The 57,671-nt window shown below is 41.9% G+C and carries 47 protein-coding genes and 1 tRNA gene; 37 read left to right on the plus strand and 11 right to left on the minus strand.

Going from position 1 to position 57,671, the window contains the following annotated elements:
- Window positions 1-297 precede the first annotated feature (297 nt).
- Genes ACWJAF_RS07000 through ACWJAF_RS07010 form a run of 3 tightly spaced genes read left to right on the plus strand, consistent with a single transcriptional unit; the run spans window position 298 to window position 2,176 of the window.
- The gene (locus tag ACWJAF_RS07000; protein ID WP_296033578.1) at window positions 298-669 is read left to right on the plus strand and encodes a GntR family transcriptional regulator; all 372 of its coding nucleotides are present in this window, start codon (window positions 298-300) and stop codon (window positions 667-669) included.
- A gap of 2 nt (window positions 670-671) precedes the next feature.
- A complete protein-coding gene (locus ACWJAF_RS07005; RefSeq protein WP_448863022.1) occupies window positions 672-1,520 on the plus strand; it encodes an ATP-binding cassette domain-containing protein in 849 nt (282 codons plus the stop codon).
- A complete protein-coding gene (locus tag ACWJAF_RS07010; protein WP_448863023.1) occupies window positions 1,517-2,176 on the plus strand; it encodes an ABC-2 transporter permease in 660 nt (219 codons plus the stop codon). Before ACWJAF_RS07005 ends, ACWJAF_RS07010 begins: the two co-directional genes overlap by 4 nt.
- 142 nt (window positions 2,177-2,318) lie before the next feature.
- Here ACWJAF_RS07010 and ACWJAF_RS07015 read toward each other — a convergent pair whose 3' ends face one another.
- Window positions 2,319-4,319: an oxidoreductase gene (locus tag ACWJAF_RS07015; protein WP_448863024.1), complete on the minus strand. Its 2,001-nt coding sequence runs from the start codon at window positions 4,317-4,319 to the stop codon at window positions 2,319-2,321.
- 244 nt (window positions 4,320-4,563) lie between these two features.
- On the opposite strand from ACWJAF_RS07015, the gene ACWJAF_RS07020 reads away from it, so the two are divergent.
- The 7 genes from ACWJAF_RS07020 to ACWJAF_RS07050 all read left to right on the plus strand — a co-directional run bounded on the left by ACWJAF_RS07020 (window position 4,564) and on the right by ACWJAF_RS07050 (window position 10,802).
- On the plus strand, window positions 4,564-5,346 hold the full coding sequence (locus ACWJAF_RS07020) for a shikimate kinase (protein WP_448863025.1): 783 nt from the start codon (window positions 4,564-4,566) through the stop codon (window positions 5,344-5,346).
- A 1-nt stretch (window position 5,347) separates the two neighbouring features.
- Entirely contained in the window at window positions 5,348-5,866 is a 519-nt protein-coding gene (locus ACWJAF_RS07025; protein ID WP_448863026.1) for a YqeG family HAD IIIA-type phosphatase, read from the plus strand.
- 73 nt (window positions 5,867-5,939) lie between these two features.
- Window positions 5,940-6,503, plus strand: coding sequence for an elongation factor P (gene efp / locus ACWJAF_RS07030; protein ID WP_296033554.1), 564 nt, complete (start codon window positions 5,940-5,942; stop codon window positions 6,501-6,503).
- Window positions 6,504-6,683: 180 nt separating this feature from the next.
- Window positions 6,684-7,565, plus strand: coding sequence for a DUF5688 family protein (locus ACWJAF_RS07035; RefSeq protein ID WP_448863027.1), 882 nt, complete (start codon window positions 6,684-6,686; stop codon window positions 7,563-7,565).
- A 138-nt stretch (window positions 7,566-7,703) separates the two neighbouring features.
- Window positions 7,704-7,775 (plus strand) — tRNA-Arg (locus ACWJAF_RS07040).
- Between the two features lie 99 nt (window positions 7,776-7,874).
- Window positions 7,875-9,641 carry an arginine--tRNA ligase gene (argS, locus tag ACWJAF_RS07045; protein ID WP_448863028.1) on the plus strand — a complete coding sequence of 589 codons (1,767 nt, stop codon included), beginning with the start codon at window positions 7,875-7,877 and terminating at the stop codon, window positions 9,639-9,641.
- Window positions 9,642-9,647: 6 nt separating this feature from the next.
- Window positions 9,648-10,802, plus strand: coding sequence for an alanyl-tRNA editing protein (locus ACWJAF_RS07050; RefSeq protein ID WP_448863029.1), 1,155 nt, complete (start codon window positions 9,648-9,650; stop codon window positions 10,800-10,802).
- Between the two features lie 154 nt (window positions 10,803-10,956).
- On the opposite strand, the gene ACWJAF_RS07055 is transcribed toward ACWJAF_RS07050, so the two are convergent.
- The gene (locus tag ACWJAF_RS07055; RefSeq protein ID WP_296033559.1) at window positions 10,957-11,556 is read right to left on the minus strand and encodes a TetR/AcrR family transcriptional regulator; all 600 of its coding nucleotides are present in this window, start codon (window positions 11,554-11,556) and stop codon (window positions 10,957-10,959) included.
- Between the two features lie 187 nt (window positions 11,557-11,743).
- Here ACWJAF_RS07055 and ACWJAF_RS07060 point away from each other — a divergent pair, with 187 nt between their 5' ends.
- From ACWJAF_RS07060 to ACWJAF_RS07070, 3 genes are read left to right on the plus strand one after another with little or no spacing between them, the layout of a single operon-like run.
- Window positions 11,744-12,496 carry a class I SAM-dependent DNA methyltransferase gene (locus tag ACWJAF_RS07060; protein WP_448863030.1) on the plus strand — a complete coding sequence of 251 codons (753 nt, stop codon included), beginning with the start codon at window positions 11,744-11,746 and terminating at the stop codon, window positions 12,494-12,496.
- 21 nt (window positions 12,497-12,517) lie between these two features.
- Window positions 12,518-13,396 carry an Hsp33 family molecular chaperone HslO gene (gene hslO / locus ACWJAF_RS07065; protein ID WP_296033561.1) on the plus strand — a complete coding sequence of 293 codons (879 nt, stop codon included), beginning with the start codon at window positions 12,518-12,520 and terminating at the stop codon, window positions 13,394-13,396.
- Between the two features lie 47 nt (window positions 13,397-13,443).
- Window positions 13,444-15,363, plus strand: a complete 1,920-nt coding sequence (locus ACWJAF_RS07070; protein ID WP_448863031.1) for an NAD(+) synthase — start codon at window positions 13,444-13,446, stop codon at window positions 15,361-15,363.
- A 71-nt stretch (window positions 15,364-15,434) separates the two neighbouring features.
- On the opposite strand, the gene ACWJAF_RS07075 is transcribed toward ACWJAF_RS07070, so the two are convergent.
- On the minus strand, window positions 15,435-16,133 hold the full coding sequence (locus tag ACWJAF_RS07075; RefSeq protein WP_296033563.1) for a S1 RNA-binding domain-containing protein: 699 nt from the start codon (window positions 16,131-16,133) through the stop codon (window positions 15,435-15,437).
- Between the two features lie 289 nt (window positions 16,134-16,422).
- Here ACWJAF_RS07075 and ACWJAF_RS07080 point away from each other — a divergent pair, with 289 nt between their 5' ends.
- From ACWJAF_RS07080 to ACWJAF_RS07095, 4 genes are all read left to right on the plus strand, one after another.
- Window positions 16,423-18,069, plus strand: a complete 1,647-nt coding sequence (locus ACWJAF_RS07080; RefSeq protein WP_448863032.1) for a putative manganese-dependent inorganic diphosphatase — start codon at window positions 16,423-16,425, stop codon at window positions 18,067-18,069.
- Between the two features lie 10 nt (window positions 18,070-18,079).
- Window positions 18,080-18,727, plus strand: a complete 648-nt coding sequence (locus tag ACWJAF_RS07085; RefSeq protein ID WP_448863033.1) for a flavin reductase family protein — start codon at window positions 18,080-18,082, stop codon at window positions 18,725-18,727.
- Window positions 18,728-19,479: 752 nt separating this feature from the next.
- Window positions 19,480-20,175, plus strand: a complete 696-nt coding sequence (locus ACWJAF_RS07090) for a polysaccharide deacetylase family protein (protein ID WP_448863034.1) — start codon at window positions 19,480-19,482, stop codon at window positions 20,173-20,175.
- A 30-nt stretch (window positions 20,176-20,205) separates the two neighbouring features.
- Complete coding sequence (locus tag ACWJAF_RS07095; RefSeq protein WP_296093937.1) at window positions 20,206-21,525, plus strand: replication-associated recombination protein A; 1,320 nt, start codon at window positions 20,206-20,208, stop codon at window positions 21,523-21,525.
- A gap of 50 nt (window positions 21,526-21,575) precedes the next feature.
- Here the strand turns inward: ACWJAF_RS07095 and ACWJAF_RS07100 are convergent, their stop codons facing one another.
- On the minus strand, window positions 21,576-22,391 hold the full coding sequence (locus ACWJAF_RS07100) for an ATP-binding protein (RefSeq protein WP_296029655.1): 816 nt from the start codon (window positions 22,389-22,391) through the stop codon (window positions 21,576-21,578).
- A 471-nt stretch (window positions 22,392-22,862) separates the two neighbouring features.
- On the opposite strand from ACWJAF_RS07100, the gene ACWJAF_RS07105 reads away from it, so the two are divergent.
- From ACWJAF_RS07105 to glyA, 6 genes are all read left to right on the plus strand, one after another.
- Window positions 22,863-25,415, plus strand: a complete 2,553-nt coding sequence (locus tag ACWJAF_RS07105) for a glycoside hydrolase family 3 protein (RefSeq protein ID WP_448863035.1) — start codon at window positions 22,863-22,865, stop codon at window positions 25,413-25,415.
- Between the two features lie 247 nt (window positions 25,416-25,662).
- Window positions 25,663-26,718, plus strand: a complete 1,056-nt coding sequence (gene hrcA / locus ACWJAF_RS07110) for a heat-inducible transcriptional repressor HrcA (RefSeq protein WP_296029650.1) — start codon at window positions 25,663-25,665, stop codon at window positions 26,716-26,718.
- A gap of 36 nt (window positions 26,719-26,754) precedes the next feature.
- Window positions 26,755-27,354, plus strand: a complete 600-nt coding sequence (gene grpE, locus ACWJAF_RS07115; RefSeq protein WP_448863070.1) for a nucleotide exchange factor GrpE — start codon at window positions 26,755-26,757, stop codon at window positions 27,352-27,354.
- Window positions 27,355-27,410: 56 nt separating this feature from the next.
- Entirely contained in the window at window positions 27,411-29,291 is a 1,881-nt protein-coding gene (dnaK, locus tag ACWJAF_RS07120) for a molecular chaperone DnaK (protein WP_296029645.1), read from the plus strand.
- Window positions 29,292-29,314: 23 nt separating this feature from the next.
- The gene (gene dnaJ / locus ACWJAF_RS07125; protein ID WP_448863036.1) at window positions 29,315-30,511 is read left to right on the plus strand and encodes a molecular chaperone DnaJ; all 1,197 of its coding nucleotides are present in this window, start codon (window positions 29,315-29,317) and stop codon (window positions 30,509-30,511) included.
- A gap of 185 nt (window positions 30,512-30,696) precedes the next feature.
- Window positions 30,697-31,935 (plus strand): serine hydroxymethyltransferase, encoded by a 1,239-nt coding sequence (gene glyA / locus ACWJAF_RS07130; RefSeq protein WP_296093481.1) that lies wholly within the window; start codon window positions 30,697-30,699, stop codon window positions 31,933-31,935.
- Between the two features lie 161 nt (window positions 31,936-32,096).
- Here glyA and ACWJAF_RS07135 read toward each other — a convergent pair whose 3' ends face one another.
- Window positions 32,097-33,419 carry a 2-hydroxycarboxylate transporter family protein gene (locus ACWJAF_RS07135; RefSeq protein WP_448863037.1) on the minus strand — a complete coding sequence of 441 codons (1,323 nt, stop codon included), beginning with the start codon at window positions 33,417-33,419 and terminating at the stop codon, window positions 32,097-32,099.
- 188 nt (window positions 33,420-33,607) lie between these two features.
- Between ACWJAF_RS07135 and ACWJAF_RS07140 the strand changes: the two genes are divergently transcribed.
- Complete coding sequence (locus ACWJAF_RS07140; RefSeq protein WP_448863038.1) at window positions 33,608-34,834, plus strand: NAD(P)-dependent oxidoreductase; 1,227 nt, start codon at window positions 33,608-33,610, stop codon at window positions 34,832-34,834.
- Window positions 34,835-34,880: 46 nt separating this feature from the next.
- On the opposite strand, the gene ACWJAF_RS07145 is transcribed toward ACWJAF_RS07140, so the two are convergent.
- Both ACWJAF_RS07145 and ACWJAF_RS07150 read right to left on the minus strand, forming a co-directional pair.
- Window positions 34,881-35,213 carry a hypothetical protein gene (locus ACWJAF_RS07145; protein ID WP_448863039.1) on the minus strand — a complete coding sequence of 111 codons (333 nt, stop codon included), beginning with the start codon at window positions 35,211-35,213 and terminating at the stop codon, window positions 34,881-34,883.
- Window positions 35,214-35,230: 17 nt separating this feature from the next.
- Entirely contained in the window at window positions 35,231-35,926 is a 696-nt protein-coding gene (locus tag ACWJAF_RS07150; protein ID WP_448863040.1) for an SDR family oxidoreductase, read from the minus strand.
- Window positions 35,927-36,180: 254 nt separating this feature from the next.
- Here ACWJAF_RS07150 and ACWJAF_RS07155 point away from each other — a divergent pair, with 254 nt between their 5' ends.
- The 3 genes from ACWJAF_RS07155 (at window position 36,181) to ACWJAF_RS07165 (ending at window position 39,034) form a co-directional block, all read left to right on the plus strand.
- On the plus strand, window positions 36,181-36,354 hold the full coding sequence (locus tag ACWJAF_RS07155; protein ID WP_448863073.1) for a hypothetical protein: 174 nt from the start codon (window positions 36,181-36,183) through the stop codon (window positions 36,352-36,354).
- Between the two features lie 179 nt (window positions 36,355-36,533).
- Entirely contained in the window at window positions 36,534-38,894 is a 2,361-nt protein-coding gene (locus tag ACWJAF_RS07160) for a C40 family peptidase (protein WP_448863041.1), read from the plus strand.
- Window positions 38,895-38,896: 2 nt separating this feature from the next.
- A complete protein-coding gene (locus ACWJAF_RS07165; protein ID WP_448863042.1) occupies window positions 38,897-39,034 on the plus strand; it encodes a hypothetical protein in 138 nt (45 codons plus the stop codon).
- Window positions 39,035-39,190: 156 nt separating this feature from the next.
- Here ACWJAF_RS07165 and ACWJAF_RS07170 read toward each other — a convergent pair whose 3' ends face one another.
- Window positions 39,191-40,639, minus strand: coding sequence for an aminoacyl-histidine dipeptidase (locus ACWJAF_RS07170; RefSeq protein ID WP_448863043.1), 1,449 nt, complete (start codon window positions 40,637-40,639; stop codon window positions 39,191-39,193).
- 269 nt (window positions 40,640-40,908) lie between these two features.
- On the opposite strand from ACWJAF_RS07170, the gene ACWJAF_RS07175 reads away from it, so the two are divergent.
- From ACWJAF_RS07175 to ACWJAF_RS07200, 6 genes are all read left to right on the plus strand, one after another.
- A complete protein-coding gene (locus ACWJAF_RS07175) occupies window positions 40,909-42,243 on the plus strand; it encodes a uracil-xanthine permease family protein (protein ID WP_448863044.1) in 1,335 nt (444 codons plus the stop codon).
- Between the two features lie 74 nt (window positions 42,244-42,317).
- Window positions 42,318-43,157: a selenium cofactor biosynthesis protein YqeC gene (gene yqeC / locus ACWJAF_RS07180; protein WP_448863045.1), complete on the plus strand. Its 840-nt coding sequence runs from the start codon at window positions 42,318-42,320 to the stop codon at window positions 43,155-43,157.
- A 95-nt stretch (window positions 43,158-43,252) separates the two neighbouring features.
- Window positions 43,253-44,686, plus strand: a complete 1,434-nt coding sequence (gene yqeB / locus ACWJAF_RS07185; protein ID WP_448863046.1) for a selenium-dependent molybdenum cofactor biosynthesis protein YqeB — start codon at window positions 43,253-43,255, stop codon at window positions 44,684-44,686.
- Window positions 44,652-45,713 (plus strand): 16S rRNA (cytosine(1402)-N(4))-methyltransferase RsmH, encoded by a 1,062-nt coding sequence (gene rsmH / locus ACWJAF_RS07190; RefSeq protein ID WP_448863047.1) that lies wholly within the window; start codon window positions 44,652-44,654, stop codon window positions 45,711-45,713. The genes yqeB and rsmH overlap by 35 nt, the downstream gene beginning before the upstream one ends.
- Window positions 45,613-46,968 (plus strand): 23S rRNA (uracil(1939)-C(5))-methyltransferase RlmD, encoded by a 1,356-nt coding sequence (gene rlmD, locus ACWJAF_RS07195; protein WP_448863048.1) that lies wholly within the window; start codon window positions 45,613-45,615, stop codon window positions 46,966-46,968. Before rsmH ends, rlmD begins: the two co-directional genes overlap by 101 nt.
- A gap of 68 nt (window positions 46,969-47,036) precedes the next feature.
- Window positions 47,037-47,639: a cytidylate kinase-like family protein gene (locus ACWJAF_RS07200; RefSeq protein WP_448863049.1), complete on the plus strand. Its 603-nt coding sequence runs from the start codon at window positions 47,037-47,039 to the stop codon at window positions 47,637-47,639.
- A gap of 86 nt (window positions 47,640-47,725) precedes the next feature.
- Here the strand turns inward: ACWJAF_RS07200 and ACWJAF_RS07205 are convergent, their stop codons facing one another.
- Window positions 47,726-48,667: an ion transporter gene (locus tag ACWJAF_RS07205; protein ID WP_448863050.1), complete on the minus strand. Its 942-nt coding sequence runs from the start codon at window positions 48,665-48,667 to the stop codon at window positions 47,726-47,728.
- 290 nt (window positions 48,668-48,957) lie between these two features.
- Here ACWJAF_RS07205 and ACWJAF_RS07210 point away from each other — a divergent pair, with 290 nt between their 5' ends.
- A complete protein-coding gene (locus ACWJAF_RS07210; RefSeq protein ID WP_296029614.1) occupies window positions 48,958-49,299 on the plus strand; it encodes a VOC family protein in 342 nt (113 codons plus the stop codon).
- Window positions 49,300-49,435: 136 nt separating this feature from the next.
- On the opposite strand, the gene ACWJAF_RS07215 is transcribed toward ACWJAF_RS07210, so the two are convergent.
- Window positions 49,436-50,275 carry a formate/nitrite transporter family protein gene (locus tag ACWJAF_RS07215; protein WP_448863051.1) on the minus strand — a complete coding sequence of 280 codons (840 nt, stop codon included), beginning with the start codon at window positions 50,273-50,275 and terminating at the stop codon, window positions 49,436-49,438.
- Window positions 50,276-50,546: 271 nt separating this feature from the next.
- Between ACWJAF_RS07215 and ACWJAF_RS07220 the strand changes: the two genes are divergently transcribed.
- Complete coding sequence (locus ACWJAF_RS07220) at window positions 50,547-50,726, plus strand: DUF6472 family protein (RefSeq protein WP_296029608.1); 180 nt, start codon at window positions 50,547-50,549, stop codon at window positions 50,724-50,726.
- A 69-nt stretch (window positions 50,727-50,795) separates the two neighbouring features.
- On the opposite strand, the gene bioB is transcribed toward ACWJAF_RS07220, so the two are convergent.
- A complete protein-coding gene (bioB, locus tag ACWJAF_RS07225; RefSeq protein WP_448863052.1) occupies window positions 50,796-51,767 on the minus strand; it encodes a biotin synthase BioB in 972 nt (323 codons plus the stop codon).
- An 872-nt stretch (window positions 51,768-52,639) separates the two neighbouring features.
- On the opposite strand from bioB, the gene ACWJAF_RS07230 reads away from it, so the two are divergent.
- Window positions 52,640-56,266, plus strand: coding sequence for an ABC transporter ATP-binding protein/permease (locus ACWJAF_RS07230; RefSeq protein ID WP_448863053.1), 3,627 nt, complete (start codon window positions 52,640-52,642; stop codon window positions 56,264-56,266).
- Between the two features lie 163 nt (window positions 56,267-56,429).
- The gene (locus tag ACWJAF_RS07235) at window positions 56,430-57,611 is read left to right on the plus strand and encodes an iron-containing alcohol dehydrogenase (RefSeq protein ID WP_448863054.1); all 1,182 of its coding nucleotides are present in this window, start codon (window positions 56,430-56,432) and stop codon (window positions 57,609-57,611) included.
- Window positions 57,612-57,671 lie beyond the last annotated feature (60 nt).

The following is a 57,671-nucleotide window of genomic DNA, read 5'->3' on the forward strand; positions in this document are numbered from 1 at the left end:
GGTAGCATTCGGAATGAGGCTTAGAAGTAGTTAGAGAGTCTGGATTCCCGTTAACAGAAAGCAAATCCACTGTTTGAGACGAACGTCGAGTTTGGGTTTGCTTTCTGTTGCTTTTAGGGAATTCAGGCTCTCTTACTACTTCTTGCCTCATGGAGTCGCGGACCAGATCTTATACCAAGGCATACGCAAGGACCGGGAATCCACCCCAAATTAATGTATTAAACAGCAATAAACAGCATATAACAGTTGACAACAGTTCTATACTGTTATATACTGTTAACAACGGAGGAACATGTTATGAACATAATCATTAATCACTCATCCATGCAGCCCATTTACGAACAGATTATGGGGCAGATTAAGGAGAAGATTATGCATGGGGAATGGAAGGAAGATACAGCACTTCCTTCCGTACGTACATTTGCAAAAGAGTTGAAAGTCAGTGCACTGACGGTTAAGAAAGCCTATGATGGACTGGAAGAAGAAGGATTTATTGTTACAGTTCATGGAAAAGGCAGCTTCGTTGCCTGTGCGAATCAGGAGACGATGCTGGAGGAAAAGAAAAGAGAAGTTGAAGCTGATTTGGAGATGGCCATCCGGAAAGGCAGAAGCTGTGGCATGAGTGATCTGGAGATCAGGGAATTGTTTCAGATTGTTTTGGAGGATTAAGGATGGTAAAACTCGAAAAGGTAAAAAAACAGTATAAGGATTTTGAACTGGATTGTTCAATGGAGATCAAGGAGGGCTGGATCACTGGTCTGGTCGGACAGAACGGAGCCGGAAAGAGCACTGCATTTAAAGCAATGCTTGGGCTTATCAGAAGTGACTCCGGAAAAATAGAAATTCTGGGAAAAACTCCGGAATTACTGGGAAAAGAAGAACGGGAACAGATTGGCGTGGTAATGGCAGGAAGTGGATTTAACGGATATTTGTCAATCAATGACCTGGTTCCGATACTTGGTGCAATGTATCAGAAATTTGATAAGACATGGTTTCTGAAAGGGTGTGAAAAGTTTAAATTACCGTTTAAGAAAAAAATCAAAGAATTTTCAACTGGTATGAACAGAAAATTACAGATTCTTGCGGCACTTTCACATGATGCGAAACTCTTGGTCCTGGATGAACCGACGGCGGGACTGGACGTTGTGGCAAGGGAACAGATTCTGGATATGTTAAGGGAATATATGGAGATGCCGGGCAGAAGTATTCTGATCAGTTCACATATTTCCAGTGATCTGGAAGGATTTTGCGATGATCTGTATATGATTGATAATGGAAAGATTATTCTGCATGAGGAAACAGACCGCCTGCTGGAAGAATATGGTGTTTTGAAAGTATCCAAAGAACAGTATCAGGAACTGGATCATACGTATATTTTGAAAAAACATAAAGATACATTTGGATACAGATGTCTTACGGACCAGAAACAGTTTTATCTGGAAAATTATCCGGAAATAGTAATCGAAAAAGGGAACATTGATGAGTTGATAACCATTATGATTCAGGGGGAAAAGGTATGAAAGGATTATTGATAAAAGATTTTCGTTTGATAAAAGGACAGCTATATTTCCTGTTAATAGTAATGGGATGTGTGATTGTTTTTATGATAAATGGAAGCGAAGCGTTTGGCGTGGCTTATGTATGTTCCATGGTAGCATTACTTTCACTTACAACAGTCAGTTATGATGAATATGAAAATGGTTCTGCATTTTTATTTACTTTACCGATTACAAAGAAAGATTATGTAAAAGAAAAATATTTCTTTGCTGGAATTTTGCTTTTGATCGGTTTGATAGTATCCATGATCATGTGGTGTATTACAGCTATGATAAAAACAGGTAATATTACATGGGGTGACTGGATGAGTTGTTGTATCGGTGGAGTCACAGCAGGATTATTGATGGTTGCAGTTGCACTTCCGGCACAGTTAAAGTTTGGGCCAGAAAGAGGGAGAATTGCGTTAGTTACAATAGTTCTATTGGTTGTTGCATTAGGAATATTGATGCAGGAATTCGCGGAAGGAACAAAGGTTGCACAGAATGCAAAGTGTATATTGAATCAGATGGATAAATTGGGTAGCAAAGGAATTCTTGGAGTCAGTGTGATCATGTGGGGGATCGTTGGTGTGATCTCTATGATAATCTCTATGCGGGTGATGGAGAAGAGAGAATTCTGAAGAAATAAAATAAATAAGATGTTGAACTGATCGAATATAGAAAAAGCTTCGGAGAATCATTCATTACCTGCGATTCTCCGAAGCTTTCTCTTTTGTATTTATATTTTATATTGGAAAGGGGTACCCCTTTAAGGGTCATATTTTAAAGATAGTTTAATCTTTCCAGTGTGTTTAATACCATGTGACGTCCGGCATCTGTTCCGTCGATGATACGTCTTGCGCGGACAGAGTCACCGATGTTAAGAACTTCAACATCTTCACCAACAAAAGCTTCCTGGATGTCGTTCCAGATTGGAGCGTTGGCTCTCATACCAAGGCATACGAATCCATAATCAAATGGAAGTTCTTCTTCTTTTCCGTCGTATTTTACAAGGAAAGAATGTGCATTTACTTTCTGAAGAGCAGTATTTGTCATCTGTCTTACATTGTGTTTTGTCATGCATTCTTTCATGCTTGATGTAGAAGAAGCATCCAGACCATTTCCGATGATCGGCATCATTTCGATGATCGTTGTCTCAGCACCACGTGGAGCGAAAAATTCAACAACATCAAGTCCTACGGCACCGCCGCCGACAACGACAACTTTCTTACCTGTCATGTCTTCCGGATAGTTCTTTAAGTTAGCAATCATGTCTTTGATTGAATATACGTTAGAACCTTTCTTTCCAAGGTTGTCATGTAATCCTTCGATTGGTGGAAGAAGAGGTACAGAACCGGTTGAGTTTACAACGAGGTCTGGTTTGTATTTCTTAATCTCAGCAACGGTTGCGTCAACACCTGTTTTAATAGTAAGGTTTGAAAGTTTGGAAGCACGGTGTTTTAAGTAAGTTGGAAAATCAGCAAGTCTCTTCTTTGCAGGAATCTTTGAAATCTCTACAGACAGACCACCAACTTCTTTTCCTTTTTCTAATAATGTAACCTTGCATCCAACCTCAGCAGCAGTACATGCAGCTTCCAGTCCGGCAGTTCCGGCACCTACAACTACAACGCTGCATGGTTTGTTTACTTTTTGTTTCTTGTAAGCTTCTCCGTTGATCAGATCCGGGTTGATCGTACAACGAAGTGGTTTGTTACCACCGATACGGTTACCAACACATCCGACATTACAAGAGATACATTTACGGATATCACATACGTCACCGTACTGTGCTTTATTACACCAGTCTGGATCAGCAATCAGTCCACGTCCCATACCGATCAGATCAGCATCGCCTCTTGCAAGGATATCATCAGCTACCTTAGGATCACGGATGTTTCCGATTGCAATCGTTGGTTTTCCGAATTTATCGCGGACAGCTTTTGCCATGTATGAACGCCATCCGTCTTCCAGATAGTTGGCATCGATCTGGTACTGGATAGAAGCATTCAGTCCTGCGGAAGTATCGTAGATATCTACTTCGTCGTTCAGATATTCCAGATATTCCAGGCAATCTTCTACCGTATTACCACCTTCTACAAGTTCATCTACACTAAGACGTAATGAGATCGGAACTCTAGGTCCTACTGCTTTACGTACTTCATCGATGACCATGCGGCAGAAACGTGCGCGGTTTTCAGCGCTTCCTCCAAACTCATCTGTACGGTCGTTGGTAGTAGGAGATAAGAACTGGCTGATCAGGTAAGAGTGTCCAGCGTGGATCTCTACAACGTCAAATCCAGCGTTAACGGCTCTTTTTGCAGCTGTTCCGTAATCTTTAGCAATGCTTTCAATCTCTTCTTTTGAAAGTCCGCGAGGAATCTCACCACCGGCTTTGGATGGAAAACGGGAAGCAGATACTGGCTGCATACCGATTCTTGAGCTCATAGCAGAAGCTCCTGCGTGGTTGATCTGAATTCCCATCAGAGCACCCTGTCTGTGACAGGCTTCTGTTAACGTGAACAGACGTGGAATGTAGCAGTCCTTGTCCAGACGAAGCTGTGTGGTTCCGTTTGATCCTTCCGGATATTTTACACAGACATTTTCTACCATAATAAGTCCTGTGCCGCCACGTGCACGCAGTTCATAGTATTTGATATGTTCGTCGCTTAATTCCCCATCATGTCCGGCGAAATCACTTCCCATAGGCATCATTACAACACGGTTCTTGAGTGTCATACCTCTGACAGTCAGAGGGCTGAATACGTGTGGAAAATTGTTTTTCATAGTTTGTCATCCTCCATTTAAACATTATAATTGATTGTTATACTTTGATTATATGGCCTTGTTAAATAAAAGACAAATTCATATTTTTGTGAAAGTTGATAGATTTTGTCTATGGATTTTAAGAAAGAAAGTAAAAATATACAAAAGTACTGAATGAATATACAGTATAATATTGCATGAATCCGGGTTTATTGCTATAATACAAAAGTATGTAGGCGAAAGTTTTTATAGGAGAGCACAAGACATGAATGATTTAGAAATGTACAGAGAGCAATTGGCTTTATGCGATGATAAGATTATTGACGCATTGGTAGAACGTAATTCAATTATTGAAAAGATTATGGCATATAAAGAAGAGTATGGAATGCCAATCTTACAGCCGCAGCAGGAAGAAAAACAGAAAAAGCGTCTGGAAGAAAAACTTGAAGATAATAAATATAAAGAAGAGATATTTGATGTATTTGGATGCATCTTACGTAACAGTAAGAGAATCCAGGCAAGAAAACTGTTCGATTACAATATCGTCCTGATTGGATTCATGGGCGCCGGTAAGACAACGATTTCTGATTACTTAAGCACAGTGTTCGATATGGATATCGTAGAGATGGATCAGGTAATTGCAGAGCGTGAAGAGATGAGCATTCCGGATATCTTTGCTACATATGGTGAAGAATATTTCCGTGACCTTGAGACAAACCTTCTGATCGAAATGCAGTCGCATAAGAATGCAGTTATCTCTTGTGGTGGTGGAGCTGCATTAAGAGAGAGAAATGTTGCTGAGATGAAGAAGAACGGAAGAGTCGTACTTCTTACTGCAACACCAGAGACAATCTACGAACGTGTAAAAGACAGCAACGACAGACCGGTGCTGAACGGAAGAAAGAATGTCAAAGGTATCTCAGAACTTATGGAACAGCGTCGTGAAAAATATGAAGCGGCAGCAGATATCGTAATTAATACAGACAATAAGTCAGTCCTTCAGATCTGTGAAGAACTGGTTCAGCGTCTGCAGGAGTCAGAAGAATAGTATGTTTGATAAATTTTTCCCGGATCACTATGTTGCATCTACCTATGTAATTGATTTTGAAAAATTATATGAAGAAGGTGTGCGGGGAGTGATCTTTGATATCGACAACACGCTGGTACCTCACGGGGCACCGGCAGATGACAGGGCAAAGGCACTGTTTGCCAGATTGAAAAAGATTGGATTTCGTTGTTGCCTGATCTCGAATAACCAGAAGCCAAGAGTTGAGATGTTCAACCAGGATATTCAGGTGGACTATGTGTATAATGCACATAAACCGTCTACGAAGAACTATCTGAAGGCAATGGAGATTATGGGTACAGACCGGAAAAGTACGGTATTCATAGGTGATCAGCTCTTTACAGATGTATGGGGAGCCAAGAGAGCCGGGATACCAAATGTTCTGGTAAAACCGATCCATCCCAAGGAAGAAATCCAGATCGTATTGAAGCGGTATCTGGAGAAAATTGTGTTACATTTTTATAAGAAGAGTCAGACACACGAAAAAAAGGTTGAAAAATAACATCATGTATTATAAAATGATATGAGATGAAAATTACGCAAGCGCATTTGCGCGATTTAAGGAGGATAAGATAATGGCAAAAGTTTCAGCAGGAGACATCCGTAATGGTGTGACAATCGAAGTTGACGGAAAAGTATGTCAGGTTATCGATTTCATGCATGTAAAACCAGGAAAGGGTGCTGCATTCGTACGTGTTAAAATGAAAAATATTATCGATGGTGGTGTAGTAGAGACTACATTCCGTCCAACAGAGACATTTGAGCAGGCACATATTGAGAGAAAGAAAATGCAGTATCTCTATAATGATGGGGAATTCTACAACTACATGGACAATGAGACATTTGAGCAGATCATGATCAGCGCTGAAGATGCAGCAGATTCTATGAAGTTTGTAAAAGAGAATGAAGAAGTATCTATCAGCTTCTATCAGGGAAATGCTTTCGCCATCGAGCCACCGCTTAGTGTTGAGCTGGTTGTTACAGAGACAGAGCCTGGAGTAAAAGGTAATACAGCTACAGGAGCTACAAAACCTGCAATTGTTGAGACAGGAGCAAAGGTTAACGTACCATTATTCGTTGATCAGGGCGAAACAATCAAGATTGATACACGTACAGGAGCATATCTTTCAAGAGCATAATCTGAAAAAATATGTAGAAAATTATAAAAAAAGTCTTGCAATTTTTGCAGGGCTTTTTTATAATTGAGCTACCATAATATTTCATATATTTCTTAAATGAATCACTATTTCACGCAGCACAGATCGCTGCAATGTTTCAAAGAATCATTCTTTATATTGCCGGAAGGGAAAGGTATTTTTATGACATACGTTCAGTTTATTGAGGCAATAGAGAAAAAGATTAAAAAGGAGGTAACAGAAGAAAAAAGAGTATCCATACACACAAACATGAAAAATAATGGTGTGAAAAAAAGAGGAATCATGGTCACAGAAGAAGGAATCAATATATCACCGACGATTTATCTGGAGGAGTATTATAAGCAGTTCCTGTGTGGCCGGACACAGGATGCGATCGTAAAAGATATACTGGAATTATATGAAAAGATCAGATTTCAGGATTCTTGGAAAGACGGGGAAAAGCTTAAAGAGTATGACCGGATCAAAGATAAGATCGTATACCGTGTGATCGGAAGGGCGGCGAATCAGGAGCTGTTAAGGGAAGTGCCGTACAAAGAATATCAGGATCTGGCAATTGTATATTATGTTGCCCTGGAAGTAGATGAATACGGGATTGCATCGATGCTGGTGAAAAATGAGCATCTGAAGATGTGGAAGATTAGAGAAGAAGATCTTTACTATCATGCATGCAGGAATACGCAGGAGATATTCCCATGTGAATTTATGCAGATGAAAAAGATTCTGGAGGAACTTCTTGGATTTGAGGAGGAAGAAGGTCCGGGAGAGCAGATGTATATCCTGAGTAATGAGATGCGCAATTATGGTGCGGCGGCGCTTCTGTATCCGGACAGACTGCGGATGGCAGGAGAAGTAATCGGAGAAAACTATTATATCCTTCCAAGCAGTGTACATGAAGTAATCCTTGTGGCAGAAAGCGAAGCACCGGAAAAGGAAGAACTGGAGGCACTGGTAAAAGAGATGAATGAAACACAGGTGGAGGAAGAAGAGGTCCTTTCAAATCAGGTGTATTACTATGACAGGAATAGCGGGCGACTCATTCCATAAAGAGTAAGAAAAGTAGGGGAAATGCCTGGAACGGATGCAGATATCGGAAAGTCTTGAAAAAAGTACGAAGCATTTCCTTTACTTTATGAATGAGATGTGTTAATATTGTTAATGCAATTTCATAATGTTATTGTATGCGCACCCGTAGCTCAGGGGATAGAGCACCGCCCTCCGGAGGCGGGAGCGGCGGTTCGAATCCGCCCGGGTGTGTACTTTTTATGCCTAAATACCTGTAAAATCCGGATTTCCGGGGAAAAACAGGGAGAGATAGATAGGAAGATATAGCGGAAGAAATGGAGGAAATATACCATGAAAAAAATCATTGACTATATTGCAGAAGAATTGGCAGATGCATTTGAAAAAGCCGGATATGACAGAAGTTATGGACGTGTAACATTATCAAACCGTCCGGATCTGTGCGAATACCAGTGTAATGGTGCAATGGCAGGAGCGAAAGCTTACAAAAAAGCGCCGATTATGATCGCTGAGGATGTCGTAGCATTATTAAAAGACAGTGCATGCATGGAAGAAGTTGTTGCAGTAAAGCCTGGATTTATTAATATCAGATTGAAAAAATCTTTTGTTGCAGACTATCTAAACCAGATGGAAGATACAGAAGATCTTGGAATTGAAAAAGCAGAGACGCCGGAAATGATCGTCATGGATTACGGCGGACCAAACGTTGCAAAGCCGCTTCATGTAGGACATTTACGTTCGGCAATCATCGGTGAAAGTGTGAAGCGTATTGCAAGAAAGATGGGACATAAAGTACTCGGTGATATTCACCTCGGAGACTGGGGATATCAGATGGGGCTGATCATCACAGAACTGAAAGAAAGAAAACCGGAGCTTCCATATTTTGATGAGTCATTTGAAGGAGAATACCCTGAGGAAGCACCATTTACCATCGGCGAGCTGGAAGAAATTTATCCAACAGCCAGTGGTAAGGCAAAAGAAGATGAAGTATACAGGGAAAATGCATTGCATGCGACATATTTGTTACAGAACGGCCACAGAGGATACCGTGCGATCTGGAATCATATCATCCACGTATCGGTATCAGATCTGAAGAAGAATTATGAGAACCTGAATGTAAGCTTTGATCTGTGGAAAGGGGAGTCTGATGCACAGGCTTATATTCCGGATATGATCGACAGACTGAAAAAAGAAGGATTTGCACACGAGGATCAGGGAGCACTGGTTATTGATGTACAGGAAGAGACAGATACCAAAGAAATTCCGCCTTGTATGATCCAGAAGTCTGACGGAGCATCTTTATATGGAACAACAGACCTTGCAACACTTGTACAGAGAGAAGAAGATTATCATCCGGATAAAGTAATCTATGTAGTAGACAAACGTCAGGAGCTTCATTTTACACAGGTGTTCCGTTCTGCAAAGAAAACAGGTATCGTGCCTGCAGAGACAGAACTGAAATTCCTGGGATTCGGTACTATGAATGGAAAAGACGGAAAGCCTTTCAAGACAAGAGAAGGCGGTGTTATGCGTCTGGAGAGACTGATCGCAGAGATTACAGAAGAGATGTATAAGAAGATTGATGAGAACCGTACGGTAGAAGAAAGCGAAGCAAGACAGACTGCGAAAACAGTCGGACTTGCAGCAATTAAGTATGGCGATCTGTCAAACCAGGCATCTAAGGATTATGTATTTGATGTGGACAGATTTACTTCTTTTGAGGGAAATACAGGACCGTATATCCTCTATACGATTGTACGTATCAAGTCAATCCTGAATAAATACCAGGCACAGGGCAATGACCTGGATGGATTGAAAGTACAGGATGCACATGCAGACTGTGAAAAAGCGCTGATGCTTGAAGTGGCAAAATATAACGATGTTATGGCAAATGCGTTCCAGGATCTTGCACCACATAAGATTTGTGCATATATCTACGATCTTGCCAATGCATTTAACCGTTTCTATCATGAGACAAAGATTCTTGCAGAGGAAGATCAGGAAAAACAGAAGAGTTATATTGCACTTTTAAAAGTAACAAAAGATGTGCTGGAAGCATGTATCGATGTACTGGGATTTGAAGCACCGGAGAGGATGTAAGCGCAGATGACAGAGAAATTATTTTACCAGGATAGTCACAGAACTGAATTTACAGCAAAAGTAATTTCCTGTGAAGAAGCAAAAGATGGATACCGCGTGGTACTGGACCAGACCGTTTTCTTTCCGGAAGGCGGTGGCCAGTATGCGGATACTGGGATGCTTGGAGATACAGAGGTTACAGATGTACATGAGAAGGACGATGTGATCTATCATACAACAAAAGCACCTCTGGAGGCCGGAAGTGAAGTTAACGGAAAGATTAACTGGGATGAGCGCTTCGAAAAGATGCAGCAGCATACCGGTGAGCATATCGTGTCCGGAATCGTACACGAAAGATTCGGATATAATAATGTCGGATTCCATCTGGGCAGTGATTACTGCACAATGGATTTTGATGGTCCGATCAGCAAAGAGCAGTTAAAAGAGATTGAAGCAGCTGCAAATGAGGCAGTGTATCAGGATCTGGAGATAAAGATTCTGTATCCGTCAAAAGATGAATTAAAAGATCTGGATTACCGCAGCAAAATTGAGATTGAAGGACAGGTCCGTATCGTGGAGATACCAGGATACGATGTATGTGCATGCTGTGCACCGCATGTGAAGACGACCGGAGAGATCGGAGCGATCAAGCTTGTAAGCATGGTCAATTATAAAGGCGGCGAGCGTATTACAATGCTCTGTGGCAGACGCGCCATGAGAGATTACGAGAAGAAAGATTCGATGACAAAAGAAATCTCAGCTTTGTTATGTGCAAAAGAATATGAAGTGGCAGAAGCAGTTGTAAGATTAAAAGATGAGCAGAACCGCATGAAGAGCCAGCTGGCTGAAATGCAGCAGAAACTTCTGGAATACCGGGTGGCTGAGATTGCAGTAGATCAGAAAATCGTAACTGTATTTGACAGTACCTTATCTGGAAATCTTCCACGTGAGATGATGAACAAGCTGTTAGATAAGGGTGCGGAAATCTGTGCAGTATTTGCCGGCACGGATGAAGAAGGATACCGTTATGTAATCGGAAGCAGGTCAGAGGATGTCCGTCCGCTTAGTAAGATGTTAAATACTACGTTCCAGGGACGTGGCGGCGGAAAGCCGGAGATGGTACAGGGTTCTGTCAAAGGAACACGTACAGAGATTGAAGAAGAAGTATATCAGGCGAAGTAAATCTTCTGACTGCAATTTAAAAACATCTTTTTTTGAGTCTGGGGAAAATGATAGATATTACTGACTGATAAATGATGTCAGTGAATGATAGAAAAGGGCACCTGACATTACAGGAAATAGAAAATAGAAATTTCCATGTAATGTCAGGTGTCTTTTACAGTTTTCTATGACTTTGGATAATCAGCCGGACCGTCCGGTACAAGAATGGCTTGTACTCATCGATTGGAACAGGCTCGCCGAAAAGGATGGAGTTATAACCGGAAGCACCAGCAAGCTCTACGATGGTAAAGAGCATGACGTCGACATCTTCATAGTCATATTCATCGGCGTCGATGAGCTTCAGATAACGTTCATAAAAATTAACATCATTTTCTTCGTTAGCCCAGAATGCAGACTTTAAAGCACCCATAACCAGATTCTTGGAAATGAAATTCAGCAATGGTTTGTTATGGACCAGTTTATCTATAATATGATCAATAACAAAAATCAGCTGATCCTCAAGCCCTGTGATACCGGAACGATCCAACGCATGGCTTGCATCGTCGAACAGTTCTGTGGTCTTGTGTGCGATCAGTTTGTTTTTGATATCGTATTTATCTTTAAAATAAAGGTAAAAAGTACCTTTCGCGACCCCTGCCTTTTCAACAATATCCGAAATGGCAGTAGAATTAATCCCCTTTGTGGTAAATAATTCATACGCAGTGCGAAAGAGAGCTTCTTTTTTCTTCTTTTTATTTTCTTCCACTCTTCCCATAAGTGTCCAGACTCCCTTTTTCGTATAGAATTTCTAACATATATACAAGTATAGCAAAAAAGTGACCAAAAGTCAAAAAAAGATAAATTGCGTTTTTGTATGATAGCAGATATAATAGAAATGTTAATGAGATGTTGGTATTTTTTCAACAGGAAAAGAATGGAAATACTGATCAAAGGAGGAGAACATGGAGGCATATACAAGCTTTGCCGAAGTTTATGATACATTCATGGATAATGTGCCGTATGAAGAATGGGCAGATTATCTGGAAGAGAGATTAAAAGAGTACGGAGTGAAAGACGGGCTGGTTCTGGAGCTTGGATGTGGAACCGGAAGTATGACAGAGCTTCTGGCGGAAAAAGGATACGATATGATCGGTGTGGACAATTCGGAAGACATGCTTGAGATAGCGATGGAAAAGCGGATTGAAAGCGGACATGATATCTTATATCTGCTTCAGAATATGCAGGAATTTGAATTATACGGAACGGTAAAAGCAGTTGTGAGTGTCTGTGATTCTGTGAATTATATTACAGAAAAAGCAGAACTTGAGGAAATGTTCCGTCTGGTCAATAATTATCTGGATCCACAGGGAATCTTTATCTTTGACTTTAACACAGAATACAAATACAGAGAAATACTGGGAAATCAGGTAATCGCTGAAGACAGAGAGGAATGCAGCTTTATCTGGGAAAACTATTATGATCATACATCAATGATCAATGAGTATGAACTGACACTATTTGTACAGGAAGAAGATGACCTGTACCGCAAGTATCAGGAGAGCCATTTTCAGAAGGCATATACACTCCGGGATATCCGGTCGATGATCGAGGCATCCGGACTGAAATTTGTGACGGCATACGATGCCTATACACAGAAGGCCCCGATGCATAACAGTGAAAGGATTACTGTTATTGCAAGGGAATATGGAAAATAACGGGAAAGGAATTTATTATATATGAAAGATTATATTGTAAGAGCAACTGCAGCAGATGGACAGGTAAGAGCATTTGCAGCAACAACAAGAGAACTTGTAGAGGAAGCAAGAGAACATCATAATACAAGCCCGGTGGCAACTGCAGCACTTGGAAGACTTTTAACAGCAGGATCCATGATGGGAAGCATGATGAAAAATGAATCAGATATGCTGACGCTGCAGGTAAGAGGAGACGGACCGCTTGGCGGCATCACCGTAACAGCGGACAGCAAGGGGGATGTAAAAGGATATGTAAATAATCCGGACGTCATCCTGCCGCCAAAAAATGGAAAATTAGACGTCGGCGGTGCAGTTGGAATCGGACTGATCCAGGTAATCAAAGATATGGGATTAAAAGAGCCATATTCCGGACAGACGATCCTGGTATCCAGTGAGATTGCAGAAGATCTTACGTATTATTTTGCCAATTCAGAGCAGGTACCGTCATCTGTAGGACTTGGGGTATTGATGGCAAAAGATAATACGGTAGAATGTGCAGGCGGATTTATCATCCAGATGATGCCATTTGCAAAAGAAGAGACGATTAGTCAGATCGAAGAAAACTTAAAGAACATTACATCCGTAACAGATCATCTGAAAAAAGGTGAGACACCGGAACAGATCCTGGAGATTCTTCTTGGTAATCTCGGACTTGAAATTACGGATACACTTCCAACAAGATTTTACTGCAACTGTTCAAAAGAGCGAGTAGAAAAAGCGGTTATCAGCGTAGGAAAAAAAGAAATCCAGGATATGATCGATGAAGGAAAAGACATTGAAGTGAAGTGTCATTTCTGCAATACGGCATATAATTATTCTGTAGATGAATTAAAAACAATTCTGAAACAGTGCAAACGATAAAAACGGCCGGATAAAAAGGAATCATATCTGGTCAAAAGGAGAATGTCATGAAAGATGGATTTGTAAAGGTAGCGGCAGTAACACTGGATATCCGTGTGGCAGATGTTGCTTATAATACAGAAAATATCTGTAAGAGTATAGAAGAGACAACGAAGCAGGGGGCAAAAGTGATTGTATTTCCTGAGTTGTGTGTGACGGGATATACATGCAGTGATTTGTTCATGCAGGATATATTATTAAAAGAGTCAAAAAAAGCATTGTATCAGATTGCGGAGGCTACACGTGATAAAGATGCGATTATATTTGTAGGCCTTCCGCTTGCGGTAGACGGTGAGCTGTATAATGTGGCAGCAGCACTTAATAAAGGAAAGATTCTGGGACTTACAACGAAGACATTTTTACCTAATTACGGAGAATTCTATGAGATGCGCCAGTTCCGTCCGGGACCGGAAAGTGCCAGATGGATTGAACTAAACGGGGAGAAGATCCCATTTGGTCCCCAGCTTTTATTTGTAGCAAAAGAGATGGAAGAACTCGTTATCTCAGCTGAAATCTGCGAGGATGTATGGTCACCGGTTCCGCCAAGCACACTGGCTGCAAGAGAAGGTGCGACTGTGATCGTGAACTGTTCGGCAAGTGATGAGACCATCGGAAAGGCATCTTACAGGGAAAGCCTGATCGAAGGACAGTCGGCAAGGCTGATCTGTGGCTATATCTATGCAAATGCCGGAGAAGGAGAATCTACGACAGACCTGGTATTTGGCGGACATAATATTATCGCAGAGAATGGAACGACACTTGCATCCAGCAGCAGATTTGTAAATGAAGTGATCTATACAGAGCTGGATCTGAAGCGTCTGCTCAGTGAAAGAAGAAAGAATACGACATTTAAGACAGAGCAGGAGAGAACACTGATCCGCATTCCGTTTGAATTAGAGATTACAGAGACAAAGCTTACCAGAACATTTGCATCCCGACCATTCGTGCCAAGTGTCATGGCAGAGAGAAACTTAAGATGTGAAGAGATTCTGACAATCCAGGCGATGGGACTGAAAAAGCGTCTGGCACATGCACATGCAAAAAGTGCTGTTGTAGGAATTTCGGGAGGTCTGGATTCGACACTGGCACTGCTTGTTACTGCCAAGGCATTTGACGCACTTGGAATGGACAGAAGTGGTGTGATCGCGGTAACGATGCCTTGCTTTGGAACGACAGACAGAACCTATCAGAATGCATGCAAGATGTCATTGAAACTTGGAGCCACGCTTAGGGAGATTCCGGTCGGAGCAGCGGTTGAGCAGCACTTTAAAGACATCGGACATGATCCGGAAGATCATAGCGTGACATATGAGAACTCACAGGCAAGAGAGAGAACGCAGGTGTTGATGGATGTTGCCAACCAGACAGGTGGTATCGTAATCGGAACCGGAGATATGTCAGAGCTTGCTCTTGGATGGGCAACTTACAATGGAGATCATATGTCTATGTATGGTGTGAATGCCTCCGTTCCTAAGACACTGGTAAGACATCTGGTACATTATTATGCGGATACCTGTGAGGACCAGGAATTAAAAGACGTATTATATGATGTCCTGGATACACCGGTAAGTCCGGAACTTCTTCCGCCAAAAGACGGCGAGATCGCACAGAAGACAGAGGATCTTGTCGGTCCTTATGAATTACATGATTTCTTCCTGTATTATCTTCTGAGATTCAGTTATGAACCAAGCAAGATATACAGAATCGCCCGTTATGCATTTGACGGGGAATACGATGATGCAACCATCTATCAATGGCTGTATACATTCTGCAGAAGATTCTTTATCCAGCAGTTCAAGCGTTCCTGCCTGCCGGACGGACCGAAGGTCGGAACCGTAGCCCTCTCGCCAAGAGGAGACTGGAGAATGCCAAGTGATGCATGTTCGGATGCATGGCTTAGGGATTTGGAGAGGGTGAAACCGGAATAAATATTTGCAGTTGAATAAAAACGCTCCGCAACAACCTTTTTAGGCCGTTGCGGAGCGTTTTTGGTTCAGCATTAATTTAATTTTAATCCTTTGAAAAGATCTCCGAGGCTGGTTCCGATTTCTTCGGCTTTTGGAATCTCTACATGGATTTCTTCTTCCTCTTTCTTTTCTTCTTCAAGAGCTTTCATGCTCAGGCTGATCTTTCCGTCTTTGATTCCGATGACTTTTACAGTTACTTCATCGCCGACATTTAATACATCAGCAGGAGATTTGATTCGTTTTAAACTGATCTGGGATACGTGAACCAGTCCGGAGAGATCATCTCCAAGATCTACGAATGCGCCATAGTTCTGAAGACTTTCTACAGTACCTGTCATAACGCTGCCTACTTTGATGTTGGCAATCTTTGCTTCGCGTTCTTTTCTTGCTTTTTCCTGCAGAATCTCACGGGCAGAAAGTACAAGACGGTTATTCGCTTCATCTACATCGATGACTTTAACTTCGATATCTTTTAACAGGTAAGTTTCCAGATCTTCAATATAAGACAGTGATAATCTGGATGCAGGGATGAATCCGCGCAGGCCTTCAACCATGGCAATGGCACCGCCGTTGACGATTCCTTCGACTTTAACCGGAAGGATAGTTCCTTTTTCCATGTAAGATGCTACGACGTTCCATGGGTTTGCATCATCAAAATGTCCCTCAAGGTCAGCCATTGTAACTGATGTTTCTTCGTTCTGTGTTTCTTTGTGTAATAATTCTTCGTTCATAGTGTTTTGTTCCCTTCTTATTATTTTATTAAGAACATGATTAGAAATGTTCTTTTATATACCTAAGTATGGAAGAAAAGTTACCAGTGGTAAGTGTTCTGTATGCATAAAGTATGCAAGAGAAGCTGCCAGTGGCAAGTTTTCTGTATTGTTTTTAGTATAGCATACAACTATAATATTGTTCAAAGAAAAATACGAAATACATGGAAATAAAGGTTGACGAAAGCTGAAAAAGATGGCAAGCTTAATACTTAAGAGATCATAAGGAAAAGGATGTGAAAGATAAAATATGGCTAAGAAAGCAGGAAAAATATACGTTGTGGGACATAAGAATCCCGATACGGATTCCATCTGTTCAGCAATCGCTTATGCAAATTTGAAAAGAGAAATAACCGGTAATGAATACATTGCAAAAAGAGCCGGTCAGATAAATGAAGAGACACATTATGTTTTACAGAAATTTGGAGTAAAGACACCGAATCTTCTGGAAAATGTAAAACTACAGGTAAAGGATATGGATATCCATCAGATTGATGGAGTAGGTCCGAATGTATCGCTGAAAGATACATGGATCAAGATGAAAGAGAATAATATCAAAACCATTCCAATCTTAAGAGATGAGGAACTTATGGGTGTTATCTCTACTGGAGATATTGCAACCTCTTATATGGATGTATATGATAATACAATTCTGGCAAAAGCAAGAACGCAGTACCGTAATATTATCCATACTCTGGACGGAGAGTTGATAACAGGTAATGAACATGGATATTTTACCAAAGGAAAAGTTGCAATCGGAGCATCAAGTCCGGATCTGATGCAGGAATTCATTGAAAAGGATGACCTGGTTATTCTTGGAAACCGTGTGGAATCGCAGATCTGTGCACTGGATATTGATGTAAGTTGTATGGTAGTGTGCCAGAATGCGACCGTTTCCGAGGAAGTGATCAAACGGGCGGAGTCACAGAGCACAGTCATCATCAGCACACCACATGATACATTTACAGCTGCACGTCTGATCAATCAGAGTGTGCCGGTAAAACGTTTTATGACGAAGATGCCGCTTACGTCGTTCCATATGAGTGATTATGTAGAAGACATCAAGGAAGTGATGGCAAAGAAAAAATACCGTGATTTCCCAATCATTGATAAACATGGAAAATTCAAAGGATTTGTTTCCAGACGTCGTTTCCTGAATGTAAGTAAGAAAAAAGTAATTCTGGTAGATCATAATGAAAAGAATCAGGCAGTGGACGGAATTGAAGAAGCTGAGATTGTAGAAATTATCGATCATCACAGACTGGGCAATATCGAGACGATGGGGCCGGTATTCTTTAGGAACCAGCCGGTTGGATGTACGGCGACCATCGTATATCAGATGTACAAAGAAAATGACGTAGAACTGACACCGACGATCGCAGGACTTCTGTGTTCTGCAATTATTTCGGATACACTGTTATTCCGTTCACCGACCTGCACACCACTGGATGAAAAGGTTGCCAAGAAGCTTGCGAAGATTGCAGGAATCAATCTGGAAGAACAGGCACAGGCAATGTTCAAGGCAGGAAGCAGTCTTGCCGGAAAGACTGCAGAAGATATCTGCTTCCAGGATTTCAAACAGTTTACGGTTAATGATATTGTATTCGGAGTAGGACAGCTGAATTCCATGAGCAAGGAAGAACTGCAGGAAGTAAAAGAGATGCTGACACCGTATCTGCCGGAAGTACTGGAAAAAAATGGTGTACAGATGGTATTCTTTATGCTTACAGACATTCTGGATGAATCAACGGAACTGCTGTGCTGCGGAGCGAAAGCAAAAGAATATATCATCGATGCATTTGACTTAAAGGAAGATGTGGAAAAGATGATCTTAAAGGGCGTTGTATCCAGAAAGAAACAGCTGATACCAACACTGGTAAGTGAACTTCAGCAGTAGGAGTAAAGAGATGGGAAAACAGATTTGGAAACCGGGAAATATGATATATCCGCTGCCGGCAGTGATGGTAAGTACTGCGGATAAGTCGGGAAAAGCAAATATCATAACCGTGGCTTGGACAGGAACGGTATGTACGAATCCGGCAATGTTGTATATCTCCGTAAGACCGGAGCGTTACTCATATGGACTTTTAAAGGACAGCGGGGAATTTGTCGTCAATCTGACGACAGAAAAGCTGAAAAAAGCAACCGACTGGTGTGGCGTCAAATCCGGAAGGGATGTAGATAAGTGGGAAGCAATGCACCTGACACAGGGAAAAGCTTCAAAACTGCAGTATGCCCCAATCATAGAAGAGTGTCCGGTGAATATCGAGTGTACCGTGACAGAAGTAAAAGAACTGGGATCACATCATATGTTCCTGGCGAAAGTAGAAGCCGTTCAGGTAGGAGAAGAATATCTGGATGAAAAAGGAAGATTACAGCTTGGAAAAGCCGGACTTCTGGCATATTCACACGGAGAATATCTGACACTTGGAAAGTCTCTTGGAACATTTGGCTGGAGTGTGAGAAAAAAGCCGGATGTAGATAAAAAGCGAAAGAAAAACTCCGGGAAAAAGACGGTGTCAAAAAAATCACGGAAGAATAAAAAAGCTGTTTAATACATTAATTTGGGGTGGATTCCCAGCCCTTATACCAAGGCATACGCAAGTCGTGATTGACAGGCGATAATTAATGTATCAAACGGAGGGCGTAACCGTGGATGCTTACCCCGGAAGTCTTATGCCCCGTATTTTTTATGGTCTTGTGACATTACAAAATATCGAAAAATAAAAAATGCTACGTTTATTACGTTTTCTATAGATAATATGATTACGTAATACCGTAGCATTTTCTTATATATGTTTTATAACCATGGGGACGATTTTAGTGTCTCTGGTGGCTCTTTTTATGATATTCCCGGGGTAAGGACTCAAAGTTACGCCCTCCAACTATTTCATACACTACCATATGCCAGTCACGACATGAGAAAGCGCTGGTATCCTGTTTGCAGCGATTTTTGGCGCGATGTGTAGAAGTTCTTAGGTAGTTTGACTTTCCGTTAAAGGGACGGAGCGACACTGTTTGAGCCGAAGGGCGAGTTTGGAGCGGAGGCCCTTTCGTCCTTAGGAAAGTTGGACTGCCTTAGAACTTCTGCATCGTGACATCTAGCAGCAGACAGGATACCAGCGCTTTCTCATGGACCGAGAGGCCACAATGACATAGTGCATTAAACAGCAAAACAATTCATATAGTATAATGAAATGGAATATGCAGGCATCATATGAAATATAAACCAGGCCATAAAAATCTAATAAAAAGAATTACCATATGTGTGATATATACATTAGGAATATACTTGCTGATTACAAAGATGATGCAAGTGGAAAATAATAAGAATGCTAATACAGATGCCAGTACGAGAAATGAAGTCACACAAAAAGTTTTATCAGATACCGCGGTGAATCAGAACAAAAAAGCCGTACAATACGTTTCCTCAAGCATGATAAAAGAGGCACCGCAGATAGCTATCACATTTGACGACGGACCAAGCAAAGCGTGGACAGGAAAGCTTTTGGATGGATTAAAAGAACGGAATGTAAAAGCAACATTTTTCCTGATTGGTGAAAATGTAAAGAGTGCACCGGAGATTGTGAAGCGGGAGGCGGACGAAGGACATCTGGTGGGAAATCATACTTATCATCATGTGGAGATTACCCGTGTACCGGATGAAAAAGCAAAAGAAGAGATTTTGATGACCAATGAAGCAATCACAGAGATTACAGGGGAAGAAGTTTCTTATATGAGACCACCGTTTGGTGCATGGCAAAAGCAGCTGGAGTGGGAGCTGGATGTAATGCCGGTGATGTGGACGATCGATCCTCTGGACTGGACGACAAATAATGAAGACGAAATTGTCAACAAAGTAGTGACGCAGGCGAAGGAAAATGATATCATTCTATTACATGACTGTTATGAGTCCAGTGTAAATGCAGCACTTCGGATCATCGATACACTGCAAAAAGAAGGATTTGAATTTGTAACAGTCGATAAACTGATTCTGGAATAGGAATAAGAACAACGATGGAGATGAAGATAGATGGATTTATTTGACTATATGCGGGAACAGAATATGGAAAAGGAAGCACCGCTTGCTTCAAGACTTCGTCCGACAACTCTGGATGAAGTCGTAGGGCAGCAGCATATCATAGGAAAAGATAAACTGCTTTATCGTGCAATCAAAGCAGATAAGCTGAGTTCGGTTATCTTTTATGGGCCGCCGGGAACGGGAAAGACGACACTTGCAAAAGTAATTGCCAATACAACAAGTGCTGAATTTACCCAGATCAATGCAACGACGGCAGGTAAAAAGGATATGGAAGAAGTGATTGGCAAAGCAAAAGAGATGCAGGGGATGTATCATAAAAAGACGATCCTTTTTGTAGATGAGATCCATAGATTCAATAAAGGACAGCAGGACTATCTGCTTCCGTTTGTGGAAGATGGTACGATCATTCTGATTGGAGCAACTACGGAGAATCCGTATTTTGAGGTAAATGGAGCGCTTCTTTCCCGATCGAGTATATTTGAATTACATCCACTTGGTAAGGAAGACATTAAGACTCTGATTGAAAGAGCGGTATATGATAATATAAAAGGAATGGGCAGCTATCAGGCGGTGATTGATGATGATGCATTGGAGTTTCTGGCAGATATTGCCGGTGGGGATGCAAGAAGCGCATTGAATGCGGTAGAACTTGGAATCCTGACGACAGAACGCAGTGCAGACGGGAAGATTCACCTGACGCTGGACGTAGCATCGGAATGCATCCAGAAACGTGTGGTAAAATACGATAAGACCGGAGACAATCACTATGATACAATCTCTGCTTTTATCAAAAGTATGCGCGGATCGGATCCTGATGCAGCAGTCTACTATCTGGCAAAAATGTTATATGCAGGAGAAGACATCAAGTTCATCGCCAGACGTATCATGATCTGTGCATCCGAAGATGTAGGAAATGCAGATCCGATGGCACTGACAGTTGCGGTATCAGCTTCTCAGGCAGTCGAAAGAATCGGCATGCCGGAAGCACAGATCATCCTTTCGCAGGCAGTGACGTACGTAGCAACTGCGCCAAAAAGCAATGCCGCATGCAATGCAATCTTTGATGCAATGGCAAGCGTAAAACGAACCAAGACAACAGTGCCGTCACATTTACAGGATGCCCATTACAAAGGCGCACAAAAGCTCGGACATGGAATCGGATACAAATATGCGCATAATTATCCACATCACTATGTAGAACAGCAATACCTTCCAGATGAAATCATGGGAGAAAAATTCTATGAGCCAAGTGATAACGGGCATGAAAAAGAGATAAAAGAATGGATGGAATATATCCGGGAGAATAGATAGGCAGGGTGTTTCATGCACTGCCGGGGAACCGAAAGTGCATGAAACATCAATTAGTTTTCTTTAATGCTTCCATCAATTCCTATTGTTACAACCTGCCATGGAATGAACTTTCCACTTGCCTTAAGTGCTTCTGTGGCGGCGTGCTCAAGACCTCCGCAGCAAGGTACTTCCATGCGGACAATGGTAAGACTCTTAAAATCGTTACATTTGATGATCTCTGTAAGCTTTTCAGTGTAATCAACGGCATCAAGCTTTGGACAGCCGATCAGTACGACATGGTTTTTAATAAACTGGTTATGGAAATTGCCATAAGCATAAGCGGTACAGTCTGCGGCAATCAGAAGATTTGCATTCTGGAAATATGGGGCACTTACCGGTGCAAGTTTTATCTGGACCGGCCACTGGCGGAGCTGGCTTTCCATGGAGTAAGCAGTCTGTGCGGTGCTTTCTGTATTATGCTCAACGGAACGTGCCATAGAACCAGGACATCCCCCGTGATGTGGAACTTCATGATGAATCTCGCGTGCCATGGAACCGGGACATCCGGCATGGTGTGCAGTAGGTGCATCGTTATCATGTGCGTGCGCCTTTTTGGCATCCAGATGTTTCTTAAGTGCTTCCGGGCCTTTTGCTGCAAGGTGAGCTTTTACTGCATCATCGTCATAAGCAACTGCTTCACGTTCCTCGAAGGTAATTGCATTTGTAGGACAGGCCGGAAGACAATCACCGAGACCGTCACAGAAATCATCACGCATCAATTTCGCTTTTCCAGCTACCATCTGAATCGCCCCTTCATGACAGGCGTTGGCGCATGCGCCGCATCCGTTACATTTTTCTTCATTTATATGGATAATTTTTCTGATCATAATTGTGTTCCCCTTTTCTTAAAAATTAAAAAATGTTTTTATACCGTAGTTATACGATACAGAAAGCATTTTTCAGACAAACTCTAGTGCAATTGAAAAAACCTGCATAAGGAATTGTCTGAAGCAGCTCCTGTGAGTAATAGTCTACTATAAAGAAGAAATAAAATGTTGTTGGAATAACAACAAAACTTGAAATAATTATAATCTTTACAAGGAAGCAAGGGAAAAGTGAAATATGGGGAACATTTTTCTGATTTGAAATTAGCAAGAAATAATTAATACAAATATATAGAAAAATAAGAGAAAAATATGTTAAACTTTCTTTCGTAGAAACACTCTGATGCGTGGCATAAGAAAACGGAAAATATATTTCGTTATATATGAAATAAAATTACGAAAGCATTTTTATGAGCTATCTACCACAGATCATACCGAAAAAGTATTTATATAAATAAGAAAAGAGGAAGATATATGGCACAGATTTATGCATCGAAGACAAATGAAATCCAGAAGTATGAGAAAGAGCATGAGAATGAAGTGCGCCGTCTAGCCGGAGAATGTATGGTCCTTTTGGAAAATGATGGTGTATTACCATTTTCAGAAAAGATAAAGAAAATTGCATTATATGGAACCGGAGCCAGACATACGGTGAAGGGCGGAACAGGATCGGGAGATGTTAATGTAAGGAAAACAATTTCCATTGCCCAGGGACTCGAAGAGGCCGGATTTGAAATTGTTACAAAAGACTGGCTGGACAGATACGATAAAGATATGAAAGAAGCGCAGGAAACATATCTGAAAAAACTGAAAAACATTTCGGATGAGACAGGAGAGCCGTCTGTAATCATAAGTTTTAAACATCCGTTTCAAGAACCGGAGCAGCCGGTTATCGAAGAAGCGGATATAAAAGACGCAGATGCGGCTGTTTATGTGATCGCAAGAAATTCCGGTGAAGGAAAAGACTGTCTTGCAGAAAAGGGAGATTATTATCTGAGTGACAGAGAGCTTCAGAATATCAGGTTCATGACAGAAAAATATCATAACTGCATTGTGTTACTGAATACCGGTGGCGTGATAGATCTGACAGAACTTACGAAGATTTCCGGAATACAGGCAATGATGCTGATTGGACAGACTGGAAATATGAGTGGCTATGCGGTGGCAGATGTGTTAACAGCAAAGACGGTTCCGTCTGGAAAATTGACAGATACATGGGCAAGGTCATACGATGACTATCCTTCCTCACGGACGTTCAGTTACAGGGATGGCAATCTGGATGATGAGTACTACAGTGACGGAATCTATGTCGGATACCGTTACTTTGATACATTTGGAGTGCTGCCATTATATTGCTTTGGATACGGGAAAAGTTATACGGAATTCGCATTGTCTACGAAAAAAGTGACGGCAGATGAAAAGCAGGTAACAGTAGAAGTAGAAGTGACCAATACCGGCAAGACGTATCCGGGAAGAGAAGTGGTACAGGTCTATTATTCTGCACCGGACGGAGTGATGGAAAAGCCGACACAGGAACTTGCCGGATTTGCCAAGACGAAGCTTCTTGCACCTGAAGAAACAGAAGTTGTAACGATTACATTTGCGACAGAGGACATGGCATCTTATGACAGTTATGATGCTGTCTGGGTCATGGAAGAAGGCGAGTATACAATCCGTGTGGGAAATAGTTCACGTACAACGGAAGTGGCTGCAATCATAGATCTGGACGAGACCGTTCAGACGGTTCAGCTTAAAAATGTAATGAAAGACAAAGAAATCGTAAAAGAGATCCATCATATGGTTCCAATCTTTGATCTGGAGCTTGATGATACACCTTTTATGCGTCCGATTCTGATCTATGCAGAAAACTTTGAAAAAAAGATTGTTGAATATGAAGTTATGCGTACGGTGCTGGAAGACAAAAGGCCAGGCGAGACCTTAACACTTAAGGATGTAAAAAATGGAAATGCATCCCTTGAAGAGCTGGTAGCACAGCTGACAGTAGAAGAGCTGGCAGATCTCTGTGTGGGAACCGAACGGATGGAAGAAGGCGGCAATGTGATCGGATCAGCATCCGCGTGTGTACCGGGAGCGGCCGGAGATACGACATCTGCACTCATCGAAAAACGGAAAATCCCGAATCTGATTCTGGCAGACGGGCCGGCGGGGCTGCGGTTACAGAAGCATTTTAAAACGGATAAAGAAGGTAATAAATTGCCGGGCGGAGAACAGTTTGGAATGGAGATTGCGCCGTTTGCAAAAGAATTACCGGAAGGAACACAGGATTATTATCAGTATTGTACGGCAATCCCGATCGCAACAACGCTTGCGCAGTCATGGGATGTGGAGCTTATTCAGAGAATGGGTGAAATTGTAGGAGAAGAGATGGAACGCTTCCATATTCATCTGTGGCTTGCACCTGGAATGAATATCCACAGGAATCCACTGTGTGGACGAAACTTTGAATATTATTCAGAAGATCCGCTTCTTACCGGTTTGTGTGCGGCAGCTGATACAAAAGGTGTACAGTCTTATGCGGGACATGGAACGACGATCAAGCATTTTGCAGCGAATAACCAGGAAGATAACCGGATGTTTACGAATGCGCATATCAGCGAGAGAGCGTTAAGAGAGATCTATCTTAAGGGATTTGAAATCGCAGTTAAGACAGCACAGCCATATGCGATTATGACATCTTATAATCTGATCAATGGAACACATGCAGCGAATCATTATGATATGCTTCAGAATGTAGCACGTGATGAATGGGGATTTGAAGGCCTTATTATGACAGACTGGTACACATCCCAGGATACGTCGGCGCTTGGAATGGTGTCAGAAAGTGGAAAATACAGTTATTCCGACAGTGTACAGTGTATCAAGGTCGGAAATGATCTTCAGATGCCGGGATGCAGGAAGAATGTAGAGGATATCGTAGAAGCTGTGAAGAATGGCGGCGGAATTACCAAGGCAGATCTTCAGAGGTGCGCAAAACATATTCTTGGAATTGCGTTGAAGACAGTATAAAAATACAAAAGAATCTTCCACTGGCAGCTTCTCTTGCATACATAACTATATAGAAAACAGGCAGGCAATCTATTATATAGAGCCGGCCTGTTTTTTTCGTGTATGAAAGCATTCATATGAAAATGTAAAAAATATCTAAACAGTGTTGACAAAAATATGTGGGAGTGCTATCTTAATAGTCGAAAGGTGTTAGCACTCAGATAAAAAGAGTGCTAATAACCTGAGAAACCGAAAGGAGGAGGTACCGGTGATAAATCATGAAGAACTAAGTGAAAGAAAACTGAAAATACTTCATGCAATCATCCAGAATTATCTGGAGACAGGAGAACCGGTCGGTTCCAGAACAATTTCCAAATACACGGATCTGAATTTAAGTTCAGCAACAATCCGTAACGAGATGGCAGATCTGGAAGAGATGGGATATATCATCCAGCCTCATACGTCGGCAGGACGTATTCCTTCGGACAAAGGATACAGGCTCTATGTAGATATGCTGATGGAGGAAAAAGAGCAGGAATTAAATGAGATGCAGGAACAGATGCTTGATAAAGCAGACAAGATGGATCAACTTTTAAAGCAGGCAGCAAAAGTTCTCGCAACGAATACGAATTATGCGACAATGGTTTCCACTCCGATGAACAATTCGAATAAGATTAAGTTCATCCAGTTATCTATGGTAGATGAGGAACAGGTGATTGCAGTCATCGTACTGGGCGGCAACGTGATCAAGAACAAGATCATCAACATTGACGAACCAATCAGTAATGAGAATCTGCTGAAATTAAATATGCTGCTGAATACAACGCTCAACGGTATGTCGATCGAAGAAATCAACCTGGGACTGATCGCCAGATTAAAAGAGCAGGCAGGAATCCACAGTCAGGTAGTCGGATATGTACTGGACGCAGTTGCGGATGCAATTCATCTGGATGATGATATGCAGATTTACACAAGCGGTGCGACAAACATTTTCAAATATCCAGAATTAAGTGATAACCAGAGTGCACAGGAGATTATCAGTGCATTTGAAGAAAAACAGCAGTTATCCGAACTGGTAACACAGACCCTGGCACAAGATGAGAATACCGGCATTCAGGTATATATCGGAGATGAGACTCCGGTACAGACCATGAGAGACTGCAGCGTTGTGACTGCAACTTATGAATTGGGTGACGGTATGAAGGGAACGATAGGAATTATCGGACCGAAACGTATGGATTATGAACATGTTTTAAAATCTATGAAGCGTCTCCAGTCAGAACTGGATCATATGTTTCATAAGAACGATAGAAAGGTGGAATAACCCTTGGAAAATAAGCAGGAAAAAAGCCAGGAAGATATGGTAAAAGAAGCTGTAGAAGAGGCTAAAAAATCTGCTGCTGAAGCAAAAGAAACAGAGGCTGATACAGAAGATACAACAGAAACTTCTGAAGAAGATACAGAAGAAGCAGAAGATACAGCAGAAAAGAAACCTGGCAAAAAATTATTTGGTAAAAAGAAAGATAAAAAAGACGAGAAGATAGAAGAGCTTACAGATAAGCTTACCCGTCAGATGGCAGAGTTTGATAACTTCCGCAAACGTACAGAAAAGGAAAAATCCCAGATGTACGAAGTCGGAGCAAAAGATATCATAGAAAAGATCCTTCCGGTTGTAGATAACTTCGAAAGAGGATTAGATGCAGTAAAGGAAGAAGAAAAAGAAGATCCGTTCGTTCAGGGAATGGAAAAGGTATACAAACATCTGCTTACCACGCTTGAAGGAATCGATGTAAAGCCTATCGAAGCAGTAGGACAGCAGTTTGATCCGAATTTCCACAATGCAGTGATGCATGTAGAAGATGAAAACTTTGGCGAAAATGTAGTTGCCGAAGAATTTCAGAAAGGCTACACATACCGTGATTCCGTTGTAAGACACAGCATGGTAAAAGTAGCAAACTAAAAACAAAATATTCACAATTTTCAGAATAAATAAAAGTAATACAGGAGGAATTTATCATGGGTAAAATTATAGGTATTGACTTAGGAACAACAAACAGCTGTGTAGCCGTAATGGAAGGTGGACAGCCAACAGTTATCGCTAATACAGAAGGCGCAAGAACAACACCATCTGTAGTTGCATTTACAAAAACAGGTGAGCGTCTTGTCGGAGAACCTGCAAAACGTCAGGCAGTAACAAATGCAGAGAGAACAATCTCTTCTATTAAAAGAGAGATGGGATCTGATTACAAAGTAACAATCGAAGATAAAAAATATTCTCCACAGGAAATTTCAGCAATGATTCTTCAGAAGCTGAAAGCTGATGCAGAAGGATACCTTGGAGAAAAAGTAACAGAAGCTGTTATCACAGTACCTGCTTACTTCAACGATGCTCAGCGTCAGGCAACAAAGGATGCTGGTAAGATTGCTGGTCTTGATGTAAAACGTATCATCAACGAGCCAACAGCAGCAGCACTTGCATATGGTCTTGACAACGAAAAAGAACAGAAGATCATGGTATATGACCTTGGTGGTGGTACATTCGACGTATCAGTTATCGAGATCGGTGACGGAGTTATCGAAGTATTATCTACAGCTGGTAACAACAGACTTGGTGGAGATGACTTCGACCAGAAGATCACAGATTATATGATCGCTGAGTTCAAGAAACAGGAAGGTGTTGACTTATCTACAGATAAGATGGCACTTCAGAGATTAAAAGAAGCAGCTGAGAAAGCGAAAAAAGAGCTTTCTTCAGCAACAACAACAAACATTAACCTTCCATTCATCACAGCTACAGCTGAAGGTCCAAAACATTTTGATATGAACCTTACAAGAGCTAAATTCGATGAACTGACACATGATCTTGTACTGAAGACATCTGAGCCGGTACAGAGAGCATTATCAGACGCTGGTATCACAGCTTCTGAACTTGGTCAGGTACTGTTAGTTGGTGGATCTACACGTATCCCTGCAGTACAGGAAGAAGTAAAACGTCTGACAGGTAAAGAGCCAAGTAAATCTCTGAACCCAGATGAGTGTGTAGCACTTGGAGCATCTGTTCAGGGTGGTAAACTTGCCGGAGATACAGGCGCTGGCGACATCCTTCTTCTGGATGTAACTCCACTGTCACTGTCTATCGAGACAATGGGTGGTGTAGCTACTCGTCTGATCGAGAGAAATACAACAATTCCTACAAAGAAGAGCCAGATCTTCTCTACAGCCGCTGATAACCAGACAGCCGTTGATATCAACGTAGTACAGGGAGAAAGACAGTTCGCAAGAGATAACAAATCCCTCGGACAGTTCAGACTGGACGGAATTGCACCAGCTCCACGTGGAATCCCACAGATCGAAGTTACATTCGATATCGATGCAAATGGTATCGTAAATGTATCTGCAAAAGATCTTGGAACTGGAAAAGAACAGCACATCACAATTACAGCAGGATCTAACATGTCTGATGAAGATATCGACAAAGCTGTAAAAGAAGCTGCTGAATTCGAAGCTCAGGATAAGAAACGTAAAGAAGGAATCGATGCTAAGAACGAAGCTGACGCTATGGTATTCCAGACAGAGAAAGCTCTGCAGGAAGTTGGCGACAAGCTTGACGGTGCAGATAAAGCAGCAGTAGAAGCTGACTGCAAAGCTCTGAAAGAGTTACTGGAAAAAGCAAATACAGATACTCTTACAGATGAGCAGGTTGCTGAGATTAAAGCTGGTAAAGAAAAACTGACAGAGAGTGCTCAGAAACTCTTCACAAAGATGTATGAGCAGGCTGGCGCAGCAGCAGGAGCTCAGGGAGCAGGTCCTCAGCCAGGAGCTAATGCAGGAGCAGGTCCGGCACCAGAAGGATTCCAGGGCGACGATGTCGTAGACGGAGATTACAAAGAAGTCTAAGAACATTAAGTGAGGAATAGAAAATGGCAGAGTCAAAAAGAGATTACTATGAGGTGCTTGGGGTCAGTAAAGATGCTGACGAAGCAACTTTGAAAAAAGCATATAGACAGGTTGCCAAGAAGTATCACCCGGATATGAATCCGGGTGATGCTGAAGCTGAAAAGAAGTTCAAAGAAGCTTCTGAGGCATATGCAGTCTTGAGTGATCCGGAAAAACGCCGCCAGTATGATCAGTTTGGTCATGCTGCTTTTGACGGAAGTGCAGGAGCAGGTGGCGGTTACGGCGGATTCGACTTTAACGGTGCTGATTTTGGAGACATTTTCGGAGATATCTTCGGAGATCTGTTCGGTGGCGGACGCAGAGGCGGACGTGCGAACCAGGGACCGATGAAAGGTATGAATATCCGTAAGAGTGTCAGAATCACATTTGAAGAGGCTGTATTTGGATGCGAGAAAGAATTAGACGTTGTATTAAAAGACCCATGTCCGAAATGTAACGGAACAGGTGCCAAACCGGGAACATCTCCGGAGACTTGTCCGAAGTGTGGTGGTAAAGGTCAGGTAGTATATACACAGCAGTCATTCTTTGGAACTGTACAGAATGTACAGACCTGTCCAGATTGTCAGGGAACTGGTAAGATTATAAAAGAAAAATGTCCGGATTGCGGCGGAACAGGCTATGTATCAAGCAAGAAGAAGATATCTGTATCCATTCCTGCAGGTATTGATAATGGTCAGAGCGTCAGAATCCGTGAAAAAGGTGAGCCGGGTGTAAACGGCGGACCAAGAGGAGATCTTCTGGTGGAGGTTGTGGTATCAAGACATCCGATCTTCCAGCGCCAGGATATGCATATCTTCTCAACCGTACCGATTACATTTGCACAGGCAGCACTTGGTGCGGATATCCGTATCAAGACTGTAGATGGAGAAGTGATCTACACTGTAAAACCTGGAACCAAGACAGATACAAAAGTACGTCTGAAAGGTAAGGGAGTTCCATCTCTTAGAAATGCCCAGGTTCGCGGCGATCATTATGTAACACTGGTTATCCAGACACCGGAGCACTTAAGTGCCGAAGCAAAAGAAGCACTTCGTAAATTCGATGATCTGACGGGTAATTCCCTTGGAACAGAGAAATCCGAAAAAGCAGAAGAACATGAACATAAAACCAAAAAGAAAAAAGGATTTATGGATAAATTAAAGGAGACCTTTGATGATTAATTTCATCAGAGGTTTCCTCTTTTTTTAATACCAAAGTATGTAGGAGAAGCTGCCGGTGGAAGTCCTTGCAGATGCCAAAGGAATGTATGTCTGAAAAAATATACAAAAAAACACTGGCATTCACCATGGTAAAGTGCTATCATATTAAACAAATCAATTTTTTAACAAACCAGGAGGACTCAAGTATGTACGCATTTGATGAAATTAAAAAAGCAGACAGCGAAATTGCAGATGCCATAAAGGCAGAGATGGACAGACAGAATTCCCATCTGGAGCTTATCGCATCGGAGAACTGGGTAAGTAAGGCAGTCATGGCAGCAATGGGAAGTCCGCTTACAAATAAATACGCAGAAGGCTATCCGGGAAAACGTTACTATGGTGGATGTCAGTGTGTAGACGTAGTGGAAGATCTTGCAAGAGAAAGAGCGAAGAAATTATTTGGTTGTGATTATGCCAATGTACAGCCACATTCCGGCGCACAGGCAAACCTAGCAGTATTCTTTGCAATGCTGGAACCAGGAGATAAAGTCATGGGTATGAATCTGGATCACGGCGGACATCTGACACATGGTTCTCCGGTTAATATTTCCGGTAAATATTTTAACATCGTATCTTATGGTGTGAATGACGAAGGTGTGATTGATTACGATAAAGTACGTGAGATCGCAGTAAAAGAAAAGCCAAAGATGATCATCGCAGGAGCAAGTGCTTATGCAAGAACCATTGATTTCAAAAAATTCCGTGAGATTGCAGATGAGGTAGGCGCATACCTGATGGTTGATATGGCACATATCGCCGGACTCGTTGCAGCAGGTCTTCATCCAAGTCCAATTCCATATGCAGACGTAACGACAACAACAACTCATAAGACGCTGCGTGGACCAAGAGGCGGACTGATCCTTTGTAATCAGGAAGCAGCAGATAAATTCAACTTCAACAAAGCAGTATTCCCTGGAATCCAGGGTGGACCTTTGGAGCATGTAATTGCAGGTAAGGCTGTATGTTTCAAGGAAGCACTGGAGCCGGAATTTGTAGAATATCAGAAACAGATCATCAAGAATGCACAGGCACTCAGCAAAGGCCTGATGGATCGTGGTGTGAAAATCGTATCCGGAGGAACAGATAACCACCTGATGCTGGTTGACTTAAGAGGCGAAGACGTAACTGGAAAAGAACTGGAAAAACGTCTGGACGAAGCACATATCACATGTAATAAGAACACTGTACCAAATGATCCAAGATCACCATTCGTAACCAGTGGTGTGAGACTTGGAACACCTGCTGTTACAACAAGAGGACTGAAAGAAGAAGATATGGATGTAATCGCAGAGTGCATCGCATTGGTACTGAAGAGTGAAGAGAATATCGAGAAAGTAAAAGGAATGGTGGCAGAGCTGACTGCAAAATATCCACTGAATATGTAGGAGATAAGAATACGGAAAGTATATAGAGAAAATAGCATTTCCTTTTATATATGAAAACAAAGAACCGGCTGTCTGGTAAGAGAGGTTATTTACCAGGCAGCCAGTTCTTTGTTTTATTTACATAGCAAAAAGGGAAAATATATCTTTACAAGTTTTTGATCTTACATAAAGAATGAGAACAAGAAACTTGCAATGATCAGCACAATACCGCCGCCCAGTCTTGAAGAGAGCTGTGCGTAAGCCATAAGGTCCATTCGCTTGGCAGCTCCAAGTACAGCGACGTCACCATTACCGCCGCGGTTTGCCATACAAAGACCGGCAGTAATAGCAGAATCGATCGGATAGAATCCTACAAGCTGTCCGACTAATGCAGATCCGACAATTGCACCCAGAACAATCAGGAATGCGATTACAACGTTGGATACCGTACATGCGTTAACCAGTTCGCCCAGATCGAAGTCAAATCCAAGTCCGGCCATCATAACCACGGCACAGGATTTGTTCATGAATTTCTGTAATCTCCTTGCACCGGCACGGATGTTCTCTGGAACAACTCCGGTAGCGGACAGGATGACAACGAAGACGATCATGTATGCATAAGCATGGATCGGTGCGCCAAGAATTGTAGGAAGAAGATAGCCGGAGAATAACTGTCCGACAGCATAACTTCCAAAGATTACAAGAATCGCACCACACAGATCAGAAAGTGTAGGTTCTGCTTCTTCGGAATCTTCAGCATTGAACGTATTATTACGAAGAAGTGTCTTCTTGTCACCGGTAAGAGACGGATGTTTGTCACCGAATGCATTTAAGAATGCACCGGCTAAAATTGACATGATATTTGCGATTGTCAGAATGATGATCGCAAATGCATAATAACTTACAGCGGATTTGCCGGTAACCTGTTCATAGATTTCAGACATAGGTACCGCTCCTGCACCGTTACCGCCACCCATAACCGGGAGAACATATTTTAAGATAACTGTGACAGGAGAGATTCCAAAGATCAGACCGCCGATGGAACCAAAAAGCATTGCCGCAGCAAGACCACCTAAAATTGCAGGAAAATATCCGGCAAATGATTTTAACAGAATCTTCTTCTCTAAAGAAAGAACAGATCCGGTAATCAGGACAATAATCCAGAGGGTTGTAAAACCAACGGTATCGCCACCGATAAATTCGTTGATCGGATCAATATAAACTTTAGGGATTAATGATAACTGGCGGACGATTGCTGTTCCGAAGAAGGCAGCAAGTACACCACCACCAATATAAGTATTCCAGATTGGCAGGCGTTCGCCAAGTTCAAAGAACAGAATACCATATGCAATGATCAGAATCATAATACTGGCAAAATCAGTAGCAAGAGCCCCAAGGTAAGCGGCTGCAATAACTACAATACAGACGAATACGGTCATATACCATGGAGCACCGTAGAGCTTCAGATCATTTAATTTATTTTGTTTTCCAGACTTCTCAGTCATGTTTCCTCCATTATACATAAGTTGGATTTAGTGCGCACCAGATTTATGTATGACTTTATTATAGATGATGTTGATGGGGAAGAAAAATGAACAATAGGAATACGAAGATTCAATAATGGAATTAGAAGCACATGGCAGACAGAGGTATCATTTATAGTAGAAAGACTATAATTAGGAGGAAAATAGATATGGCATTACACATTGTTGATGAAGCGAACCGCTGTCTGAACTGTAAGAAACCGATGTGCCAGCAGGGATGTCCGGTACATACACCGGTTCCGCAGATCATACAGATGTTTAAAGAAAACAGACTGATGGAAGCAGGGGAGAGATTATTCGAGAATAATCCGATATCGGTGATCTGTTCCATTGTCTGTAATCATGAGAAACAGTGTGAAGGACACTGCGTACTGGGAAGAAAAGGGAATCCCGTACATTTTTCAAGTATAGAGAATTACATATCGGATATGTATCTGGACCGGATGCAATTAGAAAAGGCAGAAAAGAAGAACCAGAGAGCAGCAGTGATCGGTGCAGGTCCGGCAGGAATGACGGTGGCAATCAAGCTTGCAAAAGAAGGCTATGATGTGACGATCTTTGAATGGAAAGATAAGATCGGCGGGATCATGCAGTATGGAATCCCGGAATTCCGTCTGTCGAAGAGTATTCTGGACAGATACCAGATCCGCATGCGGGAACTGGACATTATGATCCGTCCGAATACTACGATTGGGGCTGTGCTGAAGATTGAAGATCTGTTACGGGACGGATATGACAGTGTGTTCATCGGAACCGGTGTATGGAAGGCAAGAAATCTTGGGATTCCGGGAGAATGTCTGGGCAATGTATATTTTGGTATTGATTATCTGGCAAATGCATCCGCTTACGAGCTTGGTGAGAAAGTTGCAGTAATCGGAATGGGCAATGCGGCAATGGATGTAGCAAGAACCGCACTTAGAAATGGGGCACGACAGGTGACATTATATGCACGACGGTCCAGGGTAGCTGCAAGTTCGCACGAAGTAGCCTACGCAAAACTTGACGGGGCAGAATTTGAATTCGGCTATGCGATACAGGAGATCAACGAAAAAGGTCCGGTATTTAAGAAAATGATTCTGGATGAAGAAGGCGAAGTGACAGGAGAAGAGGAAGACCTGGTGCAGGTGGAAGCGGATTCAACCATTATATCCATCAGTCAGGGACCAAGAAAAAAACTGATACGTACGACACTTGGACTGGAAGGCTCGGAAAAAGGACTGCTGATCGTGGATGAGGATTACATGACAACAAAAGAAGGTGTATTCGCAGCCGGTGATGTAATAACAGGTTCAAAAACTGTTGTACATGCAGTAGACGGAGCAAAAAAGGCAGCAGAAGCAATGATGCATTATATGGAGCAAAAAGTAGAAGTATAAGAAATGCCTGCCGCGGATCATCTCCGCAGCAGGCCGGAAATAAGATTTATCTTGGGCGTACCGTCAGGCGTACAATGTGTTCGTCTTCAGATACAGACTGAAGATGAACCAGAGCCATGATACAGTAACCACCGAAGGAAGCGATGAATTCTGCCTGTTCATCATTTAGAATGTGCGATTCCATGATCGCATACTGACGGAACAGGAACTTATTACGGAAGAACATAGAGATGGCTTCTTTTCCATACAGATGATATTCATGCTGGGAAGTTCCGTTTGGACAGTAGTCACAGTAGTGTCCGTCATCGGTGAACAGGTTCCCGAGAGCTGTAAAATCTTTGTTTTCAATTGCTTCGATATATTTCTCAATAGGTTTCATAAGATCATCCTCCGTTTTTAGTATACTTTTTCAGTATTTAATAATGCATCGGTACCACCGTCGACGAACATAATGTTGCCGTTTACACCACGTGCTTCATCAGATGCAAGGAATACAATAACTGCTGCGATTTCTTCCGGATCCATGAGTGTTTCAAGACCGTATTTTGTCGGGATTGGAAGTGCATTTAATGCCATGCGGGCGTTGGTTGCAAGTGTAGCTGTCATGGTTGTGTTGACATTTCCAGGGGCAACAGCGTTGATACGGACTCCGTTTGCTGCATAGGATGCAGAATGACGGCGTACCCAGCGTGCAAGTGCATATTTACTTGCGACATAGATGCTGTTACCGACACTGAGATCGGATTCGTCTAATGTGCCGATTACATTTAAAATACGCTGCTCATCTTCGTTGTTGTTATTCAGAAGATTTGCAATATCCATCCTTGCAGCACCTTGTGAGATAGTATTGGATGATGTGACAACGCAGGCACCGGATACACCGGCGTTACATACAAGACCATCGAGACCATCCGGACAAAGTCTGTGAAGTTCATCGATTACATGCTGTCTTCCATCTGGTGTAGAAAGATCAGCTGTGATATCACCGCCGCGAAGGTCAATGTTCAAAACTTCATGTCCGTTTTGTTTTAATAAATTCACTGTTTTTGCACCGATTCCACTGGAACCACCTGTTACTGCATATGTACCCATAAGATAAATCCTCCTTATATGATTGTTGTAAGTAGTTTGTGTTGTTGATATGTATTGTAATGGATGAAAAGCACAGAAAAAAGGACCAGAACAAGAGAAAAAAAGGGGATCAGATATGCTAAATTATGATTTAAAAAAAAGAAAAGGAAAATCAATCTACAAAGATCTGTACGAAAACCTGAGAAATGACATAGAGGCGGGAATGCTGAGGCCCGGAGAAAAACTTCCGTCCAAAAGAGCAATGGCAGAATACTATGGTAATTGCAGCATATCTGGCAAGAACACGTGGGATGACGGTATCGGCAGATCACATTATCGTAGGAACCGGAGTGGAGTCGCTGTATGGAAAGCTATTCAGAATATTTCCACAAAGTGCCGTCTATGCAACAGAAACACCGGGATACCTCGGGCAAATATTTGAAAAGTAAATAGTAAAACATATTAGTTATATCTAACTGAGACAAATTAGGCGATAACGAGACTGGAAATTTGGCACATGTAGTAGTATAATAATAAAATAGTATGTGTATCAGGGTGATACATAGGCTGTCAGGGGGATAAAACAAAAAAGTGAAATAGATAGTATTGCATGGAAGGAGCTAGATTTTTGAAACTGAGGAATATAAAAGTAGCAAAAGCATTGGGAACAAAAGCACTTGCCGGACTTTTGGTCGTAGGTCTTACGGCAGGAACACCGGTTGCGGCACTGGCAGATGAACAGGCAGCAGATGTTCAGATTACAGAAGTCCAGACAGAAGACGGACAGGATCAGGTAACAAAGATACAGGCTAAGTCGGTTGATGGAACGGATACGATGACAGAAGTTTCAGATACAGTCCAGGCTATGATCGATAACGGAGAAGTCAGACTGGATGAAGAGACCTTATATCTTGTGGATACAGCTACCGGTCAGAAAGTTGACCCGGTTACAGGAGAAAGAGTAGATTCGATTCCTGGAACAGATCCGTCCACGCCAGAGACGCCATCTACACCGTCCACTCCGGAAACACCGACTACACCAGAGACACCGTCCACACCAGAAACACCGTCCACACCAGAAACACCAGCTGCACCAGAGACACCGTCCACACCGGAGACGCCAGCTGCACCAGACACTCCGGCGGCAGATCAGACACAGCCTGCAGCAGACGGAACAGATCAGAATGCGGCCCAGCAGCCGGCAGCAGATAACAATTCGGTTACATCTGCAGCAACAAACCAGGAACTTGTATCAAAGCAGACTCTGGTAAAGCTTCCGCAGATGGTGGAAAACTTCCGTTTCTGGACAGTGGCAAGAAAATATGCATTTGCAAAATCTGCAATCAACATCAGAGAGTCCATTCCGGACAATGTAGACGGGACTAATACAGAAGATGCTGAAACAGAATTAGAAAATGCAAAAAAAGATGCAAAACGATTAAAAGCAAGCTTTAAAAAGAATACGAAGAAATCGAAAATCGAAAAATTAAAAGCAAATAAAAAGAATACAAAGAATAAAACATTCAAACAGGCAAGAAAAACAGCCGTATACAATCTGGAAACAGCAATTAAAAAAAGAAAGCAGCTTCAGAAACAGGGAATTAATATGGCGCTGGCGAACCAGCAGCTGACAGAACGTGTAAGAGTGACAGGTAGTGTATCTCAGGACGGACTGTTATATATTCTTAGTGAGGAGAAGAATGGATGGCTGTATGTGGAATCCGGAGATGTCAGAGGATTTGTAAGAGCATCTGAGGTATATACTGGAGATTCTGCACAGGAACTTTTGAATGTATATCAGAAAAAAGCCAAAAAAGATGCAGAAAAAGCAGGAAAAGAATATACAGGCATCGAAGAAACTGCTAAAACTGCAAAAGAGCGTATCGAAGCAAAGGACAATCAGGCATACACATATCTGCGTGCAACGGTGAATCAGACCGTTGTAGACAAAGATTATGCGCTGATCAATGCACAGGCAGGTAACGGTAAGGTAAATGTACAGGAAGAGATGAGTACAGAAGCAAAAACCGTAGGAACGATGACGCAGGGAGAACTGTGTTATATCTTAGCGAATAAAGATTCTGACTGGGTATATGTAGAATCCGGAGATGTTAGAGGATTTGTAGAGAAAAAATATCTGGATATGGGTGACGGAGTCAGACAACAGATAGAAGCAAATGGCGAAGAAAATTACCAGAAAGCAGATGAAACAGTTAAACCAGAAGAGAATCAGGCGCTTTATTATACACTTACTTCTGTAGAAGAAGGAACACCGGGTGGCGAGATCAGACAGTCTATGCTGGAATTTGCATCTCAGTTTGTCGGTAATCCATATGTATGGGGTGGAACAAGCCTTACAGAAGGAGCAGACTGTTCCGGATTCGTTCAGCAGATTTACAAACAGTATGGATATGTACTTCCAAGAACAGCAGAAGATCAGAGTCAGTTTGGAACAAAGATTGCAGTCGAAGATGCACAGCCGGGAGATCTTATCTTTTATGCAAAAGAAGGACATGTATATCATGTGGTAATGTATGCAGGTGATGGCAAGACAATCGAAGCTGCAAGCACAAAAGAGGGAATCGTTCAGAAAACAGTCAATATGAATAATGCAGTCTGGGCAACCAGAATTCTGGATGATAATTATACAGTTGCAGGAGGCGGCATTGGTACTGTGAATGCAACGGATGAAATGTATGGTGATAAGCTTGGCAACTTCACGATTACATATTATTGTGCATGTGAAATCTGCTGTGACAAAGCAGATGGAATTACAGCAACCGGAACTCGTGTTGTGGAAGGTCAGACGATTGCGGTAGATCCGAATGTCATTCCGTATGGAACAAAGGTAATTATCGGTGGCCATGTATTTACAGCAGAAGACTGTGGTGGAGCGATTAAGCAGAATCACATTGATATCTATGTCAATAATCATGCAACAGCATTGGCACTCGGTGTAGCGAATGCAGATGTATATCTGGTGAAATAGATATGGAACTGGATGGAGTTTATGCAGAAGTTGCAATGGATAAAACCGAATGGAAACATCAGGTGAAGGCAAAGGTAAAAGAGATTCTAAAATATAAACCGGAAGCAGTCTATGTATCCGGAAGGTACATTATGAAATAATTGTGTATTTACAAGAAAAGGATGATATAAATGAAAAAGAAAAGTTCATTTATATCATCCTTTCGTTATACATGAAAGTATATAAGAGAAACTGCCGGCTGTGAAAGTACATATGAGTTACAACTGGCAAGTTCTCTGTATTTATGTTTGTTAGTTTTATTTACAGCTCTTTAACAGCTCTTTAAGATAATCCCACATACGCTGTGTAGAAGCGATATGTACACGTTCGTGATAAGTATGAACACCTGTCAGATCAGGGCCGAATGAGATGATATCAAGATCCGGTTTTTTGCCAAATAAGATACCACATTCCAAACCACCGTGGGTTGTCTCAACCGTAGGTTCTGTTCCGAACATATCTTTATAAAGCGCAAGTGCTTTTGGACGGATCACTGAGTCAGCGTTATAAGCCCATGCAGGATATGCCCCGGAGATTTCACGGGAAGCTCCGGCAAGGTCAGTTGCAAGATCCAGTTTGTTCTGCATATCAGTTAATTTTGTGGCAACAGAACTGCGTACCTGGAATTTTACTTTGACAGTATCTTCTGTAGTTTCTACAATACCTGTATTCAGAGAAGATTCTACAGCTGTCGGGAAAGCACGGTCATAACACTGTACACCATCAATTGCTCCATAGAGGAAACCGATCACGCGTGTAGTAGTATCTGCATCGAAAGCGTTTAAAGTAGCTTCGCCTTCTACAGATGCTTTCAGTGAAAGTGTTGGCTCCTGACCGGCAAATTCATCGATGATTGTTGTCTCAAGAGCTGCTACCGCATCTGTGATTGCCTGAACCTGCGAAGAGTCTGCAATGATCTGGGCGGTGTTAAACTGTGCGATTACGTTAGCAGCATTACCGCCGTTGATATTTACCAGGTTGAAATCGTATTCTTTTCCAAGTGCGTAAAGAATACGTGCCATGATTTTATTGGCATTACCGAGCTGCTTCTGGATTTCCCCGCCGGAATGACCGCCAAGAAGTCCGCTAAGAGAAAGTGTCATCTTTGTTCCGGATTCTTCGCTCCATTCAATTGGGATAAATGTATCGTAAATATATCCGCCTGCACATCCAACGGTCATAACTCCTTCGATTTCGGAATCGATATTCAGGCAGATTTTTCCGTTCAGGACAGAAGTATCAAGGTGATTAGCGCCTCCCATACCAATTTCTTCATCTATTGTGAAAACAGCTTCGATCGGCGGGTGTGGAATATCAGTACTTGCAAGTATTGCCATTGCATAAGCGACTGCAATACCGTCATCTCCGCCAAGTGTGGTGTTCTTTGCTCCAATCAGATCACCATCAACAAAAAGCTCGAGCGGATCATTTTCAAAATCATGATCACTGTCGGTGGTTTTTGTAGCAACCATATCAAGATGTCCCTGGATAATGACAGGATCACTGTTCTCATAACCTGCAGTTCCCGGTTTCTTGATGATTACATTGTTGACTTCATCCTGGATATATTCCAGATTGTGAGATTTTGCGAATTCTACGCAAAAATCACTGATTTTTTTTGTGTGGAAGGTACTTCTAGGTACCATACTTAATTCTTCGAAGTACTGAAAGACTTCTTTTGGTTCAATATTAGACAAAATGCCCATTTGTTCATTCCTCCGTTTGTCTTTGATGTACTTATGTAAAATCGGATACAAAAAATCCTGTTAGTACATTTTAATTTCTAAGTTTTATTGTACCATGAATTTTAATATAGTAGCATGATAAAATGTAATGCGAATATAACAGAATGTAATATCTATAATAATTAATGCTTATAAATTTTCATTAATATAAAGCATAACTGGAAGGGTGTTCAAAAAAAGCAGATAAATATATAATAATGAAGTTGAAAAAAAAGTACGGGAGGATACATATGAGTACAAAAGAAGCAAAGCAGATGGATCAGGCATTATTTGATTTTTATGGCAGGCCTTCGATTGGTCAGGCGCTGCCGCTTGCAGTTCAGCACGTGTTAGCTATGATCGTGGGATGTGTAACACCATCGATCATCGTGGCAGGAGTGGCAGGGCTGTCTCAGGAAGATTCTGTTATTTTAATACAGGCAGCGTTGGTAATGTCTGCTCTTACAACATTATTACAATTATTCCCATTTATAAAGACAAAGAACTTCAGAATCGGTTCAGCACTTCCGGTTATGATGGGAATCAGTTTCGCGTATGTTCCAAGTATGCAGGCAATCGCAGCAGATTTTGATATCGCATCTATTCTTGGGGCGCAGATTGTAGGAGGTGTGGTAGCACTTCTGGTAGGAATGAATATCAAGAGAATCCGTAAATTTTTCCCACCGCTTATTACAGGAACGGTTGTGTTCTCAATTGGACTTTCGCTTTATCCGACAGCCATTAATTACATGGCAGGAGGAGCAAGCAGTAAAACTTATGGTTCGTGGCAGAACTGGCTGGTTGCAATCATTACACTGATCATCGTAACAGTATTGAATCATTATGGAAAAGGCGTGTGGAAGCTTGCATCCATCCTGATCGGTATTATCGGTGGATATATTGTAGCGTTATTCTTTGGAATGGTAGATTTTTCATCGGTGGCAAGTGCTTCGATGTTCCAACTTCCAAAACCAATGCATTTTGGAATCAAGTTTGAACCTTCGGCATGTGTTGCGATTGGCATCTTATTCGCAATCAATGCAGTACAGGCAATCGGAGATTTCTCGGCAACAACCACGGGATCTATGGATCGTATGCCTACTGACGAAGAGCTTACGGGCGGTATTGTCGGATACGGAATCAGTAATATTTTCTGTGCATTTTTCGGGGGACTTCCGACTGCAACTTACAGTCAGAATGTTGGTATCGTATCGACAACAAAGGTAGTAAGCCGTGTCGTTATGGGAATGGCAGCAGTGATCTTACTGGCAGCAGGACTGATTCCAAAGTTCTCATCATTTCTTACAACGATTCCTTATTGTGTACTTGGTGGTGCGACAATTTCCGTATTTGCATCGATCACAATGACAGGTATTAAACTGATCACAACAGAACCGATGGATTTCCGCAATACAACAGTAGTAGGTCTTGCAGTAGCCGTTGGAATGGGTGTGACCCAGGCAAATGCATCACTTGCACAGTTTCCTGAATGGGTAACAACCATCTTTGGAAAATCGCCGGTAGTTCTGGCAACCATCGTAGCGATTGTACTGAATCTTACCTTACCGAAAGGACAGAAGAAATAATACGGACGATAATTTTCAGAGAGAATAAAAAAGCAATATGAATATTTAATCTCTTGGAGAGAAAAAGGAAACGTATGAAAAAGAATCCATATATGATAAAAAGCTATATAGAAAATAAATGGACAGAGCCTGGCAGTTTATGCCAGGCTATTGGTATTTTTAAAGAAGAAAATATACGGAAAACAATATCCGTAGTTGGCGCGGGAGGAAAGACGACGGTCATCCGTAAAATCTTAAAAGAGTGTAAGGAACAGAAGATACCTTGTGCTGTGTCAACAACAACACATATACAGGCATATGATGTGGAATATTTTCTGGGAGAACCTTCTGTGGAAATGTTCCGTAAGCTTGTGTTACAATATGGAAGTGTGTGGATGGGAGAGAAAACGGCAGAAAGAAAATTATCTGCGTTTTCAGACACATTTATCAAAACGATAAGTAAAGAACCAGGAGTCTTGTTACTGGAGGCAGACGGCGCAAAACATTTACCTGTGAAAGCACCGGCCGCACATGAACCGGTGATTGTTCCGGAGACGGATATTGTACTGAATGTATATGGAATGAGTGCGGTTGGAAAGAAAATTGGAGAAGTCTGTTTCCGAACAGAAAAAGTGACTAAAATACTTGGGAAAAAAGAAGCGGACATACTCTGTCCGGAGGATATCGTAAGTCTTGCAAAGAGTGCACTTGCCGGAAGAAAACAGGTAGCGGACTCGATGGAATATCATGTGATACTGAATCAGGCAGATACAAAAGAACGGCTGGAGATGGCAGAATGGATTGCAGAGAATATTATGGACAGAACAGTAGAACGAAGATCCACCGGCAGTATCTCATCTGTCCCGGAATTTCAGGATAAGATTGAAGGGGTTCATATAACTGCCGGATTCTTACCGTCGAAAGAATTGTGGTAAAAGAAATTTTCGAAACAGAAAATTTGGTATCGCCCAGTGTTTGTAAGAAACGATGAATTTGGGGAGAGATTAAGGTTACGAGGAGGAAGACCCGGTTGACAGATAAAAGAACAGATGAAAATAAAAGAAAAAAAGCTTTGATCCGGGGTGCTGGTGATCTGGCTACCGGAGTGGGGGCAGCGCTTCACAGGGCAGGCTATCAGGTGATCATGACAGAGATTGCAACCCCGATGACTGTAAGACGGGAAGTCGCGATGTCAAGAGCGGTATATGAAGGACATGTAAAAGTAGAAGAAATTGAAGGAATACTGGTAAGTGATTACCGGGAGGCCGAAAAGGTACTGAAAGAGGGAAAAATCGCAGTGATCATAGATCCCGCAGCTGATATCAGAAAAGAATTCTGCCCGGATGTGCTGATAGATGCGATTCTCGCAAAGAGAAATACTGGTACAACACGTGAGGCTGCACCGTATGTAATCGGTCTTGGACCGGGATTTACAGCCGGAAAGGACGTGCATGCTGTCATCGAAACGATGCGTGGTGCAACACTTGCGGATATTATCTATGACGGAGTACCGATTCCTAATACGGGAGTGCCGGGATATGTTGGCGGCTATGCGATCGAACGGCTGATCAAAGCTTCGGGAACCGGAACGATGGAACCTAAGGCTAAGATCGGTGATATCGTAAAAAAAGGCCAATTGCTGGCGGTAACGGGTGGAAAGCCTGTATATTCCCAGCTTGACGGAGTGATCAGAGGAATGCTTCAAGAAGGAGCAAAGGTAAAGACGGGCTTAAAAATTGGTGATGTAGATCCAAGAAAAGATAAGAAACTATGTTATCTGATATCAGATAAGTCAAATAAGATCGGCGATTCTGTAGTAAAAGCAGCGAATGAACGTTTATCAGATGAAGGCTATGCCATGATCCTTCTGGCGGCCGGAAAATCGAGCAGATATGGCGATAATAAACTGTTGGAAGAATTGGATGATGGAAAGATGTATGAACATACGTTGCGGAAGATGCGGGCATTTCCATTATGTACGCAGGTAGTGGTAACAAGATTTGCAGAGATTGAAGAAGTTTCTGAAAAGCAGGGAATGACCGTGGTGGAAAATCACGAGCCGGATCTAGGCATTGCACATTCGCTGGTTCTGGGACTTAAGGCAGCAAAACGGGAAAATCCGGATTTAAAAGGTGCAATGTTCATTGTATGTGACCAGCCGGGATTGACAGCGGGGACATTTGCCCGTATGCTTGATATGGGAAAGAATCATCCGGGGAAAATCATATGTGCAGGACGAAAAGGAAAGATGGGAAATCCAGTATTGTGGGATCGGAAATTTTTCTTTGAACTGGAACAGCTTTTGGGAGATAAAGGCGGAAAGCAGATCATGGGAGCACATATGGAGGATGTGCTGGTATGCGAAGCCGAAGAGGCAGAGCTTCAGGACGTGGACGAACCGGAACAACTTAGAAAATGGGAGAAAATATATGGAGAATCAGGAAAATCAGGAAAAAAAGCATAAGCGGAGAGTACGGTATTCCGGAACGCATCCGAGAAGTTATAAAGAAAAATATAAGGAATTAAATCCGGAAAAATATGCAGATACGATTTCAAAAGTAATCAGCAAAGGAGGAACACCGGCGGGAATGCACATTTCCATCTGTGTCAATGAGATTCTGGATTTCTTTGATATTCAGCCGGGACAGCAGGGACTGGATGCAACACTTGGCTATGGCGGACATACATCGAAGATGCTGGAAGCCCTGCAGGGAAAAGGACATATCTATGGTCTGGATGTGGATCCGATCGAGTCGGCAAAGACGAAGAAACGACTGGAGGACAAAGGATTCGGACCGGATATTCTTACGGTAAAACTGGAAAACTTTGCCAATATAGATAAGGTGGCAGAAGAAGCTGGGAAATTTGACTTTGTACTGGCGGATCTGGGGGTATCGTCTATGCAGATTGATAACCCGGACAGAGGATTTACATTTAAGGCAGAAGGGCCTTTGGATCTTCGTATGAATCCGGAAAAAGGAATCAGTGCAGCAGAGCGCCTACGGGACATTTCCGCAGAAGAGCTTATGGGAATGCTGATTGAAAATTCAGACGAACCATATGCAGAAGAGATTGCTGTGGCGATAACAGAAAAGATTAGAAAAGGCGGAAAGGTCGAGACAACGACAGGACTTCATCAGGTAATAGAAGAAGCCCTTAGCTTCATTCCGGAAGCGGACAGAAAAGAAGCAGTAAGAAAGTCAAGCCAGCGTACATTCCAGGCGCTCAGAATCGATGTGAATAATGAATTTGAAGTATTATATGACTTCCTGGATAAACTTCCGGGGGTATTAAAACCAGGTGGAAAGGTAGCAATTCTTACCTTCCATTCCGGAGAAGACCGGCTGGTTAAGAAGTCATTTAAACAATGGAAGAAGGAGGGACTCTATAGTGAGATCGCAAAAGACGTCATCCGGCCGTCCAAAGAAGAATGCTTCCGCAACAGCCGCGCGAAATGTACAAAAATGCGCTGGGCAATCAGAGCGGAATAAGAAGAAACAGGTTGAAAAAAAGAAACAGACATTAAAAAACACCAATAAAACTAATAGTAGGAAAAAACAGGTATCTGGGAAGAAAGATTCTGAAAGAATCAATAACAGCGAAGCAACATGTGGAATAGATAAAAAATGTGGCGGCTGCCAGTTTCAAAAGCTGCCGTACAAAGAACAGCTGAAAAGAAAGCAGAAGCAGGAAGAAAAACTCCTGGGAAGTTTTTGCAAAGTCAGTCCGATCATCGGCATGGAAAATCCCTATTTTTACCGTAATAAGGTACATGCTGTATTTGACAGAGACAGAAAAGGCAATATTATCTCAGGAATCTATGCAGAGGGAACGCACCGTGTAATTGCAGTAGAAGAATGTCTGATCGAAGATAAGAAAAGCCAGGAGATCATCTGTACGATCAGAGAACTTCTGCCATCATTTAAGATTAAAACTTATAATGAAGATACAGGGTATGGTCTTTTAAGACATGTACTGATCAGAAGAGGTTTTGAGACAGGAGAGATCATGGTGGTGCTGGTACTTGGATCACCAATTCTGCCGTCAAAAAATAACTTTGTCAAAGCACTGAGAAAAGTGCACCCGGAGATTACAACCGTAGTACTAAATGTGAATAACAAGCAGACCAGTATGGTATTGGGCGATAAAGAGAAGCCAATCTACGGACCAGGCTTCATCAAAGACCATTTGTGCGGCTGTACATTCCGTATTTCACCAAAATCCTTCTATCAGGTGAATCCGGTACAGACAGAAGTCCTTTATAATACAGCAATGGAATATGCGGAACTGACGGGGAAAGAGACCGTGATCGATGCATACTGCGGAACCGGAACCATCGGTCTGATCGCAGCAAAAAATGCAAAGAAAGTAATCGGAGTAGAGCTTAACAAAGATGCAGTCAAAGATGCCAGGATCAATGCGAAAGAAAATGGCATTACAAATGCAGACATTTATGCAGGAGATGCTGGAAGATTCATGGTAGATATGGCATCGAAGAATCAGAAAGCGGATGTCGTATTCATGGATCCGCCAAGAGCCGGAAGTGATGAGAAGTTCCTTTCATCTGTAATAAAACTGGGACCAAAACGGGTGGTCTATGTATCATGCAATCCGGAGACACTTGCAAGAGATCTGAAGTATCTGACGAAACACGGATACCGGGCAGTAAAGATCCAGCCGGTAGATAATTTCCCATTCTGTGATCATATTGAGACGGTGGTGAAATTGTCGAAAAAAGATAAATAAGGAACAATCCATATCCGGTAATCATATGGTTGAGGACGGAATATCTATACGTAAGAGGAGGAAAAGCTATGATTATATGTATCGGAAGAGAATTCGGAAGTGGCGGCCATGAGATTGGAAGAGAGATTGCAGAAAAGCTTGGATTAGAACTTTATGACAGGAATCTGATCGATAAAGCAGCAGAGAAGATGGTAACAATGCCGAAAAAAGTGCTGGAAAAAGCTGAAGAAAAGCGGCACAATCCATGGCTGCACCAGGTATGGTATGATGTACCAAATCAGGAGTTGAACGGAATGACAGCAAACGATATGCTGTATCTGGCATACAATTCTATAATCAGGGAGCTGGCCGAAAAAGGAGATTGTGTATTCGTAGGAAGATGTGCGGATTATATATTAGAGCAGGCAGAGCTTAAGCATATCAGCCTTTTCGTTGCAGCACCATTTGAATGGCGTGTTAAAAGAAAGATGGAACAGCTTTCTATCGATGAAAAAGAGGCAACGACTTTAGTAAGGAAAAAAGACAAAGACAGAAAAGCTTATTATGATTATTACACAGGAAGAAGCTGGGGAAGACCTCATAACTATGACCTGTGTATCAACAGCTCAAAACTTGGAATTGAGGAAACAGCAGAAAAACTTGTGAAGATGGTCCGGGAATTGGAAAAATAAGAATATAGTGTGTTCAAAGAACAGCTATTGATAATCTGAGTATGCAGAAAGACACAAAAAAGGGATTCGAACAGGCGGAAGACAGCCTATTCGGATCCCTCTGTTCTTATGATCATAATATCATTCAGTCTTAGGATCGTATTCTTCTTAGGGAGGACAGATAAGTCATCCCTAAGCACAAGATAGATTGTGATCTGATGTGCCTCTTCCAGTTCACCTACGGTTTTTCCGGCATAAGTACGGTCAACGAATACTTCAACGATTTCCTTAATATCCATATCCTTAAGATTAGAAATATTACTTTTTCGCTGGTACTGTTCAACGAAACCGGCGCTGATGATACCGGTAGGGATAGCGACAACACCGACTCCCAGATAAGCGATGCAGATCGCCATCACGCGTCCCAACGTAGTGACGGGATAGATGTCGCCATAGCCAACGGTAAGAAGTGTGGACATGCTCCACCAGATACCGCTGAAAGCATTACGGAATACATCCGGCTGTGCATTGTGTTCTACGCTGTACATACAAAGGCTGCTTGCCAGCATCAGGATCATAACGATAAAAACAGACGAGATGATCTGGTTGCGTTTTTCATATAATACAGTTGTAATAACATTGAATGAATCATATTTCGCATTTAACCGGAACAGATGAAAAATTCTTGCCACACGCAGCATACGGAAGATGACAAATCCCGAAAGGAAAAATGCCGGGATAATTGTCAGAAGATCCACAATACCGTCAAACGAAAGCAAAAATTTAATACGGGCACGACCCTTTGAAACTTCCGGATATAAAAAGCCTGCAGTCCAGATGCGAAGCACATATTCAATACAGAAGATAAACACGGTAATATACTCAATTACTGAGAATATTCCGGATAAAAATGCCAGACCGGAAAATGTTTCCATAAAGGTAACCGCGATATTACTAACAATGGTTATCGTAATGAAGATATCAAAAAAACGGCTGATACGATTGCTTTTATCACCGATTTGTATAATGTTAAATATTTTTTCTTTCATGAAATGCCTCTTGTTTATCTTTTGTGTTGTTACAGTTTATAGTGTAAGATGGTTTTACCAGTCCCTTTAAACTATAACTTAGTTTTTACATAAATACTGATTTTAGTCTAACATATACAGGACAAAAACTCAAAAGTATCTGTAAAAGAAATGTTACTGTTCACACGTTGTGCAAACAGTAACAAAGAAATAGCAATTCTTGTATCTCTAAAAAAACTTTGCTGAAAGAAAAGAAGATGGTAGGATAAATATGTAAATGTAATTCAGACATACAAAAGGAGAGAAAAAGAATGGCAAAGATAGATCACGCAGCAATCCGCACGGCATCCTATGAAGAAGCACAGAAATTTTTCGAAGACATTTTCGAAATGCATATGTGGAGGGAGATTGGTGAAAAACCGGAAAGAAAATGCTGGTATAAAGAAGGCATTCAGTTATGTGAGACAGAAGAGATAGAGACATCTAATGAAAATGGTTACGATCATATTTCTATTGCAGTTGATGAAGTTGAAACTGTGATGGAAAGAGTAAAGGCATATCCGGTAGAAATCATAAATGATCACTGGTTTTCACTTCCAAATGGAACAAAGATCGAATTAAAACTGCTTGAAAACTGGAAATTAAATGATTAAGAATAATCTGCAGAATATATAGGGCACTTGATGTTGCCAGATTCTAAATGAATATAAGGCAATTAAAAATTCTCCGCATACACACTGGCCTTTATAAGATTTATGAGCATTGTATGCGGAGAATTTTTAAACCTAATTATTTACAGTTTTTACCATGCAGATAGAAGAAAAGTCCTCCGATAATAAATCCACCGCCGATGATGTTACCGATTGTAACAGGCAGAAGGTTTACTGCGAAGAAATTCCCCCAGTTAAGGGAAGCAATCTGAGCACCTGTAATTCCGTATAATTCTTTTGCTTTTGCAACATAATTCGGATTCATAGAAGCGAAGATGCCGGCTGGTATGTAGTACATATTTGCAACGCAGTGTTCAAAACCAGATACAACGAATGCCATGATCGGGAAGAAGATGGCTAAAGATTTTCCGGCGATATCTTTTGCGGTAGAAGCCATCAGTACAGCAGCACACACCAGAATGTTACATAAGATTCCGGAAATCAGAGCCGGAAGGAAAGATAAGCTGACCTTTCCGAGTGCAACCTTAATGGTAAATGCTCCAAGTGCTCCGCTTGTATAATTATACTGTCCTGAAAGATATACCAGATAAGCAAGTGCCACCGCACCAATCATATTGCCGATATAAACAATGACCAGTGTACGGACGAGTGCTGTGACAGTGATCTTTTTCTTGATACATGCCATTGTCATCATGCAGTCACCAGTGAAAAGCTCGCCGCCGATGAAGACAATCATCATAAGTCCGACCGGGAAGACGCAGCCTGCAACCAGACGTGCAAGACCTACATTGGAAATGTCATGCATAGCAACGTTACTGGACTGCGCACCGAGAGCAATGCAGACACCGGCCATGATTCCCATGAAAAAAACTTTCTTTTTAGAAGTTGCAGCCTTTTTTACAGCCCCGTTCATATTGGCCTGTACAACTTCCTGTGGAGTGTTAAATAATGAATCCATAATAACCCTTTCCTATTCCTTATAGTTCTTATAGTTTGATAAAAATATCACATAAAATATAGCACGGATAATAAAGCCACGGCAACCTGTAAAGACAAGGTTTATGCTCTTTTTTTCGTACAGTATCGAAAAAAGTATGGTATAATGGGCGATGGCAAAGAATGCAACATAAGATAATGAAAAAAATATGCAATAAACATGGATGAATGCGAAAACATCATAGAGACATAACAATATAGGAAAATATATCTTAGAATAAGGAGGAAAAGAAATGGCACAGAATAGTTGTGACAGCTGTACCTATTACACATACGACGAAGATTATGAAAGCTACATGTGTGACATCAACATGGACGAAGACGAATACATGCGCCTATTGTCTGACCAGCATTATCAATGTCCGTATTACCGAAATGGGGATGAGTATATGGTGGTTCGGAAGCAGATGTAATTTGCTGTTTCATACACTTTCTCATGGACCGGGAGGCCACAATGAAATAGTGTATGAAACAGCAAAAAACTACGCAGATTCTATTTCATATGTAAATCCCGCATCCGTAATCGTCTGAATCGTATCCTTGATCCCCTGTCCGCCAGCAGTCAGGTAACCAGAAGCAAAGATAGAATCTACAACGCTTAACAATTCCTTTTCATGTCCCTTAAAATACACCTCACGTCCGGCAGCGCAGCGGATATCAGACTGTGGAACCAGAAGTCTGGCAAGACATAATACTTTCATGCCATATTCATAAGTAAGTCCGGAGATATCCTGGTCTCCAAGAGGTGTGCCAGGGATTGGAAGGAGGAAGTTAATTGGAAGTGCTTCCGGATTGATCTCTTTTAATTCTAAGAGCATATCGACAACGTCTTCTTTACTTTCCCCCATACCAATAATTCCGCCACTGCAGATTTCAAATCCCAGTCTCTGGAGCATATGGATATTTTCCACACGCTGATCAAAGGTATGAGTAGTGCAGATGTGACTATAATAAGCACGGCTGCTGTTCAGATTGTGGTTAATACGGTCAAGTCCGGCATCTTTTAACATTCTCGCCTGTTTTTCCGTTAAAAATCCGATGGAGCAGCAAAGGTGCGTTCCTGTTTCTTTCATCTTGCGGATACGTCCGGCAAGCTGTTCAATCTCTGCATCGGTAAATTTCATTCCGCTCAGTCCGATACAGTGTCTGGACAGGTGATTCTCGTTGACAAAATCATTGTCATTATATAGCTTTTCGTCCTCTACCCATTTGTAGGTGTCAATGTCGGCATTGGAACGACAGGACTGTGCACAGTAAGCGCAGTCCTGAGAGCAGTTACCGCTGCGGACATTAGTAAGAATGTGAATGCTGACATGGTTTCCTTTATATTTTTTCCGGAGAAGTCCGGCACGTTCGATGAGAGCATCCAGCTGGTCATCCGGTGTGTTCAGAATCTCGATTGCTTCTTCGCGGGTTAATTCAGGATCTTCGTGTGTGTGAATTTCTGGCATCATGTGTTACCTTCCTTTTATTAGAATGATTCAACGGTTGTTAACCGATATACAAAAAAGGTTAACATGATGAAGCGGGAAAGTCAACTGTAACGTAAAAATAAGTTAACAATTTGGGCTGGAAGAAGACATATTTTTTGTTTTGCTTTTGTACGGACTTTATCTTCATACATTTTAATGTCAATTTGTTTTTATTTGGGAGTCCAGTTGTCAGTAACTTCCATAGATGGGAAATGCAGTATCGATATCACCATTTTTCAGAGCCTTGATCATATCAGAATAAGAATTGAATTTTACTGGTGTAAGATTCATGCTATAACGGTCTTTCATATGACCAGTGAAGGTAGATAGAAGTCCGATCATTTCATGGTTTGTATCATCCCAGTCAGAATAAGGAAGTTGCCTTCGCCTTCCTGATAGCCCTGGTAAGTCAGGTAGCCAACCCGGATTTTTTTAAGCGGAGAAGAAGTAGTTTTTGCTTCAGCAATTTCCGGATGCATAAAAGACATGGAGAAAATCAGAATTACCAGGAATAATATGCTGCCGTGTTTTCTAAATGTGTGGTTCATAGTATATATGATACCCCCCGTTCTTAAAATGAACTGACAGCTATAAATAGATCCCTGCTGAACAGTTACGCGGTATGTATAATATTTTACAATGTGTGGAAGTTGGACATCAACTGATTTGAAAATAAACGGCGGGAAGTATTAAAAAAATATAAAAATGCAGATTTTCGGCCAGTTTTTTGTATAATAAATACAGATACTTTATAGAAATATAGATACGAATATAGATACGGATGCAGGTACGGATAGCGGTACAAAGAGAGAAAAATATTCCGGAAGCATATTCGGAAAAGAAAGGGAGGCAGCATGCTTCAGATACAGCATATTTTCAAAGAATACAGGACGGGAAATCTGGTGCAGAAAGCGCTGGATGATGTAAGCCTGAACTTAAGAGATAATGAATTTGTCGCAATCTTAGGACCCAGTGGTTCTGGTAAGACGACACTTCTTAATATCATCGGAGGACTGGACCGTTATGACAGCGGTGACCTGATCATTAATGGGATATCGACGAAGAAATATAAGGACAGAGACTGGGATTCATACCGGAATCATACGATCGGATTTGTATTCCAGAGTTATAATCTGATCCCGCATCAGACCGTATTATCTAACGTAGAACTGGCCCTTACAATCTCAGGAATCGGAAAAGAAGAGAGAAGAAAGCGTGCCGTTGATGCACTGAAAAAAGTAGGTCTTGGGGAACAGCTTCACAAAAGACCAAGCCAGATGTCCGGAGGACAGATGCAGAGAGTTGCTATCGCAAGAGCACTGGTGAATGATCCGGATATTCTTCTTGCAGACGAACCAACCGGGGCACTTGACAGCGATACCAGTATCCAGGTTATGGATCTTCTTAAGGAAGTGGCAAAGGACCGGCTGGTTGTGATGGTTACGCATAATCCGGAACTGGCAGAAGAGTATGCAACGAGAATTGTGACTTTGAAGGATGGAAAGATCCGTTCGGATACAGATGAATATATCGTAGAAGATCAGGATTTGAAAGCACCGGAACATAAAAATATGGGAAAGTCTTCGATGTCGTTCCTGACAGCGCTGGCACTTAGCTTTAATAACTTGAAGACCAAGAAAGCAAGGACACTTCTGACTTCCTTTGCCGGTTCCATTGGTATCATCGGTATTGCTTTGATTCTGGCGTTATCGAATGGAGTGAACGGGTATATCCAGTCGATAGAAGAAGAGACGCTGTCAGAGTATCCGCTTCAGATTCAAAGTACCGGATTTGACATTACTTCGATGATGGTCGGCGACAGTGGAACAACAGGTAGTCAGTCTTCTGGTAAGAAAAAGGAAAAAAGTGATGACGATCAGGTTAAGATCATGAGCATGGTCACAAATGCATTTTCCAAGATGGATACAAATGACCTGAAGTCATTAAAAAAGTATCTGGATACAAACAGTAAACAGATCGAAGATTATACGAATGCGGTTGAATATACATATAATGTTACACCGCAGATCTACAGACAGGATAACGATACGGTCAGACAGGTGCATCCGGATAAATCCTTTGAAGCGTTGGGAATTGGTGCGGATTCGGGTGCAAACAGCATGATGTCATCCATGATGAGTACCAATGTGTTTTACCGAATGCCAAAAAATACCAGCCTTTATGAGAATCAATATGATGTAAAAGCAGGAAGATGGCCGGAAAAATATAATGAATGCGTACTGGTACTGAGCCAGGATGGAGGTATGAGTGATTTCTTATTATATACACTGGGATTGAGAAATCAGTCGGAGCTTGACGATATGATTCAGGAATTTGTCAATGAAGAGACCATCAAGACACCAAAGTCACTGGGAACCTATCAGTATAAGGACATTTTGAATAAGAAGTTCAAGCTGGTAAATGCATCGGATTATTATGAATATGATGAACAGTATAAGGTCTGGAAAGATAAAAGCGATAAAGAAGAATACATGAAAAAGGTCGTAGAAAACGGGGAAGATCTGAAAATCGTAGGAATCGTACAGCCGGCAGAAGGTACAAAAGCTACTTCCCTGAATGCCGGGATCGGATATCCATATTCGCTTATGACACACGTGGCAAAACAGGCCAAAGAAAGTAAGATCGTAAAACAACAGAAAGAAAATCCATCGGTTAATGTATTTACCGGAGAAGAATTCGGCAAAAAATCAGACGATGGCGGATTGGATATGAGTTCTCTTTTCACAGTAGATGAAGATGCGCTTCAGAAAGCATTTGGAATGGGAGATAAGAATCTGGCCGGAAGTCTTGGAGATTCACTGGATCTTTCAAAATCACTGAATCTTCAGGATGCATTCGCACTGGATGGCAATACACTGAACCTTTCGGGTCTTGTCAGTCTGGATCAGGTGGATCTGGATCTGTCCGGGCTTCCGTCTACAAGTCTTGGAGATATGATCCAGAGTCTGGATATTACTGTGAAACCGGGCGGAATGCAGAAGATGGCATCCAGTCTAATGGAAGGATACCAGATATATGCAAAATCCCATCCGGAGGCAGATTATTCCAGCCTTGGAGATAACCTGTCAGAGTATCTTACCACAGACGAAGCAAAAGTAATCCTGAAAAAGTACTTTTCAAAGATACTTCAGGAAAATGGGGAAGTGACAATCACAGATGAAAAGATGCAGAAACTCTTGTCAGATATTATGCAGGGATTCCAGGAATATGTAAAAAATCAGGGTATGGAAGAAGTAAGCGTAGAACAGTTTGGAGAGCTTATGAATGCATATCTTCAGACACCGGAAGCAAAAAAGATACTGACAGACTGGGTGAACAGTCTGTATCAGGACGTCGATATACAGATATCGGAAGCAGACTTAAAAGATATGGCATCTGAGCTGGCATCTGGTTATCTTGCATATGCAAAAGAAAAGGGTTATGCGGATCCGTCACAGATGGGCGTACATTTTGCGGAGTATCTGAATACCGTAGATGGAAAAAGCAGACTGACCAGCGGCCTTGTGGATACGTTGGATATGAACAGCCTGGAAAGCCAGCTTTCGCAAGGAATGAATACCTATATGAAACAGACAATGGGGGCATACACCGGAGCAATCGGAGGAGCACTGGAGACACAGATTGGTTCAGCGATGCAGCAGATTGTAAGCCAGATGTCAGCAGGACTTGAAACAGTTATGACCTCTGCGATGACGCAGGTGGGAGAGAATCTGCAGTCAGCGATGGGAGATGCGATGAAGATTGACACGGATGCATTTGCGCAGGCATTCCAGTTCAACATGACGGAGGATGATCTGACGGAACTTATGATGTCCATGGCAGGAACAAAGAGTGCAACGTATGATAACAACCTGCAGACACTTGGCTATGCAGATTTTTCAGAACCAAGTGAGATTGATATCTATCCGAAGGATTTTGAAAGTAAAGAACAGGTGGTAGATTTCCTGGACCAATATAATAAGAAGATGGAAAAGGCAGGTAAGGATGAGCAGGTGATTTCATATACAGATATTGTGGGAACATTGATGTCATCCGTGACCGACATTGTCAATACCATAAGCTATGTACTGATTGCATTTGTTGCGATATCACTGGTTGTATCTTCTATTATGATAGGAGTTATCACATATATCAGTGTACTGGAACGAAAGAAAGAGATCGGAATCTTAAGGGCAATCGGAGCATCTAAGGGAAATGTATCCCAGGTATTTAATGCGGAGACATTTATTATTGGATTATGCGCTGGACTTATGGGAATCGGTCTCACACTTTTGATCCTGGTACCTGGTAATATGATCATTCATGCAGTGGCAAACAACAATAACGTAAGTGCGGTGCTTCCGGTAGTTCCGGCACTGGTGCTGATCGGGCTGAGTGTATTGCTGACATTGCTTGGCGGACTGATTCCGTCAAGAAAGGCATCTAAGAGCGATCCGGTTACGGCACTTAGAACAGAATAAGTTGAAAAAATCACAGAGAAAGATTAAAATATGCTGTAGAGAAATCTGCGGCATATTTTGGTTTAGCTGACATGTAGACATGTATTCTTAAGAAACAGTCATTGGTGAATCTTATATGTGGCAGTGGTGCAGATATCTAAGCATGTAAAAACAGGAGGAAGATATGTACAATTTTAATTATTACACACCAACAAAAGTCGTATTTGGAAAAGATACAGAACAAAAATGTGGAGAACTGATAAAGGAGCAGGGCTGTAAAAAAGTTCTGATTCATTACGGAAGTGGAAGTGTGAAACGTTCTGGACTGTTAGATAAAGTAAAGGCTTCGCTGGATGAAGCAGAGGTGGATTATATAGAACTTGGCGGAGCGGTACCGAATCCGAGACTTTCATTAGTATACGAAGGCATTGAACTGGCGAAAAAAGAGGGAGTAGATTTTATCCTGGCGGTAGGTGGCGGAAGTGCCATTGATTCGGCAAAAGCAATCGGATATGGTGTTGCAAATGAAGGTGATGTATGGGAATTCTATGATAGAAAGCGACAGGCAACCGGATGTCTTCCAATCGGTGTTGTGCTCACAATCGCAGCAACCGGAAGCGAGATGAGTAATTCATCTGTTATCACAAAAGAAGAAGGCTGGATCAAAAGAGGATACAGCAGTGATTATGGAAGACCGAAGTTTGCAATCATGAATCCGGAACTTACCATGACTCTGCCGGATTATCAGACAGCCTGCGGTTGTACCGATATCCTGATGCATACAATGGAACGCTATTTTACCAATGGCGGCAATATGGAGATCACAGACAGTATTGCAGAAGGTCTGCTGCGTACAGTGATTGAAAATGCTAAAATACTGGTCAAAGATCCGAAGAATTACGATGCGCGTGCAGAAGTTATGTGGGCAGGAAGTCTGTCTCATAATGGTTTGACCGGCTGTGGTGCGGTTGTCGGAGGAGACTTTGCATCCCATGCACTGGAGCATGAGATTGGTGGAATCTATGATGTGGCACATGGCGCAGGACTTGCAGCAGTCTGGGGCTCATGGGCAAGATATGTGTACAAAGACTGCCTGCCAAGGTTCGAGAAATTCGCAATGAATGTCATGCAGGTCAATCCGGAAGGTACAGCTGAGGAGGTAGCACTTCGTGGAATTGAAGCGATGGAAACATTCTTCCGTGAGATCGGAATGCCGACATCCATTCATGAACTTGGTATTGAGCCGGGAGAAGAAGATCTGAAGCTGATGGCGCATAAATGCAGCATTGCAAGCAAGGGGAGCAAAGGATCAGCAAAAGTACTGCATGAAGAAGACATGTATAAGATATATAAGGCAGCATTATAATGCTGTATTGACAAGAATTCTTGAAAGGATATATCAAATGGCATGCAGTAGAAGTACGTC

The organism is Dorea sp. (assembly GCF_977044405.1).

Bases quoted from the DNA above. Each gene is read 5' to 3' on its own strand.
- ACWJAF_RS07025 (WP_448863026.1), top strand. From the start codon at position 5,348: ATGTTTGATAAATTTTTCCCGGATCACTATGTTGCATCTACCTATGTA.
- bioB (WP_448863052.1), bottom strand. From the start codon at position 51,767: ATGATGCCAGAAATTCACACACACGAAGATCCTGAATTAACCCGCGAA.
- ACWJAF_RS07055 (WP_296033559.1), bottom strand. From the start codon at position 11,556: ATGGGAAGAGTGGAAGAAAATAAAAAGAAGAAAAAAGAAGCTCTCTTT.
- ACWJAF_RS07150 (WP_448863040.1), bottom strand. From the start codon at position 35,926: ATGGGTACATATGCAGTAACAGGTGGTTCCAGTGGAATCGGTGCAAAA.
- ACWJAF_RS07140 (WP_448863038.1), top strand. From the start codon at position 33,608: ATGGCATTACACATTGTTGATGAAGCGAACCGCTGTCTGAACTGTAAG.
- ACWJAF_RS07080 (WP_448863032.1), top strand. From the start codon at position 16,423: ATGGCTAAGAAAGCAGGAAAAATATACGTTGTGGGACATAAGAATCCC.
- ACWJAF_RS07230 (WP_448863053.1), top strand. From the start codon at position 52,640: ATGCTTCAGATACAGCATATTTTCAAAGAATACAGGACGGGAAATCTG.
- ACWJAF_RS07090 (WP_448863034.1), top strand. From the start codon at position 19,480: ATGATGCAAGTGGAAAATAATAAGAATGCTAATACAGATGCCAGTACG.
- ACWJAF_RS07165 (WP_448863042.1), top strand. From the start codon at position 38,897: ATGGAACTGGATGGAGTTTATGCAGAAGTTGCAATGGATAAAACCGAA.
- efp (WP_296033554.1), top strand. From the start codon at position 5,940: ATGGCAAAAGTTTCAGCAGGAGACATCCGTAATGGTGTGACAATCGAA.
- dnaJ (WP_448863036.1), top strand. From the start codon at position 29,315: ATGGCAGAGTCAAAAAGAGATTACTATGAGGTGCTTGGGGTCAGTAAA.
- ACWJAF_RS07075 (WP_296033563.1), bottom strand. From the start codon at position 16,133: ATGAACGAAGAATTATTACACAAAGAAACACAGAACGAAGAAACATCA.
- ACWJAF_RS07095 (WP_296093937.1), top strand. From the start codon at position 20,206: ATGGATTTATTTGACTATATGCGGGAACAGAATATGGAAAAGGAAGCA.
- ACWJAF_RS07070 (WP_448863031.1), top strand. From the start codon at position 13,444: ATGAAAGATGGATTTGTAAAGGTAGCGGCAGTAACACTGGATATCCGT.
- ACWJAF_RS07170 (WP_448863043.1), bottom strand. From the start codon at position 40,639: ATGGGCATTTTGTCTAATATTGAACCAAAAGAAGTCTTTCAGTACTTC.
- ACWJAF_RS07210 (WP_296029614.1), top strand. From the start codon at position 48,958: ATGGCAAAGATAGATCACGCAGCAATCCGCACGGCATCCTATGAAGAA.
- ACWJAF_RS07010 (WP_448863023.1), top strand. From the start codon at position 1,517: ATGAAAGGATTATTGATAAAAGATTTTCGTTTGATAAAAGGACAGCTA.
- ACWJAF_RS07175 (WP_448863044.1), top strand. From the start codon at position 40,909: ATGAGTACAAAAGAAGCAAAGCAGATGGATCAGGCATTATTTGATTTT.
- grpE (WP_448863070.1), top strand. From the start codon at position 26,755: ATGGTAAAAGAAGCTGTAGAAGAGGCTAAAAAATCTGCTGCTGAAGCA.
- ACWJAF_RS07205 (WP_448863050.1), bottom strand. From the start codon at position 48,667: ATGAAAGAAAAAATATTTAACATTATACAAATCGGTGATAAAAGCAAT.
- ACWJAF_RS07000 (WP_296033578.1), top strand. From the start codon at position 298: ATGAACATAATCATTAATCACTCATCCATGCAGCCCATTTACGAACAG.
- ACWJAF_RS07035 (WP_448863027.1), top strand. From the start codon at position 6,684: ATGACATACGTTCAGTTTATTGAGGCAATAGAGAAAAAGATTAAAAAG.
- ACWJAF_RS07100 (WP_296029655.1), bottom strand. From the start codon at position 22,391: ATGATCAGAAAAATTATCCATATAAATGAAGAAAAATGTAACGGATGC.
- ACWJAF_RS07135 (WP_448863037.1), bottom strand. From the start codon at position 33,419: ATGACTGAGAAGTCTGGAAAACAAAATAAATTAAATGATCTGAAGCTC.
- ACWJAF_RS07015 (WP_448863024.1), bottom strand. From the start codon at position 4,319: ATGAAAAACAATTTTCCACACGTATTCAGCCCTCTGACTGTCAGAGGT.
- ACWJAF_RS07105 (WP_448863035.1), top strand. From the start codon at position 22,863: ATGGCACAGATTTATGCATCGAAGACAAATGAAATCCAGAAGTATGAG.
- ACWJAF_RS07215 (WP_448863051.1), bottom strand. From the start codon at position 50,275: ATGGATTCATTATTTAACACTCCACAGGAAGTTGTACAGGCCAATATG.
- rsmH (WP_448863047.1), top strand. From the start codon at position 44,652: ATGGAGAATCAGGAAAATCAGGAAAAAAAGCATAAGCGGAGAGTACGG.
- ACWJAF_RS07145 (WP_448863039.1), bottom strand. From the start codon at position 35,213: ATGAAACCTATTGAGAAATATATCGAAGCAATTGAAAACAAAGATTTT.
- ACWJAF_RS07155 (WP_448863073.1), top strand. From the start codon at position 36,181: ATGGTAATTGCAGCATATCTGGCAAGAACACGTGGGATGACGGTATCG.
- dnaK (WP_296029645.1), top strand. From the start codon at position 27,411: ATGGGTAAAATTATAGGTATTGACTTAGGAACAACAAACAGCTGTGTA.
- ACWJAF_RS07020 (WP_448863025.1), top strand. From the start codon at position 4,564: ATGAATGATTTAGAAATGTACAGAGAGCAATTGGCTTTATGCGATGAT.
- ACWJAF_RS07220 (WP_296029608.1), top strand. From the start codon at position 50,547: ATGGCACAGAATAGTTGTGACAGCTGTACCTATTACACATACGACGAA.
- ACWJAF_RS07085 (WP_448863033.1), top strand. From the start codon at position 18,080: ATGGGAAAACAGATTTGGAAACCGGGAAATATGATATATCCGCTGCCG.
- argS (WP_448863028.1), top strand. From the start codon at position 7,875: ATGAAAAAAATCATTGACTATATTGCAGAAGAATTGGCAGATGCATTT.
- ACWJAF_RS07200 (WP_448863049.1), top strand. From the start codon at position 47,037: ATGATTATATGTATCGGAAGAGAATTCGGAAGTGGCGGCCATGAGATT.
- ACWJAF_RS07050 (WP_448863029.1), top strand. From the start codon at position 9,648: ATGACAGAGAAATTATTTTACCAGGATAGTCACAGAACTGAATTTACA.
- ACWJAF_RS07235 (WP_448863054.1), top strand. From the start codon at position 56,430: ATGTACAATTTTAATTATTACACACCAACAAAAGTCGTATTTGGAAAA.
- glyA (WP_296093481.1), top strand. From the start codon at position 30,697: ATGTACGCATTTGATGAAATTAAAAAAGCAGACAGCGAAATTGCAGAT.
- ACWJAF_RS07060 (WP_448863030.1), top strand. From the start codon at position 11,744: ATGGAGGCATATACAAGCTTTGCCGAAGTTTATGATACATTCATGGAT.
- hslO (WP_296033561.1), top strand. From the start codon at position 12,518: ATGAAAGATTATATTGTAAGAGCAACTGCAGCAGATGGACAGGTAAGA.
- ACWJAF_RS07005 (WP_448863022.1), top strand. From the start codon at position 672: ATGGTAAAACTCGAAAAGGTAAAAAAACAGTATAAGGATTTTGAACTG.
- yqeC (WP_448863045.1), top strand. From the start codon at position 42,318: ATGAAAAAGAATCCATATATGATAAAAAGCTATATAGAAAATAAATGG.